At 67.7% G+C, this 53324-nt stretch carries 61 protein-coding genes, 1 tRNA gene and 1 pseudogene (3 of these 63 running past the window's edge); 33 read left to right on the forward strand and 30 right to left on the reverse strand.

Annotation, left to right across the window (positions count from 1 at the left end):
* Positions 1-12, forward strand: partial view of a glycosyltransferase family 2 protein gene (locus tag ACW175_RS06790; protein ID WP_492103836.1) — the final stretch only. 909 nt of this gene lie to the left of the window's left edge; the window shows 12 of its 921 coding nt (coding positions 910-921); its start codon lies off the left edge, out of view; it ends in the stop codon at positions 10-12.
* Positions 1-923, forward strand: partial view of a hypothetical protein gene (locus tag ACW175_RS06795; protein WP_492103837.1) — the 3' portion only. The gene continues 103 nt to the left of window position 1, outside the view; only the last 923 of its 1026 coding nucleotides appear in the window; its start codon lies off the left edge, out of view; the stop codon is at positions 921-923. Before ACW175_RS06790 ends, ACW175_RS06795 begins: the two co-directional genes overlap by 115 nt.
* A 67-nt stretch (positions 924-990) precedes the next feature.
* A complete protein-coding gene (locus tag ACW175_RS06800) occupies positions 991-1515 on the forward strand; it encodes a flavin reductase family protein (RefSeq protein ID WP_492103838.1) in 525 nt (174 codons plus the stop codon).
* Positions 1516-1582: 67 nt separating this feature from the next.
* Positions 1583-3079, forward strand: a complete 1497-nt coding sequence (locus ACW175_RS06805) for a CoA-acylating methylmalonate-semialdehyde dehydrogenase (protein ID WP_492103839.1) — start codon at positions 1583-1585, stop codon at positions 3077-3079.
* Between the two features lie 16 nt (positions 3080-3095).
* On the forward strand, positions 3096-4067 hold the full coding sequence (locus ACW175_RS06810) for a M15 family metallopeptidase (protein ID WP_492103840.1): 972 nt from the start codon (positions 3096-3098) through the stop codon (positions 4065-4067).
* 62 nt (positions 4068-4129) lie between these two features.
* Positions 4130-4606 carry a hypothetical protein gene (locus ACW175_RS06815; RefSeq protein ID WP_492103841.1) on the forward strand — a complete coding sequence of 159 codons (477 nt, stop codon included), beginning with the start codon at positions 4130-4132 and terminating at the stop codon, positions 4604-4606.
* Between the two features lie 86 nt (positions 4607-4692).
* Here the strand turns inward: ACW175_RS06815 and ACW175_RS06820 are convergent, their stop codons facing one another.
* Entirely contained in the window at positions 4693-5418 is a 726-nt protein-coding gene (locus ACW175_RS06820) for an endonuclease III domain-containing protein (RefSeq protein WP_492103842.1), read from the reverse strand.
* A gap of 70 nt (positions 5419-5488) precedes the next feature.
* Entirely contained in the window at positions 5489-6064 is a 576-nt protein-coding gene (locus ACW175_RS06825; RefSeq protein ID WP_492103843.1) for an NUDIX hydrolase, read from the reverse strand.
* Positions 6065-6361: 297 nt separating this feature from the next.
* Between ACW175_RS06825 and ACW175_RS06830 the strand changes: the two genes are divergently transcribed.
* From ACW175_RS06830 to upp, 3 genes are read left to right on the forward strand one after another with little or no spacing between them, the layout of a single operon-like run.
* Positions 6362-6826: a (2Fe-2S)-binding protein gene (locus tag ACW175_RS06830; RefSeq protein ID WP_492103844.1), complete on the forward strand. Its 465-nt coding sequence runs from the start codon at positions 6362-6364 to the stop codon at positions 6824-6826.
* 2 nt (positions 6827-6828) lie between these two features.
* A complete protein-coding gene (locus tag ACW175_RS06835; RefSeq protein ID WP_492103845.1) occupies positions 6829-8994 on the forward strand; it encodes a xanthine dehydrogenase family protein molybdopterin-binding subunit in 2166 nt (721 codons plus the stop codon).
* 32 nt (positions 8995-9026) lie between these two features.
* Positions 9027-9656 carry a uracil phosphoribosyltransferase gene (gene upp / locus ACW175_RS06840; protein ID WP_492103846.1) on the forward strand — a complete coding sequence of 210 codons (630 nt, stop codon included), beginning with the start codon at positions 9027-9029 and terminating at the stop codon, positions 9654-9656.
* Positions 9657-9763: 107 nt separating this feature from the next.
* Here upp and ACW175_RS06845 read toward each other — a convergent pair whose 3' ends face one another.
* Positions 9764-9997 carry a CsbD family protein gene (locus tag ACW175_RS06845; protein WP_492103847.1) on the reverse strand — a complete coding sequence of 78 codons (234 nt, stop codon included), beginning with the start codon at positions 9995-9997 and terminating at the stop codon, positions 9764-9766.
* Between the two features lie 57 nt (positions 9998-10054).
* Positions 10055-10972 carry a 5'-methylthioadenosine/S-adenosylhomocysteine nucleosidase gene (locus tag ACW175_RS06850; RefSeq protein WP_492103848.1) on the reverse strand — a complete coding sequence of 306 codons (918 nt, stop codon included), beginning with the start codon at positions 10970-10972 and terminating at the stop codon, positions 10055-10057.
* 121 nt (positions 10973-11093) lie between these two features.
* Here ACW175_RS06850 and ACW175_RS06855 point away from each other — a divergent pair, with 121 nt between their 5' ends.
* On the forward strand, positions 11094-11471 hold the full coding sequence (locus tag ACW175_RS06855; protein WP_492103849.1) for a response regulator: 378 nt from the start codon (positions 11094-11096) through the stop codon (positions 11469-11471).
* A 2-nt stretch (positions 11472-11473) separates the two neighbouring features.
* Here ACW175_RS06855 and ACW175_RS06860 read toward each other — a convergent pair whose 3' ends face one another.
* The 6 genes from ACW175_RS06860 to ACW175_RS06885 all read right to left on the reverse strand — a co-directional run bounded on the left by ACW175_RS06860 (position 11474) and on the right by ACW175_RS06885 (position 17219).
* Complete coding sequence (locus ACW175_RS06860) at positions 11474-12103, reverse strand: hypothetical protein (RefSeq protein ID WP_492103850.1); 630 nt, start codon at positions 12101-12103, stop codon at positions 11474-11476.
* On the reverse strand, positions 12103-13392 hold the full coding sequence (locus tag ACW175_RS06865; protein ID WP_492103851.1) for a metal-dependent hydrolase family protein: 1290 nt from the start codon (positions 13390-13392) through the stop codon (positions 12103-12105). Before ACW175_RS06865 ends, ACW175_RS06860 begins: the two co-directional genes overlap by 1 nt.
* A gap of 61 nt (positions 13393-13453) precedes the next feature.
* The gene (locus ACW175_RS06870; RefSeq protein WP_492103852.1) at positions 13454-13891 is read right to left on the reverse strand and encodes an acetyltransferase; all 438 of its coding nucleotides are present in this window, start codon (positions 13889-13891) and stop codon (positions 13454-13456) included.
* 522 nt (positions 13892-14413) lie between these two features.
* Entirely contained in the window at positions 14414-15910 is a 1497-nt protein-coding gene (locus ACW175_RS06875; RefSeq protein WP_492103853.1) for a phosphomannomutase/phosphoglucomutase, read from the reverse strand.
* Positions 15911-16008: 98 nt separating this feature from the next.
* Entirely contained in the window at positions 16009-16965 is a 957-nt protein-coding gene (locus ACW175_RS06880; RefSeq protein WP_492103854.1) for a KpsF/GutQ family sugar-phosphate isomerase, read from the reverse strand.
* Entirely contained in the window at positions 16962-17219 is a 258-nt protein-coding gene (locus tag ACW175_RS06885) for a hypothetical protein (protein WP_492104916.1), read from the reverse strand. The genes ACW175_RS06880 and ACW175_RS06885 overlap by 4 nt, the downstream gene beginning before the upstream one ends.
* A gap of 164 nt (positions 17220-17383) precedes the next feature.
* On the opposite strand from ACW175_RS06885, the gene gpmA reads away from it, so the two are divergent.
* From gpmA to ACW175_RS06900, 3 genes are all read left to right on the forward strand, one after another.
* Positions 17384-18097 (forward strand): 2,3-diphosphoglycerate-dependent phosphoglycerate mutase, encoded by a 714-nt coding sequence (gpmA, locus tag ACW175_RS06890; RefSeq protein ID WP_492103855.1) that lies wholly within the window; start codon positions 17384-17386, stop codon positions 18095-18097.
* A 92-nt stretch (positions 18098-18189) separates the two neighbouring features.
* Positions 18190-19446, forward strand: coding sequence for a pentapeptide repeat-containing protein (locus tag ACW175_RS06895; protein WP_492103856.1), 1257 nt, complete (start codon positions 18190-18192; stop codon positions 19444-19446).
* Positions 19447-19546: 100 nt separating this feature from the next.
* On the forward strand, positions 19547-20809 hold the full coding sequence (locus ACW175_RS06900; RefSeq protein ID WP_492103857.1) for a pentapeptide repeat-containing protein: 1263 nt from the start codon (positions 19547-19549) through the stop codon (positions 20807-20809).
* A gap of 86 nt (positions 20810-20895) precedes the next feature.
* Here ACW175_RS06900 and ACW175_RS06905 read toward each other — a convergent pair whose 3' ends face one another.
* On the reverse strand, positions 20896-21357 hold the full coding sequence (locus ACW175_RS06905) for an Hsp20 family protein (RefSeq protein WP_492103858.1): 462 nt from the start codon (positions 21355-21357) through the stop codon (positions 20896-20898).
* 240 nt (positions 21358-21597) lie between these two features.
* Between ACW175_RS06905 and ACW175_RS06910 the strand changes: the two genes are divergently transcribed.
* The 5 genes from ACW175_RS06910 (at position 21598) to ACW175_RS06930 (ending at position 25427) form a co-directional block, all read left to right on the forward strand.
* Positions 21598-22440 (forward strand): class I SAM-dependent methyltransferase, encoded by an 843-nt coding sequence (locus ACW175_RS06910; protein WP_492103859.1) that lies wholly within the window; start codon positions 21598-21600, stop codon positions 22438-22440.
* A gap of 57 nt (positions 22441-22497) precedes the next feature.
* The gene (locus ACW175_RS06915; RefSeq protein ID WP_492103860.1) at positions 22498-23394 is read left to right on the forward strand and encodes a class I SAM-dependent methyltransferase; all 897 of its coding nucleotides are present in this window, start codon (positions 22498-22500) and stop codon (positions 23392-23394) included.
* Positions 23391-24038 carry a hypothetical protein gene (locus ACW175_RS06920; protein WP_492103861.1) on the forward strand — a complete coding sequence of 216 codons (648 nt, stop codon included), beginning with the start codon at positions 23391-23393 and terminating at the stop codon, positions 24036-24038. Before ACW175_RS06915 ends, ACW175_RS06920 begins: the two co-directional genes overlap by 4 nt.
* Positions 24039-24128: 90 nt before the next feature.
* On the forward strand, positions 24129-24437 hold the full coding sequence (locus ACW175_RS06925) for an SCP2 sterol-binding domain-containing protein (RefSeq protein ID WP_492103862.1): 309 nt from the start codon (positions 24129-24131) through the stop codon (positions 24435-24437).
* Positions 24438-24443: 6 nt separating this feature from the next.
* Positions 24444-25427, forward strand: coding sequence for an alpha/beta fold hydrolase (locus tag ACW175_RS06930; RefSeq protein WP_492103863.1), 984 nt, complete (start codon positions 24444-24446; stop codon positions 25425-25427).
* Here the strand turns inward: ACW175_RS06930 and hisN are convergent.
* The gene (gene hisN / locus ACW175_RS06935) at positions 25402-26238 is read right to left on the reverse strand and encodes a histidinol-phosphatase (RefSeq protein ID WP_492103864.1); all 837 of its coding nucleotides are present in this window, start codon (positions 26236-26238) and stop codon (positions 25402-25404) included. The genes ACW175_RS06930 and hisN overlap by 26 nt on opposite strands.
* 43 nt (positions 26239-26281) lie before the next feature.
* Positions 26282-26671, reverse strand: coding sequence for a helix-turn-helix domain-containing protein (locus ACW175_RS06940; RefSeq protein ID WP_492103865.1), 390 nt, complete (start codon positions 26669-26671; stop codon positions 26282-26284).
* 222 nt (positions 26672-26893) lie between these two features.
* Here ACW175_RS06940 and ACW175_RS06945 point away from each other — a divergent pair, with 222 nt between their 5' ends.
* Positions 26894-27841: a lysophospholipid acyltransferase family protein gene (locus ACW175_RS06945; RefSeq protein ID WP_492103866.1), complete on the forward strand. Its 948-nt coding sequence runs from the start codon at positions 26894-26896 to the stop codon at positions 27839-27841.
* On the opposite strand, the gene ACW175_RS06950 is transcribed toward ACW175_RS06945, so the two are convergent.
* The 4 genes from ACW175_RS06950 to xseA all read right to left on the reverse strand — a co-directional run bounded on the left by ACW175_RS06950 (position 27838) and on the right by xseA (position 31098).
* A complete protein-coding gene (locus tag ACW175_RS06950; protein WP_492103867.1) occupies positions 27838-28356 on the reverse strand; it encodes a response regulator in 519 nt (172 codons plus the stop codon). The genes ACW175_RS06945 and ACW175_RS06950 overlap by 4 nt on opposite strands.
* Before the next feature lie 135 nt (positions 28357-28491).
* The gene (locus ACW175_RS06955; protein WP_492103868.1) at positions 28492-29343 is read right to left on the reverse strand and encodes a M23 family metallopeptidase; all 852 of its coding nucleotides are present in this window, start codon (positions 29341-29343) and stop codon (positions 28492-28494) included.
* Positions 29328-29543: a DUF2093 domain-containing protein gene (locus tag ACW175_RS06960; RefSeq protein ID WP_492103869.1), complete on the reverse strand. Its 216-nt coding sequence runs from the start codon at positions 29541-29543 to the stop codon at positions 29328-29330. The genes ACW175_RS06955 and ACW175_RS06960 overlap by 16 nt, the downstream gene beginning before the upstream one ends.
* A 28-nt stretch (positions 29544-29571) precedes the next feature.
* Positions 29572-31098, reverse strand: a complete 1527-nt coding sequence (gene xseA / locus ACW175_RS06965) for an exodeoxyribonuclease VII large subunit (RefSeq protein WP_492103870.1) — start codon at positions 31096-31098, stop codon at positions 29572-29574.
* A 36-nt stretch (positions 31099-31134) separates the two neighbouring features.
* Between xseA and ACW175_RS06970 the strand changes: the two genes are divergently transcribed.
* Complete coding sequence (locus ACW175_RS06970; RefSeq protein ID WP_492103871.1) at positions 31135-31614, forward strand: DUF7079 family protein; 480 nt, start codon at positions 31135-31137, stop codon at positions 31612-31614.
* Positions 31615-31690: 76 nt separating this feature from the next.
* On the opposite strand, the gene gcrA is transcribed toward ACW175_RS06970, so the two are convergent.
* On the reverse strand, positions 31691-32224 hold the full coding sequence (gcrA, locus tag ACW175_RS06975) for a cell cycle sigma 70 cofactor GcrA (RefSeq protein WP_492103872.1): 534 nt from the start codon (positions 32222-32224) through the stop codon (positions 31691-31693).
* A 239-nt stretch (positions 32225-32463) separates the two neighbouring features.
* On the opposite strand from gcrA, the gene ACW175_RS06980 reads away from it, so the two are divergent.
* From ACW175_RS06980 to ACW175_RS07000, 5 genes and pseudogenes are all read left to right on the forward strand, one after another.
* Positions 32464-33285, forward strand: a complete 822-nt coding sequence (locus ACW175_RS06980) for an ABC transporter permease (protein ID WP_492103873.1) — start codon at positions 32464-32466, stop codon at positions 33283-33285.
* A gap of 152 nt (positions 33286-33437) precedes the next feature.
* Complete coding sequence (locus tag ACW175_RS06985) at positions 33438-34655, forward strand: aspartate aminotransferase family protein (protein WP_492103874.1); 1218 nt, start codon at positions 33438-33440, stop codon at positions 34653-34655.
* A 68-nt stretch (positions 34656-34723) separates the two neighbouring features.
* Positions 34724-35659 (forward strand): ornithine carbamoyltransferase, encoded by a 936-nt coding sequence (argF, locus tag ACW175_RS06990; protein WP_492103875.1) that lies wholly within the window; start codon positions 34724-34726, stop codon positions 35657-35659.
* Positions 35660-35669: 10 nt separating this feature from the next.
* Positions 35670-35789: pseudogene (locus tag ACW175_RS06995) on the forward strand (hypothetical protein); the annotation flags it as partial.
* A 51-nt stretch (positions 35790-35840) separates the two neighbouring features.
* On the forward strand, positions 35841-36752 hold the full coding sequence (locus tag ACW175_RS07000) for an Hsp33 family molecular chaperone (RefSeq protein ID WP_492103876.1): 912 nt from the start codon (positions 35841-35843) through the stop codon (positions 36750-36752).
* Positions 36753-36824: 72 nt separating this feature from the next.
* Here the strand turns inward: ACW175_RS07000 and apaG are convergent, their stop codons facing one another.
* Together apaG and metZ are read right to left on the reverse strand one after the other, a co-directional pair.
* A complete protein-coding gene (apaG, locus tag ACW175_RS07005; protein WP_492103877.1) occupies positions 36825-37289 on the reverse strand; it encodes a Co2+/Mg2+ efflux protein ApaG in 465 nt (154 codons plus the stop codon).
* On the reverse strand, positions 37270-38454 hold the full coding sequence (gene metZ, locus ACW175_RS07010) for an O-succinylhomoserine sulfhydrylase (RefSeq protein WP_492103878.1): 1185 nt from the start codon (positions 38452-38454) through the stop codon (positions 37270-37272). The genes apaG and metZ overlap by 20 nt, the downstream gene beginning before the upstream one ends.
* Before the next feature lie 179 nt (positions 38455-38633).
* On the opposite strand from metZ, the gene ACW175_RS07015 reads away from it, so the two are divergent.
* The 6 genes from ACW175_RS07015 to ACW175_RS07040 all read left to right on the forward strand — a co-directional run bounded on the left by ACW175_RS07015 (position 38634) and on the right by ACW175_RS07040 (position 43184).
* Positions 38634-39662, forward strand: a complete 1029-nt coding sequence (locus tag ACW175_RS07015; protein ID WP_492103879.1) for a 2'-deoxycytidine 5'-triphosphate deaminase — start codon at positions 38634-38636, stop codon at positions 39660-39662.
* A 336-nt stretch (positions 39663-39998) separates the two neighbouring features.
* Positions 39999-40301, forward strand: a complete 303-nt coding sequence (locus ACW175_RS07020; protein ID WP_492103880.1) for a hypothetical protein — start codon at positions 39999-40001, stop codon at positions 40299-40301.
* Positions 40302-40429: 128 nt separating this feature from the next.
* Complete coding sequence (locus ACW175_RS07025) at positions 40430-41014, forward strand: hypothetical protein (RefSeq protein WP_492103881.1); 585 nt, start codon at positions 40430-40432, stop codon at positions 41012-41014.
* Positions 41011-41205 carry a helix-turn-helix transcriptional regulator gene (locus tag ACW175_RS07030; RefSeq protein WP_395444243.1) on the forward strand — a complete coding sequence of 65 codons (195 nt, stop codon included), beginning with the start codon at positions 41011-41013 and terminating at the stop codon, positions 41203-41205. The genes ACW175_RS07025 and ACW175_RS07030 overlap by 4 nt, the downstream gene beginning before the upstream one ends.
* Before the next feature lie 109 nt (positions 41206-41314).
* Entirely contained in the window at positions 41315-42217 is a 903-nt protein-coding gene (locus ACW175_RS07035; RefSeq protein WP_492103882.1) for an alpha/beta fold hydrolase, read from the forward strand.
* A gap of 76 nt (positions 42218-42293) precedes the next feature.
* On the forward strand, positions 42294-43184 hold the full coding sequence (locus ACW175_RS07040; RefSeq protein WP_492103883.1) for a TraB/GumN family protein: 891 nt from the start codon (positions 42294-42296) through the stop codon (positions 43182-43184).
* 12 nt (positions 43185-43196) lie between these two features.
* On the opposite strand, the gene ACW175_RS07045 is transcribed toward ACW175_RS07040, so the two are convergent.
* Positions 43197-43271 (reverse strand) — tRNA-Gly (locus ACW175_RS07045).
* Between the two features lie 149 nt (positions 43272-43420).
* Here ACW175_RS07045 and ACW175_RS07050 point away from each other — a divergent pair.
* Positions 43421-43921, forward strand: coding sequence for a winged helix-turn-helix domain-containing protein (locus ACW175_RS07050; protein ID WP_492103884.1), 501 nt, complete (start codon positions 43421-43423; stop codon positions 43919-43921).
* 12 nt (positions 43922-43933) lie between these two features.
* Here the strand turns inward: ACW175_RS07050 and ACW175_RS07055 are convergent, their stop codons facing one another.
* From ACW175_RS07055 to ACW175_RS07090, 8 genes are all read right to left on the reverse strand, one after another.
* Positions 43934-45784 carry an ATP-binding protein gene (locus tag ACW175_RS07055; protein WP_492103885.1) on the reverse strand — a complete coding sequence of 617 codons (1851 nt, stop codon included), beginning with the start codon at positions 45782-45784 and terminating at the stop codon, positions 43934-43936.
* A gap of 161 nt (positions 45785-45945) precedes the next feature.
* A complete protein-coding gene (locus ACW175_RS07060) occupies positions 45946-46782 on the reverse strand; it encodes an alpha/beta fold hydrolase (RefSeq protein WP_492104917.1) in 837 nt (278 codons plus the stop codon).
* A 344-nt stretch (positions 46783-47126) separates the two neighbouring features.
* Positions 47127-47462, reverse strand: a complete 336-nt coding sequence (locus ACW175_RS07065; protein WP_492103886.1) for an EF-hand domain-containing protein — start codon at positions 47460-47462, stop codon at positions 47127-47129.
* A 143-nt stretch (positions 47463-47605) separates the two neighbouring features.
* Positions 47606-48274 carry a hypothetical protein gene (locus ACW175_RS07070; RefSeq protein WP_492103887.1) on the reverse strand — a complete coding sequence of 223 codons (669 nt, stop codon included), beginning with the start codon at positions 48272-48274 and terminating at the stop codon, positions 47606-47608.
* Positions 48275-48326: 52 nt separating this feature from the next.
* Positions 48327-49265, reverse strand: a complete 939-nt coding sequence (locus tag ACW175_RS07075) for a prephenate/arogenate dehydrogenase family protein (protein WP_492103888.1) — start codon at positions 49263-49265, stop codon at positions 48327-48329.
* Positions 49266-50387 carry a histidinol-phosphate transaminase gene (hisC, locus tag ACW175_RS07080; RefSeq protein WP_492103889.1) on the reverse strand — a complete coding sequence of 374 codons (1122 nt, stop codon included), beginning with the start codon at positions 50385-50387 and terminating at the stop codon, positions 49266-49268. It lies immediately after the preceding gene.
* A 45-nt stretch (positions 50388-50432) separates the two neighbouring features.
* Positions 50433-51233 carry a chorismate mutase gene (locus ACW175_RS07085; protein WP_492103890.1) on the reverse strand — a complete coding sequence of 267 codons (801 nt, stop codon included), beginning with the start codon at positions 51231-51233 and terminating at the stop codon, positions 50433-50435.
* Between the two features lie 114 nt (positions 51234-51347).
* Positions 51348-52370, reverse strand: coding sequence for a DUF2125 domain-containing protein (locus ACW175_RS07090; protein WP_492103891.1), 1023 nt, complete (start codon positions 52368-52370; stop codon positions 51348-51350).
* A 29-nt stretch (positions 52371-52399) separates the two neighbouring features.
* On the opposite strand from ACW175_RS07090, the gene ACW175_RS07095 reads away from it, so the two are divergent.
* The gene (locus tag ACW175_RS07095) at positions 52400-52960 is read left to right on the forward strand and encodes a gamma-glutamylcyclotransferase (RefSeq protein WP_492103892.1); all 561 of its coding nucleotides are present in this window, start codon (positions 52400-52402) and stop codon (positions 52958-52960) included.
* Here ACW175_RS07095 and ACW175_RS07100 read toward each other — a convergent pair.
* Positions 52957-53324, reverse strand: partial view of a lysophospholipid acyltransferase family protein gene (locus ACW175_RS07100; RefSeq protein WP_492103893.1) — the 3' portion only. The gene runs 337 nt beyond the window's last position; the window shows 368 of its 705 coding nt (coding positions 338-705); the start codon falls outside the window, past its right edge — the gene reads right to left on this strand; it ends in the stop codon at positions 52957-52959. The two genes, ACW175_RS07095 and ACW175_RS07100, sit on opposite strands and share 4 nt — an antisense overlap.

The raw sequence follows: 53324 nt of genomic DNA on the forward strand, positions 1-53324 counted from the left end.
AGGACCGCATGAGCGTGATCACCGACTGGACGGCGGACAAGGCCAAGGCCTTCGGTCGCGAGAACCTGACGTTCAAGCACGCCCTGCACGAGCGTCCGATGTTCGACGACGAGGGCCTGGCGCGCCTGCTGGACCAGTATCCGCGCGACAAGCTGGGTGTCTTCACCATGGGCGAGGATCCCAAGGCCTGGACTACCTGGCGCAAGGGCTCGGCCGGCAATCTGACCGGCGACCAACTGCTGGAAGGGGCCAAGACCGGCCGCATCTGGCTGAACCTGCGCCAGACCAACGATCACGTGCCGGAATACGCCGCCCTGGCCGATGAGATTTTCGCCGACAAGGAAGCCCACGTCCCGGGTCTGAAGACCTTCAAGCGCGATGTCGGCATGCTGATCTCCAGCGCCAGCGCCCAGGTCTTCTACCATCTCGACGTGCCGCTGGTGTCGCTGTGGCAGATCCGCGGCGAGAAGAAGGTCTGGGTCTATCCGGTGGCCGACCCCTATGTCGGCGACCTGGCCCTGGAGAAGATCGTCCTGCGCGAGACCGCCGAGCAGTTCGCCTTCGAGCCGGAATGGGACAAGGGGGCGCACGAGGTGAGCCTGACGCCGGGCAACATGGTCACCTGGAAGCAGAACGCCCCGCATCGGATCGAGAACGGGCCGATGCTGAACGTCTCGATCTCGATCGAATTCATGACCCCGCCGGCCCTGATGCGCGCCAATGTCATCTACGCCAACGGCGTGCTGCGCCGGCGCATGGGCATGAGCCCGCGCGTGCAGAGCGGCTTTGGTCCAAAGGCTTTGGGCAAGCTGGCCGTGGCGCGCGGGGCTAAGGCGCTGGGCTTGCAGACGCCGCACGTGCGCCACCTGCCGGTCACCTTCGGCCTGGATGCGGCGCGGCCGGGCGTTTTGGTCGAGCGCTGAGGATCCTGCCCCAGCAGGGGGGATCTAAGTCTTGCCGACCGTCGATCTTTCCCGCACTGCTTAGCCAATGAGTAAAGCGGTTACGATCGAATTGGGGGAGGGCGCCGAGCACGACGCCCGGGCCCTGCGCGACGCCTTTGGATGCTTCACGACCGGGGTGACGGTGATCACCACTGTCCGCGACGACGGGCGCAGGGTCGGGCTGACGGCCAATTCCTTCACCTCGGTGTCGCTGGACCCGCCCCTGGCCCTGGTCTGCGTCGACCTGAAGTCGTCCAGCCTGTCGTCGCTGGACGCGGCCGGCCGCTGGGCGGTCAATGTGCTGCACGCCGAGCACCAGGCCCTGGCCCGCCAGTTCGTCCAGAAGGACACCGACCGCTTCGCCGGCATCGAGACCGAGACCTGGCGCACCGGCGTGCCGATCCTTCCGGGCTGCATGGCCAATTTCGAGTGCGAGACGCACCACGTCTTCGACGCCGGCGATCACCGGGTCTATGTCGGGCGGGTGGTCAAGTTGCGCTACGACCCCGACCACGAGCCGCTGGTCTATCTGCAAGGCCGGTTCCGTCGCGTCCACGTGGACGCCGAGTAGGATTTCGCGCGATACGGCGTGAACCTTGGATGCTATTGACGCGCAAAACAGCGTTAGGGAGCGCATCATGCGAGATATCGCCCATTTCGTGAACGGTCAGACCCTGGCCGGAGCCTCCGGCCGCTTCGGCGACGTCTTCAACCCCAACACCGGCGAGGTCCAGGCCCGCGTCCAGTTCGCGACCGACGCCGAACTCGACGCCGCCGTGCAGGTCGCCGCCAAGGCGCAGATCGGTTGGGCCGCCACCAACCCGCAGCGCCGCGCGCGGGTGATGTTCGAGTTCAAGCGCCTGATCGAGCGCGACATGAACACCCTGGCGGAGATCCTGTCGTCCGAGCACGGTAAGGTCATCGCCGACAGCAAGGGTGATATCCAGCGCGGCCTTGAGGTCATCGAGTTCGCCTGCGGCATCCCCCACATCCTCAAGGGTGAGTACACCGAAGGCGCCGGTCCCGGCATCGACGTCTATTCGATGCGTCAGCCGTTGGGCGTCTGCGCGGGCATCACCCCGTTCAACTTCCCGGCCATGATCCCGATGTGGATGTTCGGCATCAGCATCGCGGTGGGCAACACCTTCATCCTAAAGCCGTCGGAGAAGGATCCGACGGTGCCGGTCAAGCTGGCCGAGCTGATGATGGAAGCCGGCGCCCCGGCGGGTGTTCTGAACGTCGTCCATGGCGACAAGAGCGCCGTCGACGCCATCTTGACCCATCCGCTGATCCGCGCGGTCAGCTTCGTCGGCAGTTCCGACATCGCTCACTATGTCTACCAGACCGGAACGGCGCACGGGAAACGCGTCCAGGCCATGGGCGGGGCCAAGAACCACGGCATTGTCCTGCCCGACGCGGACATGGACCAGGTCGTCAAGGACCTGTCCGGCGCGGCCTTCGGTTCGGCCGGCGAGCGTTGCATGGCCCTGCCGGTGGTGGTGCCCGTGGGCAAGGCCACGGCCGACGAACTGCGCGAGCGCATGGTCGCCGAGATCGCCACCCTTAAGGTCGGCGTGTCCACCGACCTCGACGCCCACTACGGCCCGGTGGTCAGCGCCGCGCATCGCGACAAGATCGCCGACTACATCCGCATCGGCCAGGAAGAGGGCGCCGAGCTGGTCGTCGACGGTCGCGACTTCCAGCTGCAGGGCTTCGAGAAGGGCTTCTTCATCGGCCCGTCGTTGTTCGATGGCGTCAAGAAGGGCATGAAGACCTACCAGGAGGAGATCTTCGGTCCGGTGCTGCAGATCGTCCGCGCCGAGAGCTTCGAGGAGGCCGTGGCCCTGCCGTCGGAGCACCAGTACGGCAACGGCGTCGCGATCTTCACCCGCAACGGCCGCGCGGCCCGCGAGTTCGCCGCCAGCGTCAATGTCGGCATGGTCGGCATCAACGTGCCGATCCCGGTGCCGGTGGCCTATCACACCTTCGGCGGCTGGAAGCGCTCGGCCTTTGGCGACACCAACCAGCACGGCGTCGAGGGCGTGAAGTTCTACACCAAGGTCAAGACGGTGACCGCCCGCTGGCCCGAAGGCGAGGTGGGGGACTCCAGCTTCGTCATTCCAACGATGAAGTAGATATTGGGAGGCGGTGATGCGCGGTCTGGTTCGACGATCCTTCCTGTCCATCACCGCCGCCGGGCTGCTGGCCCCGGCCGCGTTCAGCCAGACGAAGGCTGAATGGTCGGCCATCGGCCAGTACGGCGACAAGGCCGCGCCCTTCACCGTCTTCGAGAAGGACGGCGCGCTGCACATCGACGGCGAGGGCTTCAACTCCGCCCGCCTGACGGCGTCAGGCGGTGGTGGCTACGCGGTCGCCGGCGGCGGAGAATTGTTGCTTGAGACGGGCGCGGTGCGCCTGAACGGCAAGACCCTAGCGTTCCACGACTTCGGGGCCGAGATGCGGGAGCGGATCCACAAGGCGGTGCGCGCCGATCCGGTCAGCCTTCGCCAACGGGCCCTGGCCGCCACGCCGCCGGTCGAGCAGGGCGAGCATCTCCCGTCCGACCTCGTCGACGTGACGACCATCGATCCGGAGATCAAGCTCGACATCCGGTACGCGGGTCCTGATAACTTCATGGGCATTCCGCTCTACGAGAAGCCGGCCGTGTACATGCAGCGACCGGCGGCGCAGGCGCTCGGGCGGGTCCATAAGGCGCTGGCGGCCAAGGGCTATGGCCTGCTGATCCACGACGCCTATCGGCCCTGGTACGTGACCTGGATGTTCTGGGAGGCCACCCCGTCCGAGGACCACGCGTTCGTCGCCGACCCGGCGCAGGGCTCGCGGCACAATCGCGGCTGCGCGGTCGACCTGACCCTGTACGACCTGAAGACCGGCCAGGCCGTCGAAATGCCCGGCGGTTACGACGAGTTCTCGACCCGCTCCTACGCCGACTTCGTGGGCGGCACGACGGCGCAGCGGGCTCGGCGCGCGATCCTGCGCCAGGCGATGGAGGCCGAGGGCTTCACCGTCTATCCCGAGGAGTGGTGGCACTTCGACTACCGCGACTGGAAGCGCTATCCGATCGGGACGAAGACCTTCACGGAGCTGGGGGCGGCCGCCTGAGGGGGCTGGCGGATCGCCCGAAGATTGTGGTGTGATCGCTCGGTTCCTTCAAGGAAAAGCCGATGCTCGCCGCGCTGCTTCTGTCAGTTGTCGCCTCTGCCTGTCCTGTAGAACAAGCCCGATACGCCCTACGCACAGAGCCCACAGTATCCGCACGTTTCATGCGAGTGGAGAGCGGCGCGGAGTGGCCGCAAGGCTTGGCTCTGCGACTGGATTTCCACGGTTGCCGCGAATGGTTCCTGCCTTGGAACGGCGGTACGGACGGCCGGCAGAACGTATCATCTACGTTGGATCCAACCCGTCCGGGTTGGACGCCGCCCAGCCCGGATGGTGGCCCAAGGCCTCTGGGAGATTTTGAATATATCGGGCTTGATGAGACCTATCGTCTTCTGACGTCCGCGCCGAAGCGCGGAGAAACGGCGCCCGCGCACTTCCTGATTCCGCATCTGGACGACGCCCTGCGGCATCCACCAAGCGATCGCCCACGCGACAGCATTCCGAGACAGTTCTTCGATTTCGTCGCGTGCGAGCCGCTATAATTGGTCCCGGCTCTCGCCCGCGCTACAGGCCGGTATGAGACGATGTGAAGCACAGAGAGCGCCCCACTTCGCTGCGCTGTCCAGCCTCACTCCCTTGGACGCCAAGCCAGCACGTCGGCGCTGTGGCCAACCCCGGCCTTGGCGCACATCGACTTGACCGGGCACGCGCCGCACTTGGGGCTCTCGTGCGGGCACAGCATCTGGCCCAGGCCGCGCTTGAGCAGCCAGTGCAGCTCGAACAGGTCGTCGGCGGTCCAGGTGTCCGGCGCCAGGGCCATCAGGGTGTGGTAGGCCTGGGTCGTGTCGCCGGCGCCGACCAGGCCGACGCGCTTGGCCACGCGGTGGACGTGGGTGTCGACCACCAGGCTGCGCATGCCTAAGTCGCTGAAGTTAAGCACGCAGGCGGCGACCTTGACGCCCACGCCGGGCAGGGCCTGCAACTCCCAGCGGGCCTGGTCGACCTCCAGGGTTTTCAGGTGGTTCAGCGACAGCCAGCCGACCTTGGCCTCGATCATCTTCAGGGCGGTGGTCAGGTGGCGGGCCTTGTCGGCGGGGAAGGCGACGTCGTCGATGATCCGCGCCACCGCCGCGACCGGCGCTTGGGCCAGGTCCTCCCAGCACTTGAACTCTGACCGCAGGCGCAGGAAGGCCGCCCACGAGACGGCGTCCTGGGTCCGGCCGCTGATCGACGACTTCACCAGCTGCGAGATCGGGTCCATGCGCGCCACCGGCCGCTGCGGGCCGAACTCGCAGAGCAGGGCGTCGCGCACGCTTTCCAGCGGCGACCGCGCCAGGCCTAGGGACAGCTGCATGGGACCTCGCCGCGCAAGAACATAATGGGAACATTATGCGCGGCGAACGGTGTTGTCCACAGGCGACGTGTTAGCGGCGGTAGCGACCCCACAGCGCCGTTACGCGGCGGCGCAGACGCTGGAAGGCCACGCGCGCGGGCGTGGGCGCCGGGTCGGTCGCCGGGCGCTCTTCCTCGGGCAGGGCGATGCCGACGAAGTTCGCGATCAGGTCGCGAAGTTCGGGTTCCTGGACGGCGAGGGCGGCCTCGACCGGGGTCATCCAATCCAGCGTGCGCTGGCCCTTCTCCGGCCACGCCTCGAGTTCGCCGGTGATCTCCATCGGATAGACGTCGACCTTGACCAGCCGCGCCGCGCCGCTCTTCAGCTTCTTGAGGTACTCGTACTCGCCGATCGGCTGATCGTCGATCACGCCCACGAGGCCGGCCTCTTCATAGGCTTCCTGGGCGGCGGCGGCGTGGTCGGCCTTGTCCTTCATCGGCCAGCCCTTGGGGATCACCCAGCGGCGGGTCTCGCGCGACGAGACCAGCAGGACGCGCAGGGCGTCGCCCTCGCCCCGCCAGGGCAAGGCCGCGACCTGCCGGCGCTTGCCGCCGCCGCCCGGCTTGCCTGATCCCGTATCGCCACTCGCCCTTGCCACGTCACCCAATCCCAAGTTCGCGAACCGCGTAGTCCGCCTGTTCCGCGAATTCCAGCCACGCAGGATAGTGGCCCCTGTCGCCCGAGTCGTCGCGTTGAACGTTGGTGCGACAACTCGCGCGCGCTCCGCGTGCGGAGTCGCGTCGATGAATATCGTCTGTGAACGGATCGACTCCCCGGGGGCGAGGTGAAGACCACGCGCGGGCGCGGGTGTCAAATTCGTTCGTCAGTTTCGCCGAACAGGGGTCGCGCGCCGAGCCTCGCTGAGGCAGGATCGCGCCCGTTCACTGGGGATCGGAGCCGCGTCATGGCCTTTACGCTGACCGTTAACGGACAGACCCGCACGGCCGATGTCGACGCCGACACGCCCCTGCTGTGGGTGCTGCGCGACACGCTGGGCCTGGTCGGGGCCAAGTTCGGCTGCGGGGCGGCCCTGTGCGGGGCCTGCACGGTGCATCTGAATGGCGCGCCGGTCCGAGCCTGCGTCACGCCGGTCAGCCGGGTCGGCGAACGGGCGGTGACGACCATCGAGGGCGTCGGCAAGACTCCCGTCGGGGCCAAGGTCCAGGAGGCGTGGAAGGCGATCGACGTGCCCCAGTGCGGCTACTGCCAGGCGGGTCAGATCATGTCGGCCACGGCCCTGCTGACGGCCAAGCCCAAGCCGACCGACGCCGAGATCGAGGCGGCCATGAACGGCAACCTCTGCCGCTGCGCGACCTATCCGCGGGTCAAGAAGGCGATCAAGGCCGCGTCCGGCCAGGTGGAGGTTTGATCATGGACGGCGAACTCCCGCGCGATCCCACCCGCCGCTTCGTCCTGAAAAGCGGCGCGGCCGTCGGCGGCGGCCTGCTGCTGAGCTTCACCATGGCCAGCGAGGGTCGCGCGGCCGGCGGTCAGGTCAACGCCTATGTCCGTATCGCGCCGGACGGCAAGGTCACCATCGCCTCCAAGGTTCCGGAGGTTGGGCAGGGCATCAAGACGGCCCTGCCGATGCTGATCGCCGAGGAGCTGGACGTGGAGTGGTCGTCGGTGACGGTTGAGCAGGCCCTCGCCGACGCCAAGGTCTATGGCCGCCAGGTCGCCGGCGGCAGCATGGCCACCACGCTGGAATATGACGGCCTGCGCCGCGTCGGCGCGACCGTCCGGGCGCTGTTGATCCAGGCCGCCGCCACGCGCTGGAACGTGCCGGTCGAGAGCTGCTCGACCGAGCCGGGCGTTGTCATTTCAGGCGAGCACCGCGCGGGCTATGGCGAGCTGGTCGAAGCCGCCGCCGCCCTGACGCCGCCCGACCCCAAGACCCTGACCCTGAAGGACCCCAAGGCTTTCCGGATCATCGGCCAGAGCCACAAGAGCCAGAACCTCGACGCCATCACCACGGGTCAGCCGCTGTACGGGATCGACATCGTCGTGCCGGGCATGCTGTTCGCCACCTTCGTCAAGGCGCCGGTCTATGGGGCCAAGGTGGACAGCGTCGACCTCGCGCCGGCCAAGGCGGTGAAGGGCGTTCGCGACGCCTTCGTCATCGAGGGCGGGACCAATCTCAACGGACTGCTGCCCGGCGTGGCGGTGGTGGCCGACAGCTGGTGGGCGGCGCGCAAGGGCCGCAACGCCCTGGAGATCCAGTGGGCCGAGCATCCGACCGCCGCCCAGTCCAGCGCTGGCTTCGCCGCCAAGGCCGCCGAGCTGGCCAAGGCCCCGCCGCAACGCACCGACCGTTCGGACGGCGATGTCGACGCGGCCCTGAAGGGCGCGGCCAAGGTCGTGGCCGCGACCTATAGCTATCCCTTCATCGCCCACGCGCCGCTGGAGCCGCAGAACTGCACGGCCAGCGTCAAGGACGGCAAGGTCGAGATCTGGGCCCCGACCCAGAACCCGGAGCCGGGCCGCAAGCTGGTCGCCGCGGCCCTCAACGTGCCGGAAGAGGCGATCACCATCCATCTGATCCGCGCCGGCGGCGGTTTCGGCCGGCGGCTGAACAACGACTACATGGTCGAGGCCGCGGCGATCGCCGCCAAGGCCGGCGCGCCGGTCAAGCTGATCTGGACGCGCGAGGACGACACGCGCCACGACTTCTACCGTCCCGGCGCCTGGCACAACCTGACCGCCGGCCTCGACGCCTCGGGCAAGGTCACGGCCTGGAAGGATCACTTCGTCAGCTTCGGCGAGGGCGACAAGTTCGCGCCCAGCTGCGGCTTCAACGCCACCCAGTTCCCGTGCCGGGCGGTGGACAACTACCGTGTCGACGTCTCGGTCATGCCGCTGGGCATGCCGACCGGGCCGCTGCGGGCGCCGGGCAACAACGCCTTCGGCTTCGTGCTGCAGAGCTTCACCGACGAACTGGCCGTCGCCGCTGGCAAGGATCCGATCGCCTTCCGCCGCGAGCTGCTGGGCGAGCCGCGCCTGCTGGGCGAGCCGGGCAAGGGCGACAGCTTCCACACGGGCCGCATGCGCGGGGTTTTGGACCTCGTGGCCGAGAAGTCCGGCTGGGGTCGCAAGCTGCCCAAGGGTTCCGGCCTGGGCGTCTCCTGCCATTACAGCCATCTGGGCTATGTGGCGGTGGTCATGCAGGTGACGGTCAAGGACGGGGCGCTGAAGATCGACAAGGTCTGGGCCGCCGCCGATGTGGGCCGCCAGATCGTCAATCCGAACGGCGCCGAGCAGCAGATGCAGGGCTCGATCCTCGACGCCATCGGCTCGACCCTGCGCCAGGAGATCACCTTCGAGAACGGCGCGGCCAAGCAGGGCAATTTCAATACCTTCCCGCTTTTGCGTATGGTCGACGCGCCCGAGGTCGAGGTTCATTTCAAGCTGTCGGACAACAATCCGACGGGCCTGGGCGAGCCGGCCTATCCCCCGACGCCGGCTGCGCTGTGCAACGCCATCTTCGCGGCCACTGGCAAGCGCATCCGCGGCTTGCCGATCGGCGACCAACTGGCCTAGGACCGGGAGATACTCTTCAAGCGAGCGCCTTCATGTCCCAGGTCACCGTCGTCAGCCACCCGCTCGTCCAGCACAAGCTGACCAAGATGCGGGACAAGCAGACCTCGACCAAGACCTTCCGGACCCTGATGCGCGAGGTCGCGACGCTGATCTGCTATGAGATCACCCGCGACCTGCCGATGGATGCGGTCCAGATCGAGACCCCGGTCGCCCCGACCACGGCCTATGAGATCGCCGGCAAGAAGCTGGTCTTCGCCCCGATCCTGCGCGCGGGCCTGGGCATGTGCGAGGGGATGCTGGACTTGGTCCCGTCGGCGCGCGTGGCCCACATCGGCCTCTATCGCGACCACGAGACTCTGGAGGCGGTCGAGTACTATTTCAAGGCGCCGGAGGACATCGCCGGCCGCCTGGTCATCGTGGTCGACCCGATGCTGGCCACCGGCCACTCCGCCATCGCGGCGATCTCGCGCCTGAAGCAGGCGGGCGTGACCAATCTGCGTTTCGTCTGTCTGTTGGCGGCGCGGCCGGGCGTCGAGGCGCTGCAGGCCGCGCACCCCGACGTGCCGATCTGGACGGCCGCGATCGACGCGACCCTAAACGAGCACGGCTACATCGTGCCGGGCCTGGGCGACGCCGGCGACCGGACGTTCGGGACGCGCTGAGGAGCCGAAACCTCGCCCTTCGACAGGCTCAGGGTGAGGTTTCTACTGAGGGCGCTGAGTAGCCCTCACCCTGAGCCTGTCGAAGGGCGTGGGCGGGCCACTCGTCTCTACTTCTTGGCGTCCTTGACGGCGTCCTTCAGCTCGCCCTGCTTCAGGTTGCCGGCGACCTTGTCCTTCTTGCCTTCGCTCTTCAGGTCCTTGTCGCCGACGACCGTGCCCACGCCGGACTCGACCTTGCCGATCGTCTCCTGCTTGCGGCCGGCTTCCTTGTCGCAGGCGCTCAAGGTCGTCAGCGCGATCATCGAGACCAGGGCGAAGGCGAGGGGGCGTTGCAGGGTCATGGGTAAAGCTCCGTGTTGTCCGCAAGGAACGCGAACGGAGCCTTAGCGATCCAAGGCCTAGTTCGGCAGCGCCTTGACGAACGCCTTCACCACGCTCGCGGAATTGTCCGAGGCCAGGGCCATGAAGGTGTGCATCTCATTGGCGCCCGCGCCGCCGCCGGCCAGGTCCGAGAGGCTGCGGAAGGCGATGAACGGGGTCGCGTTGACCAGGGCCACATGGGCGACGGCCGCGCTTTCCATGTCCACGACGCGGGCCTCGAACGTGGCGCGCAGGTATTTGCGATAGCCGGCGTTGTCGAGGAACACCGGGGCCGAGACGCCGTTGCCGCCGACCACGACCTTGGGCGGATGCACCAGGCACTTGTCGGCCGAGCAGCGTTGCAGGGCGACCTCGGCGGCGACCTTGCGGGCGGTGGCCAGCAGGGCCGGATCGGCCGGGAACCACACGCGGGCCGGCGACGACAGGTCGGTCCCCGGCAGGATGATCGCGCGCGGATAGATCATGCCGTAGTTGGCGAGCGGGCTGTTGCGGATGCTGGACGAGACCTCGAAGCCCTTGTCGGTCTCGCGGGCGAAGGCGCTTTCCAGGTTCTGGGCCCACTGGTCGGCGACCACGACATCGCCGATGTCCAGGCCCTCGTCGACGCCGCCGGCGATGCCGGAGAAGACGATGCGGGTGATGTTGAAGCGGTCCAGCGCCATCTGGGTGGTCATGGCCGCGTTGACCATCGACACGCCACTGAGGAACACCACGACCGGCTTGCCCTCCAGCCTGCCGGTCACGAACCGGACGCCGTGGACGTCGAAGGTCTTCTGCTCGCTGGTCGCGGCGTTCAGCGCCCCGATCTCGGGCGGGAAGGCCGAGATCACCGCCACGCGGGGGGTTTCGTCCAATCTCTGCGCGAGGGCGGGCGAGCCGACGAGGAACAGGCAGGCCAGAATAAGGGCAGCCAAGGAAGGAAAGGAAGGGCGCATGGCGACTCCGAGGCGAAACAGCCTCTGCTTAGCCGTCCGGCCGCTCGGCCCCAAGCGCGCAGGCGCATTCCAGCTGGAAAGTCTTTCGAACGCCTCCAAAACCGCGTAGGCGGTTGGCGCGATGTCCAGACGCGTCCCCCTGATCTATGTCGCCGATGACGACGAGGCGACACTCGAGCTGGTCGAGGCCTATCTTGCCCGCGACGGGCTGGAGGTGGTGGGCTTTCCCGCCGCCGACCGGCTGATCGCGGCGATCCCTATGCGCCGGCCCGACGCGATCCTGCTGGACGTGCGGATCCCCGGCCAGAGCGGTCTCGACGCCCTCAGGGCGCTCAAGGACTCCGAGGCCGCCGACATCCCGGTGCTGATGCTGACCGGCGAGGGGCGCCTGGACCGCATCGTCCAGGCCATGCAGCTGGGCGCCAAGGGCTATGTGATGAAGCCGTTCGAAGGTCCCAAACTGGTCGCCGAAGTCCTGGCGGTGCTGGAGTCCGCCTGAGGTCAGCCGATCAGGCTTTTTAGCCAGGCCACGACCTCGCCGCACCAGGCCAGGAAGTTCTCGAACAGGCTGACCGGCTTGGGCGGAGAGGGCGGTTTGATCTCGACCGGCGTGAACCAGCTGGGCGCGGCCGGCGGGGCGCAGTTCATCCGCATGCCGACGCCCTTCAGATAGCCGCGCCGCACGCCCCCGGACTGGATCGCCTTGGCGATGGCCTTGTCGTGCTTGGCCGCGCCGGTCAGGCGACGGATCCAGCCGCGGAAGGGCAGCAGGTCGTGGGTCGTGTCGCGCACCCCGGCCACGCCGGCGCCGTAGGCCGCGTCGGCCACCTTCTTGCCGCGCGAACGATTGTCGGGCGGCGGGGCCTCGTCGAGGTCGGGACCCAGGGCGGCGTCTAGACGGCCGACCTCGGCGGCGATCGGCTCGCAGCGGGTCAGGCCCGTCAGGTCGTAGGGATCGATCACCGCGCGGGCCAGGACCGGCGGAATCGACTTCTGCTTGAGGTTCAGGTCCTCCAGCGGCGCGGTCGCGGCGTCGCGGAAGGTGTCGTGCTGTTGCAGCGTGCCCGGGTCGGTCTCGGCGAACGCGGGGTTGGCCAGGGTCAGCAACAGGAGGGCGGGGACCAGACGCATCACGGCCGCCGCACGATCTGACCGCCCTTCATGACGAAGACGACGTCCCTGGTCGCCTCGATCGTCTGGGTCGGGTCGCCCTTCACGGCCACGATGTCGGCCAGGTAGCCGGGCTTCAACTGACCCATATCATTGGCCCGGCCCAGCACCTTGGCGTCGACGGCCGTGGCGGCCAGCAGGGCCTGGGCGGGGCTCATGCCTTCCTTGACCAGCCAGACGAGCTCGCGGGCGTTGTCCCCGTGCTTGAAGACGCCCACGTCGCTGCCCATGCCGATGGTGACGCCGTTCTTCACGGCCAGCTTGAAGGCGCGCTCGGCGTTGTTCATCGCGGCCGTTGCCGGTGTCTTGCCGGCGATATAGCCGCCGAAATAGGTCGAGGTGCTCTCGACCGCCGTGAGGGTCGGGAAGAACACCACGCCCTTCTCGGCCATAAGCTTGAAGGTGGCGTCGCTGCCGCCGTAGCCGTGCTCGATGGTGTCCACGCCCGCCACGATCGCCCGACGCATGCCCTCGTCGCTGGAGGCGTGGGCCGAGACCGGCCGGCCGCTGGAATGGGCCGCGTCGACCAAAGCCTTCAATTCCTCGATCGAGAAGGTCGGCTGGGTGGAGCCGTCAGGTCCCACGCGGTAGTCGGCGTAGACCTTGATCCAGTCGGCGCCGGCTCCGGCCTGCTCGCGCACGGCCTTGATCACCTCGGGCACCCCGCTGGCCTCCTGGGCGCCCTGGGGCAGCTCGGCCTCGGGATTGTAATTCTTGCGGGCAGGGCCATAGGAGCCTGTGGCCACGATCGCCTTGGTCGCCACGAACAGGCGCGGACCCGGGATCAGGCCGTCGTTGATCGCCTTCTTCAGCGGAACGTCCGCCGCGCCGACACCTTCGGTTCCCAGGTCGCGCAGGGTGGTGAAGCCGGCCTCCAGCGTCGCCTTGGCCTGCACCGCCGCCCGCAGCGTGCGGTAGGTCGGGGTCTCCTTCAGCACCTGATCGTCCCACAGGGTCTCGTTGTAGGGATGCAGGAAGAGATGGCTGTGCAGGTCCATCAAGCCCGGGATCACCGTGGCGCCGGGAAGGTCGACGATCTCGGCGCCGGTCGCGTCTATCTGGCTCGCGGGGCCCATGGCGGCGATCTTGCCGTCCTTGACCAGCACGGCCCAGCCTTCGCGCGGCGGGCCGGCGTTCTCGGCGGTCCACACCCGGGCGGGCTTCAGCAGGATCGGCTGAGCGGCCGCCGCGAGGCCGGGCGCCCAAGGTGAGACCAGGATCAGGGCGAGAGCGGTGAGCAGACGGCGCATGGGACGACTCGCGATGGGACGCCGTGCAGCTAAGCCGAAATCGGCCCGGACGCCAAAGCGATCAGACGCCAAAGCGCAGATGGATCAGCGGGTAGGGGCGGCCCTGGCCGTCGGTCGCCGACCAGCCGGTCCGCTCAAAGCCCATGTGCTCGTAGAAGCCGAGGGCCTGGCTGTTCTGCTCGTTGACGTCGGTGGTCAGGACCGGGTGAACCGCCAGCGCGTAGTCGATCAACATGGCGCCGACGCCCGCTCCGCGATGTTGGGGATCGATGAACAGGGCTTCCATGTGGCTGCCTGCGATGAGCATGAAGCCGAGAGGCCGATCGCGGTCGTCTACGGCCAGCATTAGCGGCGCGGCGGGGAGAAAGTCCTCGACCTCGCGACCGAGCGCGGCGCGGTCCTCGGGGTTCAGGAAATCATGCGTGGCGTCGACGGCTGCGGCCCAGATCGCGACGACGCGATCGCCGTCCTCGGGCCGGGAAGGACGGAGCTTGATCATGGGCGGTGACTAACCCGTCGCCGCGTCGCGCGCCAGCCGATCGGCCGGATCCGACATATTTCGCGGCGCCCCTGATAAACTTGGCTTTGGGTCCCTATATGAGGATCAGTCGCCGTCGGGAGCGAACCGCATCGCGGTCAACGTTCGGGCTTGGCGACACTTGAGATTTCCCAAATGGACTGGCTCTTCCAGCTGTCGGCGGCCTGTGTTGTCGCCGCGGCGCTCATGCTTCCTGTTTTCCGCTTCTTCATCGCGACCCCGAGCCGCGCCCGCGCGCCCTACCGCTCGTCCAAGTCGACGCCGCGATGAAAACCTATTCAGGCACGCTGCCCTCGCCGCTCCGCGGACTCAACGATCCCCGCTCGACGGGCGGCCCGCCGCCCCTGAAGCGCGTGGACACGGTCGCGCAACGGGGCACTAAGACGTCCTAATCAGGATGTGTGATCCCCGGCGGCTGAACGTCCAATGACAAAGGGCAGGCGCTGATGCGCCGGCCCTTTTTCGTTAAGCCGTTCGAACCGATCAGATTTCCTGATTGTACTTGCCGACCCGGTCGCCCAGGCGCGGCTTGACCTCTTCGCGGAACAGCGCGCGCATGTCGTCTTCCGACTGGGTGCTCTCGACGACCACCACGACTTCCGGCTTGTTCGACGAGGCGCGGACCAGGACCCACGAGCCGTCTTCCAGGTGGACGCGCACGCCGTTGACCGTGATCACTTCGGTTATCTTGCGGCCCAGGATCGAGCCGCCGGCGGCGAACAGGTCCTGGTATTCCTTCACCACGTCGTCGACGACGCCGTACTTCACCTCGTCGCCGCATTTGGGGCTCATGGTCAGCGAGGTGAAGGCCACCGGCAGGGCCTTGCGCATGTCCGACAGCTTCAGGCCAGGATTGCGGTCCAGCATGGCCAGGATGGCGGCGGCGGCGGTCAGGCCGCAGTCATAGCCGTAGCCCAGCTCGCCGTTCATGAAGAAGTGGCCGCTCTTCTCGAAGCCGGCCAGGGCGCCCAGCTCGGCGCTCTTGCGCTTGATGTAGCTGTGGCCGGTCTTCCAGTAGATCACCTTGCAGCCGTGGGCGGCCAGGATCGGGTCGGTGGCGTAGAGGCCCGTGGACTTCACATCGACCACGAAGGTCGCGCCCGGATGGAGCGGGGCGAGATCACGGGCCAGCATCAGGCCGATCTTGTCGGCGAAGATCTCCTCGCCCTCGTCGTCGACCACGCCGCAGCGGTCGCCGTCGCCGTCGAAGCCGAAGGCCAGATCCGCCTTGGTCTCACGGACGGTGTGCGCCATCGCGTGCAGCATCTCGGCGTCTTCGGGGTTGGGATTGTACTTCGGGAAGTTGAAGTCGAGGTCGGTGTCCATCGGCACGACCTCGGCCACGCCCATCTTCCGCAGGGCCTCGACGACGAAGGCGCCGGCCGTGCCGTTGCCGCAGGCGGCCACGACCTTGAGGGGGCGGGTGATGCTGGCGCGCTTGGCGACGTCGTCGATATAGCGCTGAGCCTCGCCCTCCACGCGGATCAGCTTGCCGCCGTCGCGCTCGACGAACTGAGCACCGAGAACGATCGCCTTCAGGCGGCTCATCTCGTCTGGACCGAAGGTCAGGGGCTTCTGGGCGCCCATCTTCACGCCGGTCCAGCCGTTTTCGTTATGGCTGGCCGTGACCATGGCCACGCACGGGATGTCGAGGTCGAACTGGGCGAAATAGGCGGTCGGCGACAAGGCCAGGCCGATGTCGTGAACCTCGCAGCCAGCGCTGATCAGGCCCAGCATCAGGGCGTTCTTGATCGAGGTCGAATAGGAGCGGAAGTCGTGGCCGACCACGATCTTCGACTGGCCCCGCTCGTGGATATAGGTCCCCAGGCCCAGGCCCAGCGCCTGGACGCCCAGCAGGTTGATCTCGGGCCCGAACAGCCAGCGCGCGTCGTACTCGCGAAAGCCGGTCGCCTTGACCAGCGGCTCGTTCTCGTAGGCGGCGGTATTCGGGACGAGGTCGGCGCGGGGCGCGGAGAACATCGAAAGCTCGCTTCAGTTTAGGTGAGGTGGCTGTAGCCGCCCGCGGGCCGGGCGACTAGCACGTTCACATGACAAAGTTCGATAAAGTCGAATGTGACCTAGATCACGCCGGCGCGGAGCAGGTCGTGAACATGCAGCACGCCGACCGGGCGTCCCGCATCGACGACGAACAGCACGGTAATGCGGCGCTCGTTCATGACCTTCAGCGCCTCGGCGGCCAAAGCGCCAGGTGAAATGGTCAGCGGATGCTGGGTCATGACCTGACCGGCCGTGTGCTGAAGGAGGCCGTCCATGTGGCGGCGCAGGTCGCCGTCGGTGATCAGGCCGGTCAGCAAGCCCCCGCCGTCGACGACGCCGACCGCGCCGAAACGCTTCTCGCTCATCACCAGCAGGGCGTCGGGCATGGCCGCGTCGACGCCGATCAGCGGCAGCTCGTCATGCCCGTGCATCAGGTCGGCGACGGTGCGCAGCATGGCGCCCAGCTTGCCGCCCGGGTGGAAGACGCGGAAGTCGCTGGCGGTGAAGCCGCGCCGTTCCAGCAGGGCCACGGCCAGGGCGTCGCCCAGGGCGATCTGCAGGGTTGTGGACGTGGTCGGCGCATTGACCTCGGCCGTGGCTTCCGGAGCGTCGGGCAACAGCAGGACGATGTCGCCCCCGCGCCCCAGCTGGCTGCCTTCGAAGGCGGTCATGGCGATCAGCGGGATCGAGAACCGCTTGGCGTAGGCGATGAGATCGGACAGCTCCCGCGCCTCGCCGGACTTGGACAGCGCCAGGACCACGTCGTCGGACCCGATCATGCCGAGGTCGCCGTGCGAGGCCTCGGCGGGATGGACGAACATGGCCGAGGTCCCGGTCGAGGCCAGGGTGGCGGCGATCTTGCGGGCCACGTGGCCTGACTTGCCCATGCCGGTGCAGACGACCCGCCCCTTGGCGTTGAACACGGTCTCGACCGCCTGGACGAAAGTCTCGCCCAGCGACTCGGCCAGGCTGTTGAGCGCCTCGGCCTCGGCGCTCAGCACGCGGCGGCCGACCACGATGGCGTCGAAAGCGCTCATCGCGGGGTCGGGGGCGGGGGCTCCGCGGGGGGAGGAGCCTGAGTCGGCATCTGACCCACGGCCTCGACGGCCTTCTTGGCGGCTTCGTCGCGACGGATCGCGGCGTCCTTCTCCTTTTGGATCCGCGCCTTCATTTCGGGCGTCTGCTGCACGGGCGTGTGGCCAAACGGGCCCCAGGAGCGGTCGCCCTGGCCTTGCGGCCAGACGAGGGACAGGGCGATCAGCGCGGCGGCGACCAATCCCATCAGCGGCATGAAAAGGCGATCAGGCATGGCCCGCCTATAGCATGCGGCGCGGCTTGGGGGAGGGGGAACAGGACCCGCGCGGACGGATCGCGCTATGCTCGGTGCTTGACCCCGCGAGCGCGGGGCCTTAGCCCCGCGCCCCATACCTCCCGATCCGCGAAGGAAGCCGCCCGATGCCGACCCTCGTCCTGCTCCGCCATGGCCAGAGCCAGTGGAACCTGGAAAACCGCTTCACGGGCTGGGTCGACGTCGACCTGACCGCCGAGGGCGAGGCCCAGGCCAGGAAGGGCGGCGAACTGATCAAGGCCGCCGGCATAGAGATCGATCACGCCTTCACCTCGGTCCAGACCCGCGCCATCCGCACCGGCAACCTCGCCTTGGACGCCGCCAAGCAGAGCTTCGTGCCGGTGACCAAGGACTGGCGCCTGAACGAGCGCCACTACGGCGGCCTGACGGGCCTGAACAAGGCCGAGACCGCCGAGAAGCACGGCGTGGAGCAGGTGACCATCTGGCGTCGTTCCTACGACATCCCGCCGCCGGAACTGGCCCCGGGCGGCGAGTACGACTTCAGCAAGGACCGCCGCTACAAGGGCGCGGACCTGCCGTCGACCGAAAGCCTGGCGACCACCCTGGTCCGCGTTCTGCCCTACTGGGAAAGCGACATCGCTCCGCATCTGAAGGCGGGCGAGACCGTCCTGATCGCCGCCCACGGCAATTCGCTGCGCGCCATCGTCAAGCACCTGTTCAACGTGCCGGACGACAAGATCGTCGGGGTCGAGATTCCGACCGGCAACCCGTTGGTCATCGAGCTTGACGCCCATTTGAAACCGACCAGCGCGCGCTACCTGGACGAAGGCCGCGCCGAGGCGTTGCCCAGCGTCGGCTAAGCGACTCCCGGCTTCACCGGAAGCTGTTGGAAACACGGCGTTAATTTTGCTCTGCGCATGGTTATCCCCGTACTCGGGATTCCATGCCAGACATGAGCGCCGCCGCAGCAGCACAGGAATACAAGCGCCTGACGCAGCATGACGTTGACGTCATCTGCGCCAAGCACGATCGCCTGTGGTCGGCCCGCCTGGGCGGGGCGCGCGCCGTCTTCGCGTTCTGCGACCTGTCGGGCCTGTCGATGACCGGCCGCAACCTGTGCGACGCCGACTTCACCGGCGCGATGATGGTCGGCTGCGACCTGCGCAAGACCAAGCTGGACAACGCCAATCTCTACGGCGCGGACATGCAGGGGGCGGACCTGACGGACGCCTCGATGCGTCGCGCCGACCTGCGTGGCTCCAGCCTGCGCGGCGCCAACCTGACCGGCGCCGACATGTTCGAGGCCGACCTGCGCGAAGGCACGATCGCCGCCGCCGACCGCAAGGAAGGCTACCGCGTCATCGAACTGACCCAGCGCGAGGCTTACGCCACCGGCGCGAATCTCTCAGGCGCCAACCTCGAGCGCTCGCGCCTTTCGGGCATCGTCGCCACCAAGGCCGACTTCAGCGACGCGATCCTCAAGGACGCCAAGCTGGTCCGCGCCAACCTCAAGCAGGCCAATTTCAACGGGGCCAATCTGGCCGGCGCCGACCTTTCGGGCGCCAACCTGACCGGGGCCGACCTGCGCAACACCGTCCTGGTCGGCGCCAAGACCATGTCGTGGAACATCAGCGACACCAACCTGGAAGGCGCGCTGACCGACAAACCGTCCGGCACCAGTGTCTCGGACCTGCCGTACGAGCAGATGATCGCCGACCACGCGCGCTGGATCGATACCGGCGGTGCCGAGGGCAAGCCGTCGGTTTTCGACAAGGCGGACCTTCGGAACCTGCGCTCGATCCGCGGCTACAACCTGACGGCCCTGTCAGCCAAGGGCGCGGTACTCTACGGCCTCGACATGGAGGGCGTGCAGATGCAGGGCGCGCAGCTGGAAGGCGCCGACCTGCGGGCCTGCAACCTGCGCCGCGCCGACCTGCGCGGCGCGCGGCTGAAGGGCGCAAAGTTGACCGGTTCGGACCTGCGCGACGCCCAGTTGGGCCCGCTGCTGATCGCCGCCGACCGCGTGCTGCCGGTGGACCTGACGGGCGCGATCCTGGCCAATGCCGACCTCGCGCGGGCCGACCTTCGCCAGGCTCGGATGACCGGCGCGGACGTGTCGCGCGCCAACTTCACCGGGGCCCAGCTCAAGGACGTGGACCTGACCGGCGCGATCCGTCTGGCGGCGCGGGGCCTGGACGATGTTATTTAAGAAAATATCGCGACAAACGGACGCACGCTTAACGCTTCGCTCGTCCCTCGTCGCTACAGTGCGCGTAACTCAGAAAAGAACCTAACGGGGAACCAACGTTATGAACGCCGCGCAAAGCGTGGCCGGGCGTCGTCGCCTGAGCCAAGCCGAGCTCGACATGATCGTAACGGCGCACGAGAAATTCGTTACCGGCAAGCAGGGCGGCAAACGCGCCTCCCTACGCTTCATGCAGCTGTCGGGCCTAGATCTGTCGTTCCGAAATCTGATTGACGCGGACCTGACCGCTTCTGTCCTCGAGAATTGCCGCATGGTCCGCACCAAACTGGACCGCGCGAGCCTGTTCGGCTGCGACCTGCGGAAAAGCGACATGCGACAGGCTTCGCTGGTCCGCGCGGATCTGCGGGGCGCCTGCTTGCGCGGCGCGAACCTCGCCCAGGCGGACCTGACCCAGGCCGACTTCCGCGAAGGCCAGATCGCCATCCCGCACCCCCGCAAGGGCCTCGAGACGATGCGCCACGAGACCCGCCAGGGCGAAGTGGACGAGGTCAACTTCTCGGGCGCCACCCTGGACGGCTCGCAGTTCGAGGGCGTCTCGGCGTTCAAGGCCGATTTCAGCGATTGCTCGCTGAGGGGCGCCAAGCTGGCGGGCGCGAACCTGAAGGAAGCCAATCTGGTCGGGGCCATGCTGGACGGGGCCGACGTCAAGGGCTGCAACCTGGAAGGCGCGAACCTGTCGGGCGCGGTGATGGCGGGGGTCGACACCTCCACGGCCCGCATCAGCGGCGCCAGCATGACCGGCGCGGTGGTCACGGTGACCCGCGAGGCGATCGACAAGGCCCAGGAACTCTACCGGCGTTGCCTGGACAACCAGCGCTGGTGCCAGACCGGCGGCAAGGAGGGCGCGGCCGCCCGCCTCGACGGCGAGGACCTGCGTCCGCTGGGGGACAGGCTGAAGGGCCTGCGCCTGACCGCCATGAGCGCCAAGGGCGCCTGCATGGTCGGCCTGGATCTCTCCGGCGCCCAGCTGCAGGGCGCGAATCTGCAGAACGCCGACCTGCGCGCGGCCAACCTGCGCGGCGCGGACCTGCGCGGCGCCAAGCTGACCGGCGCCAACCTGACCAAGGCCGACCTGCGGCAGGTCTTCCTGTCGCCGCTGCCGCTGGGACCCGACCGTCAGACCCCGTCCAATCTGCAGGGCGCGCGGATGCGCTACGCCATGGTCCAGACCGCCGATCTCAGTGAAGCCGTCTTCGACGGCGCCGACCTGCGCGGCTCGGATTTCACGGGCGCGCGGGTGGCCAAGGCCAGCTTCCGCGATGTGGACCTGAACCAGGTCCAGGGCTTGGATTTCTCGCTGCCCTGACCAGGGCCCGATCTGAAAAAGGCGGCGCATCGCTGCGCCGCCGAAGTTCAGAGGGGATCAGGGGAGACTAAGGAGCAGGGCCGCCGTCAGGCGGCCTTTTCGCCTTCGATCAGGGTCGAAGCGGGGCTCGACTTGATCTCCACCGTGCGGGGCTTCAGCGCTTCGGGCAGCTCACGCTTCAGCGCGATCGACAGCAGACCGTTCGACAGGTCGGCGTCGCCCACGATCAGGTAGTCCGTCAGCTGGAACTTGCGCTCGAAGTTACGCTCGGCCAGGCCGCGATGCAGGTACTGTTTGGCGTCCCCGTCATTGGCGGCCTTGCGCCCGGTGACGGTCAGGAGGTTTTCCTTCACCTCGACGGTCAGTTCATCGGGCTTGAAGCCGGCCACCGCGATCTCGATGCGGTAGTCGTTCTCGCCGGTGCGTTCGATGTTGTAGGGGGGGTAGCCCGAGGCCGCTTCGGTGCGGGCGGCGGCGTCCAGCTGGTCGGCGAGGCGGTCGAAGCCGACGAGCGAGCGGTACAGGGGCGAAAGGTCGATCGTACGCATAGGGTCAGATCCTTCTTATCAAGCAAGGTCTTTGATGTTCGTCCCGTCGGCGACCCGAAATCGGCGTCGCCAGGTGGTCCGGAAGGCCCGGGTGTCCAGCGCCTTCGTTGAAGTAGTTGGTGAGCCGATTTTCCGGTTCAAGGGGCGCCAAACTCATCGAACGTGAATCGTTTGACGCGCCGTCAGCCCCGGCTAAGGTCGCGCTCCAATTCCGCCAATCCGCCGAAGGACACGTCCCCCATGCCGCTTCGTCGCCACGCTCTCCTGCTCGCCGCCGCGTTCGCCCTGGTCGCGCCCGCCGCCTTGGCCGCGCCCGACGCGGCGCTGAAAGCCGCCGTCGCCTCGCCGAACCGCCCCGCTGGCGATGTCGCCCGCGACGGCGCGCGCCATCCCTATGACAGCCTGACCTTCTGGGGCGTGAAGCCCAAGCAGACGATCATCGAGATCTCGCCCGGCGGCGGCTACTGGACCGAGATCCTGGCCCCGTACGCCAAGGCCACCGGCGGGACCTATGTCGCCGGCGTCGCCGATCTGTCGAATCCCAAGATCTCGGAAGGGGCCAAGAAAGGCCGCGCCGACTTCGAGGCCCGGTTCGCCGACGCGGCCAAGTACGGCAAGCCCCAGTTCGTCAATTTCGGCGCTGCTTCGGGTCCGCTGGGCGCGCCGGGCTCGGCCGACGTGGTGCTGACCGCCCGCAACGTCCACAACTGGACCCAGGCGCCAGGCATGGCCGACAAGGTGTTCGCCGACTTCTTCGCCGTTCTGAAGCCCGGCGGCGTGCTGGCGGTCGAGGATCACCGCGCCGACCCGCGCTCGGAAAAGGACGCCGGCGCGGACGGTTACCTGAACACCGCCACGGTGGTCGCCCTGGCCGAGAAGGCCGGCTTCAAGCTGGACGCCAAGTCCGAGATCAACGCCAATCCCAAGGACACCAAGGATCACCCCTTCGGCGTCTGGACCCTGCCCCCCGTCAAGCGCACCGCCCCGGGCGGCCAGCCGGCCAATCCGAACTTCGACCGCACGAAATACGACGCGATCGGCGAGAGCGACCGCATGACCCTGCGCTTCCGCAAGCCAGCCTAGGTCGGCCTGCCTGACTTTGGTCAAGGTCGGCCGGCAGGTTGGCTGCATTACGGGGGAATGATGCGTCCAGCTCAGTATTGGTCGAGGCGGGGAGTCCTGGCGAGCGTCGGCGCGCTGGGGCTTTCGGCCTGCGGGCAGAAGAACAACCCGGCCAAGACCGACGCCAAGGCGGCCCGGAAGGCCGGGCCGGCGACCATCGAGACGGCCGTGGCCGGCGACTGGCGTCCGCCCGCCGACCGCGCCCGCGACATCTGGCGCCATCCGGTCGAGACCTTGAAGTTCTGGGACCTGAAGCCCGGTCAGACGGTGGTCGAGTTCTGGCCGGGCGCCGGCTGGTACACCGACATCCTGGGTCCGTTCCTGGCCGACACCCGCGGCCAGCTCTACGAGGCCGAGCTGCAGGCCGACGATCCGTCGGAGCCCGCCGCGGCGGAGATCGTCGAGGCCTACCGTCGCAAGCTCTCGGAAAAGAAAAAGATCTACGGCGAGGTGATCTTCACCGCCTTCGGCCCGACCAGCGGCCCGGTGGCGCCGGCGGGAACGGCGGACCTCGTGCTGTTCCTGCGCAACCTGCACAACTGGATGGCCGGCGGCATCGCCGAGAAGGCCTTCAAGGACGCCCTGGCGGCCCTGAAGCCGGGCGGGATCCTGGGCGTCGAGGAGCACCGGGGCCAGCCGGGCCGGGTGCAGGACGTGCTGGCCGCCGACGGCTATGTGCAGCAGGACTACGTGATCCAGATGGCCAAGGAGGCTGGCTTCGTCCTGGCCGGGACCAGCGAGATCAACGCCAATCCCAAGGACACCAAGGACCACCCGTTCGGCGTCTGGACCTTGCCGCCGACGCGGCTGTCCGCCCCGCGCGGCGAGCCGGCCGAGCCGGGTTTCGATCATTCCAGATATGACGCCATCGGCGAAAGCGACCGCATGACCCTGAAGTTCGTGAAGCCCAAATGAAACGCGCCCTGATCCTCGCCGCGGCCCTGGCCGCCGCCGCGACGCCCGCCCTGGCCGAAAAGACGGCGCCGGCCGACAAGGTCTTTCCGTTCCTGGGCCGCTTCCTGGCCGTGCCGGTCAGCGAGCGCGGCCGTATGAAGCTGTCCTACGCGGTCCGTCACGACGGCAAGATGATCCCGAACCTGAAGGCTACTTTGGTCGAGAAGAACGGGACGCGCACGCCACTACCGGTCAATGCCGAGGGCTATTTCGACCGTCTGCCCAACGCCGCGCAGTTGGACAACGGCCCGACCGTCGTGCTCGACGTGCCGGCCGACTGGAAGATGGGGGCGCTGATGGACCTGGCCCCGGCTCTGAAGCCGGCTCAGGACTATGACGCGCGTGAGCTGACGGCGACCGTCAACGAGACCAACGGCGTCATCGGCAAGGCCGCGGGCATCGCCAGCCTGATGGCCCCGAAAATGTCCGGGATCACCTTCCTGAAGGGCGAGGGTGGAACGATCGTCTTCGCTGACGGCCACACCGCGCCGCTTCCCGAGGGCAAGGAAGGGCCATACTTCCGTCCCGACGATCACAAGGGCGCCGCACGGGTAAAGTTGACAAAAACGCCGATTAAGGTCGGGTTCTACGTCGGGAAGAAATAAGGCCCTGGGTCGTCTGAACGGTGTTTACTTAACCGGACGGCCCGGTCTAGCTATCCGTCCAACTTTTTCGCGCAGAGGGAGATCGCGCTCATGGCCACGCTTCAGGAAATCACCGATCGCATCAAGGGCGCCGTCGGCGACGACAGCGGTCTCGGCAAGAGCCTCAAGTTCGACCTCAAGGACACCGGCGTCATCCATATCGATGGCGGTTCGGTGACGAACGAAGACAAGCCGGCCGACCTGACCATGACGCTCAGCCTGGACGATCTGCTGGCCATCGGCGCCGGCACGCTGGACCCGACCATGGCGGTCATGACCGGCAAGCTGAAGCTGTCGGACATGGGCACGGCCATGGCGCTGCAGCCCAAGATGGGCGCTCTGTTCGCCAAGATGCGCTAACCCGCGATGACGGAAGAACCGGCGCGTCTGGTCTCGATTCCCGAGGCGCCGGTTCCCGACACGGGTAAGGCCGAATGGTTTCGCGGCGCGGATGGGGCGACCCTCCGCGCCGCGACGTTTTTCCCGCGGGGACCCGCGCGGGGTTCGGTGGTGCTCAGCCCCGGACGCAGCGAGCCGATCGAGAAGTATTTCGAGGTCGTCGAAGATCTCCTGGGCCGCGGCTTCGCCGTGCTGCTGCACGACTGGCGAGGGCAGGGGCTGTCGGCTCGCGACCTGCCGGACCGCCTCAAGGGTCACGCCCGGGGCTTCAAGACCTTCGTTTCCGACTACAAGACGCTGCTCGACACGTTCGACGCGCGAATGCCCAGGCCGTGGGTCGCTGTGTCGCACTCGATGGGCGGCTGCCTGACCATGCTAGCCCTGGCCCACGGCGAGACGCGCTTCGCCGCCGCCGTGCTGTCCGCGCCGATGCTGGGCTTGAACACGGCAGGCGTGCCGCCTTGGCTGGCCAAGCCGCTGGCCTGGACGATGTCACGGGTCGGCCTGGCCGGCGACTACGTGTCGGCCGCCTACGATCCCCTGACCCAGACCTTCCAGGGCGACGGCCTGACCCACGATGAGACACGCTACGACCACTATCAGGCCCAGCTGAGGGCCGATCCGGAGATCGCCCTGGGTGGTATGACCTGGGGCTGGGCCGACTTCGCCATCTCGGCCTGCGCCTGGCTGCGGGGCAGCAAGGGGGTCGAGAAGATCCAGATCCCGGTGACCATCGTCGGGGCCGAACTGGACAACCGCGTGCTGAATTCGGACGCGGAAGCGATCGCCGCCCGCATCCCCAAGGGCCGCTATGTCGAGGTCCCGGGCGCTTTCCACGAGATCCTGGTCGAGACCGACGCGCGCCGGGCGATCTTCTGGCGGGCCTTCGACGAGACGGTCGATTCCGTCGCCGCGCGAGAGCCGCTTATTTCGCCGAACGCTTCAGACTGACCAGGGCCTCGTCCAGGGGACGGCGGTCGCCGGAGATGACCATCTGGCCGCCGTTCGGGCCGACGGGCTCGCCGCGCCAGTTGGTGACGATGCCGCCGGCGCCTTCGATCACGGGGATGGCGGCCTCGATGTCCCAGGACTTCAGGCCGGCCTCGATGACCATGTCCATCTTGCCCATGGCGACCATGGCGTAGGCATAGGCGTCGCAGCCCAGACGGGCCAGCTTTGAAGCCGCGCGAACTTGCAGCCAGGCGCCGCGCTCGGCCCCGTCGAAGCAGGCGTCGGGATCGGTGGTGGCGATGACGGCGTCGGTAAGGTCGGCGCATTCGCGGACCTTGATCGGCGTCTCCTGGCCGCGCGCCAGCAGGCGCGAGCCGCCGGCGTGGCCGATGAACAGCTCGCCGACATAGGGTTGGCCGATCGAGCCCAGCACGGGGCGGCCCTGATGGCGCAGGCCGATGAGGGTGGTCCACAGCGGCAGGCCGGAGATGAAGGCGCGGGTGCCGTCGATCGGGTCCAGCACCCAGACGAACTCGGCGTCGGGGCGGTCCTCGCCGTATTCCTCGCCGATCACGCCGTGCTCGGGGAACCGCTCGCCGATCAGCTGGCGGATCGCCGCTTCCGCGCCGCGGTCGGCCTCGGTCACGGGGTCGAACGCCGCGTGTGAGTCGCGCGGAAGGTTCTTGCCGGCGCCCTTGTCCTCCAGGCCATGATCGGCCCGGAACAACGGCAAGATCGCGTCCGCGGAGGCGCGGTTCAGATCGATGGTGAAGGCGTCGAGCGCCGCGAGCCGGTCAGCGGAAAGCGTCATGGGCGGGGTTTAACGCCCCCGCCGCGGGTACGCTACCAATGACTTACGCGTCGGCGTGTTCGTGAGCGCCGCCGTTCAGCGACTTGGCCAGGTCCAGCAGGCGACGTCGCGGACGCTCGCCCAGCAGGTAGTAGGCGCGGATCAGGTCCAGCGTCTCCTTGCGAGCGAACATCTCGCCGCCTTCCGCCGACTCGCCAGCGCTCTCGCGGCGAACGTCCGACAGGCCGTCATAGAAGTAGCCGACCGGCACTTCCAGCGCCTCGGACAGTTGCCACAGACGCGCGGCGGAGATGCGGTTGGCGCCGCACTCGTATTTCTGAATCTGCTGGAACCGCACGCCGACGGCGCCAGCCAGTTGTTGCTGGGTCAGGCCCAGCAGACGGCGGCGGCGACGCAGGCGCTTGCCCAGGTGCGTATCAATGTCGTTTCCCATGGAAGCAGTCCCCACTAGCTCTTCCCAACCCGTCCCGAAACGGAACGGTCTGGGTTGACGGTCGCAAGTCGCGTGCCGCGAGAACGCGTTGGGCGAAAGAACGCCCCGTTCAGCCGGCCAACGCGCTTCAAGTGTGGCCCTCGCGCCCGTCTGGTTCAGGTCGCGACCAGACGGGCTCGGGCGCCGTTGCGCGAGGCGTGCGAGGCAGCCTACTTAGGACGCATGTCGGATAAGCGTCAGCCCTGGGTGCGGGATCTTCTGTGGCGGTTGGAAGCCCTGGGCTTCGACCTCTTTATCGGCGCCGTGCGCCTGATGGGCGTGGATCGCGCTTCGGATTTCGGCGGCTGGCTGGGCCGTACGTTCGGGCCGCTCAGCGGCGCGCACAAGGTCGCGACCCGGAATCTGAAGCTGGCCTTCCCGGAAAAGGACGCTGCCTGGCACGCCCGGATCCTGGACGAGCAGTGGGAGGGCCTGGGCCGCTCGTTCGCCGAGTTCCCCTTGATGGACAAGATCCTGCCGTCGACCGGGCGGGTCGAGGTGGTCAATGCCGAACGCCTGGCGCGGATCGCCGAGCAGAAGGTCCCGGTGGTGTTCGTCTCGGGGCACCTGTCCAACTGGGAGGTGATGCCCGCGGCCATCGTCGACAGCGGCGTGATCTGCGAGATGACCTATCGCGCGGCCAACAACCCCTATGTCGACAAGCGCATCCGCGACAGCCGCTTTCGCTACGGGGTGCGCCTGTTCGCGCCCAAGGGCGGCGACGGCTCCCGCGAGCTGCTGAAGGGCATGATGGAGGGCCGATCGGTCGCCCTGATGAACGATCAGAAGTTCAACAGCGGCGTGGCGGCCCCGTTCTTCGGCCACGACGCCCGCACCGCGCCGGCGCCGACGCGGATGGCGATCCGTTTTGGCACGGTGCTGCAGCCGATGTCGGTTCAGCGCCTGAAGGGCGCGCGCTTCCGGGCGGTGGTGCACGACCCGATCGTCCCGCCCAGCACGGGCAACCGCACGGCCGACATCGAGGCGGGCGTGCGGATGATCAACGCCTTCATGGAAGACCGCATCCGCGAGCGGCCGGCCGAGTGGTTCTGGGTCCACCGTCGCTGGCCGAACGAGGTCTATGCGGAACTGGCCGAGCGCGAGCGCGCGGCCCAGACCGCCAACGCCTAGATCTCCAGCGTGTCCGCGGCCGCGTCCTTCTCGCCCGAGCGGCGGAAGGGGCCGTGGTAGTGCGGGTCGACGCGGCGGCGCCTGCAGGGACCGAAATAGTCCGATGATCGAATGAATGGCCGCGGGTGGAAGATCACCGTGTTGATCCGATCCAGCAACGATCGGGCCGTGACCGGTTTGACCACGACCTCGGTCACGCCGGCGTCGCGGGCCTCGAACACGCGGTGACGCTCGGCGAAACCCGTCAGCATGATGATCGGCAGGAACGGGTCGACGCTGTCGGGCGAGTTGCGGACGAGCTGGGTGAACTGCACGCCGTCCAGCGGGCTCATCTTGAAGTCGACGATCGCGATGTCCGTCTGCCAGTCGCGCAGGATCTGCAGGCCCTCGGCCCCGTCCATGGCTTCACGAATGTGGCGAACACCCACGCCTTTCAGGATCGCCGAGACGATCGACCGGATGTGCTGGTTGTCGTCCACCAGCAAAAAGCGCAGCTTTTCCAACGCCGCCGACATGCGGGAGCCGCCTCCTTAAAAATCTCGCGGAAACACCAGAACGCGGGCTGCTCCCACAAGCGACCGCCCGTCCCAATAGCGGCGGCATAGCTAGCGAATGAATGAAAATCGCGCCAGAGGCGAATTGTAAGATTTTCAGGCGCGGAAGGGACCCGCGCCGACCAGCAGTGACGGGTCCAGATTGCGCCCGCGCCATTTCATGCGCCAGCACAGATGCGGTCCGGTCGCGCGGCCCTCCTTGCCCGTCTCGGCGATAAGCTGGCCCTGATTGACGTAAGCGCCCGCCGGGACAAGGATTTTCGACAGATGAAGATAGGCGGTGATCAGACCCTGGCCGTGATCGACCAGGACGAGACCGCCCTCGTAGTGCAATCCGGTCTCGGCGAAGCACACCAGACCGCCGGCCGGCGCGCGCACCGGCGTGCCGACGGGTGTCGCCAGATCAACCCCATAATGGGGACGCTTGGGCTCGCCATTGAGGATCCGCTGGCCGCCGAAGCGGGCCGAGCGCCGCGCGCCCACGACCGGAAGGATGAAGCCGTCGCGGAATCCCTCCAGGTCGGCCTGGCTGGCGAAGCCGGCGACCTTGCGGAGGTTCTCGGCGGTGATCCGCTCCAGCAGCGCCGGATCCGTCGGCGTCACCTGCTCGGGCGGCAGGCCGTCGATGCGCTGGATATCGAAGTCGCCGACCGCGATGGCGCGCTCGTCCGAGGCCGAACCGTCCGGCGTGGTGACCGTCAGCCTGCTTTGCGGCGGCGCATCGCGGTCGAAGCCGATCACGAACCACCCGTTGGCCGAGGCGGTGGTCCGCGTCAGGCCGTCGACATCGATCAGCGCGCGCGGCGTGGTGCGGCCGACGGCATAGCCGCCTTGGACGAACTTGCCCGTCAGCGACAGGCCCGGCGCGGCGGCGCGGGTCGTCGTCGTCAGGGCGGCGGAAAGCGGCAGCGCGGCCAGGACCGCGCGGCGGCTCAGGCCGCTTGCCAACGCTTCAGCGCTTCGGCGGGACCGGCATAGGCTTCCTGGTGCTCGGGGCTCCAGTAGCGCAGCGCCTCCAGCGGGATCTGCTTGTTGGTGATGGCGCACAGCACGAAGCGGCCGGGGCTGAGCACGGCGAACTCGCCGTCGCCATAGTGCAGGACGGCGATGCCGTCGGACTTGCCGAGATCACGATCGAAAGCGTTCATGGCTTCTACTGTACGCCAAAGCGGGGCTTCAGAACAGATCGCCCTGATCGATCGGCGGAGCCGGCGGCCTGGGGCGAGGCTTCTGCGCGGGGGCGGCCGCGGGCGCGGGCGGCGGGACGAACCCGCCTTCGCCGTCGATCACCGCGTCTCGGTCGCCGCTCTTGAACTTCAGGTTCACGCGTTCGCCGGCGACGAGGTCGGCCGCCGAGCGGGCCAGAGTCCCGTCGCCCTTGCGAACCAGGGCGAAGCCAAGCTCGAGCGGCCGCTCGGGGTTCAGCGATTGGCGCAGCTTTTCCAGGCCGGATAAGCGGTCGACATCGCGCTGCAGGCGGCGATCTCCGGCGGCGTTCAGGCGCTGCCAGAGGGCGGGCAGGCGGGCGTGTTGGGCGACGCGGTCGGGCGCGCGGCGGGCGGCCAGGTCCAGGCGGCGGCCAAGGTCGGCCACCCGCTCGGCCTTGGTCGCATGCTGGCGGCGCAGGGCGTCCGGCGTCAGGCGCGCGGTGACCTTCAGCAGCGCCTGGGCGTGGACGGTGGTGTTTCGGTGCAGGGCCGCGTCCAGGCGTCCCGACGCGATGTCGAATCGCTGCTGGGCCAGGGCCAGGATGTCGTCCGGACGCGGCAGGCCGCGCGCGGCGCTGACCAGGCGCGTACGGCGATCCTCGATCAGTCGCGCGCCCGAGCGGTTCAGGCGGCGGTCGAGATCCGAGATCAGGGCGCGCAGCTCGGCCAGCACCGGAGTCGCCATCTCGGCGGCGGCGGTGGGCGTGGGCGCGCGGCGGTCGGAGACGAAGTCGATCAGGGTGGTGTCGGTCTCGTGGCCGACGGCCGAGATCAGCGGGATGGTTCCTTCGGCGACCGTGCGGGCCAGGCCTTCGTCGTTGAAGGCCCAGAGGTCCTCCACCGAGCCGCCGCCACGGGCGACGATCAGGATGTCTGGGCGCGGCACGGGACCGCCGGGCGCGATGGCGTTGAAGCCGCGGATGGCCGCGCTGACCTGAGCCGCGGCGGCGTCGCCCTGGACGACGCACGGCCAGACCAGCACCTGGCACGGCCAGCGGTCGCGGATGCGGTGCAGGATGTCGCGGATTACCGCCCCGGTCGGGCTGGTGATGACGCCGACCACGGCCGGCATCGAGGGGAGGGGCTTCTTGCGCTCGGGGGCGAACAGGCCCTCGGCGGCCAGCTTGGCCTTCAGCCGTTCGAGTTGCGCCAGAAGCGCGCCGACGCCAGCGGCCTCCATGCTGTCGATGACGATCTGATAGCGCGAGCCGGCCGGATAGGTGGTGATCTTGCCGGTGACGATGACCTCGAGGCCATGCTCGGGCCGCACGCCCAGGCCCCGGACATTGCCCTTCCAGACCACGCCGTCGATCGCGGACTTGTCGTCCTTGATGGTCAGGTAGACGTGACCGTTGCCGTGGTGCGTGACCTTGGACAGCTCGCCGCGCAGACGCACGAAGCCGTACCGGTCCTCCAGCGTCCGCTTCAGGGCGAAGGCCAGCTCGGAGACCGAATAGGGCGGTGCGTTGGAATCGGTTGGCGGCAAATCGCTCATGAGCTTCTAGATAGGACAAAGCCGGGGCGGGGTTAAATGGCCGAAAGCGTACTGAGCGTAGAAGAGGTCGCCGCCCGGGTCCCGCTGTGGTGCGCGCTATCCGAGTTGTTCCTCGATACCCAGATGCAGCGCCAGGATTACGAGGCGATCGCTCGGGTGGCGCGCGAGGGCGGCTTTTCGGTGGAGCAGGTCCGCGACATTTTCGAGCACGAGGTCTTCCCTGCCTTCGCCTTCAATCTCATGAGCGTCGCCGGCGAATGGGCCGGCTTCGATCCGGATTTCGTACGCGAGCGGATCCTGCTGACCCTGGGCCGTCCGCGGGCGACGCGGCTTCTGACCGGCGGTCTGAGAAAGCAGTTGCTGGCCGAGGAGTGGCCTCACGTGCGGGCGGTGATGGAGGGGCGCGAGCCCGATCTCTCCGAAGCGCCCGTCAAGCCCGATCCGCCGATCCTGCTCATCGGGATCGGAGTCCTGGTTGTTGTGGCGGGCCTAGCCCTGATCTTTGGCTGGCTCTGAGGTCGGCTCCATAAATGGAAAATCCCGGGGCGCGTGAGCGCCCCGGGATCCGCCGCCTGAGAGACTATTGTTCTTCTTAGATGTAGCGGCGAAGCGAACGGGCGAGCTCGGTGGCGCCGCCCTTCTTCTTGGTCTGCTGCGGCTGGTAGGCCACGCGGGCGTGCTCGACGCAGTAGGGGCCTTCCGACGAGCGGCGGCCGCAGAAGGTGAAGCCGTCGGTCGACGGATCGCCGATCGGCCACTTGCACATGTGCGCGCCCAGGGTCAGCACGGTGGCCGAGCCCGGCTCTTCATGCCTGAAAGCCGGCAGCGAGGGGGGCGTCGAGGCCGAGGCCGAGGCCACGGGAACCGACGACGGCGCTTCGACCGGCGTCACGCGACGCGGGGCCGACGGCATGGCCTGGGCGGCCGGACGCGCCGGACGCGGAGCCTTGAAGGCCGGACGCGCCGGTTGCGAAGGGGCCGCGCGGCCCGAAAGGCCCAGGCGGTGCACCTTGCCGATGACGGCGTTGCGCGTGACGCCGCCCAGCTGCTTGGCGATCTGACTGGCCGAAAGGCCGTCCAGCCAGAGCTTCTTCAAGGTCGAAACCCGTTCGTCGGTCCAGCTCATAACCCGTCTCCGCCGTTTCGATGGAGGTGAAGCGCGTCCCCACGCTCCTCACCCCATATCTGGTGATCAAACCGCCCCGCCGGCGGTCGTCCTACTAGATATCGTAAAGAATGTGTTAAGGCGCACAATAGGCGGTAACGACTCTGTCCACAGAAACAAGATGTTGATTCAGGCAAGCCCAAGCTTGCGGAAAGGCGCCCCAGGGCGCACATGGCCAAGCAACACAACGGGTTGAGCGTATGAGAGACATGGCCAACAGCGTCATTCCGCCGCAGCCGCGCGACTATCACGGCTGGAATTGGTCCGGGTTCGTCACGCTGTATCAGCGCGAAATTCGCCGGTTCTGGAAGGTCGGCACCCAGACGGTGGCCGCGCCGGTGGTGACGACCCTGCTTTACATGCTGGTCTTCGTGGTCGCCGTGGGCGCCAGCCGGCCGGCGGTGGGTGGTGTGACCTTCGGCCATTTCGTGGCCCCCGGCCTGATCATGATGGCGATCCTGAACAACGCCTTCGCCAATTCCTCGTCGTCGCTGATCCAGGCCAAGATGATGGGCCTGACGCCCGACTTCCTGACGCCGCCGCTGTCGGCGCTGGAACAGGTTCTGGGGTTCGCCCTGGGCGCGGCGACGCGCGGCGTCGTGGTCGGGGCGGTCACCGCCCTGGTCATCGGGGTCCTCCCAGGCGCGGGCCTGCAGCTGGCCCACCCGTGGGCCATCGCCTATTTCGCCGTGACGGCGTCGCTGATCCTGGGCCTGGCCGGCATATTGGCCGGACTGTGGGCCGAGAAGTTCGACCAGCTGGCGGCGGTGACCAACTTCCTGATCATGCCGATGACCTTCCTGTCAGGCACCTTCTACCTGGTCGACAAGCTGCCCGAGCCGTTCCGCTCGGCCAGCCATTTCAACCCGTTCTTCTATCTGATCGATGGCTTCCGCTACGGCTTCATCGGCCATGCCGACGGCTCGCTCCTGATCGGCGTGGTCAGCATGGGCGTGCTGACCACCGGCATGTTCCTGTGGTGCTGGCGCCTGTTCGTCACCGGCTATCGCCTGAAGAGCTGAGGCCCCGCCGCCGACGATCCGGAAATTCGTCGGTTTTTCAGCGGCCTTCACAGTCCCTTGATTGACAGGACGGCGTTCCACGGCGACAACCTGCGGCCTTCCGGTCCCCGTGCTCACGCGCGGGGGCTTCTTTCCTTTTTGGGAGGCCGGTCTTGAGCACCGCGACGTCGTCCAACCCCTCGCAGCACCACATCATGGGCGTCTACAACCGCGCCCCGCTGGCGTTCGAGCGAGGCCGAGGCGCGCGCCTGTTCTCGACCGACGGCGGCGAATATCTGGACTGCGTGGCGGGCATCGCCACCGACGGCCTGGGCCACGCCCACCCCGTCCTGGTCGAGGCGCTGAAGACCCAGGGCGAAAAGCTCTGGCACGTCTCCAACATCTATCGGATTCCCGAGCAGGAAGAGCTGGCGGACCGGCTGTGCGCCCACAGCTTCGCCGACGTGGTGTTCTTCACCAATTCGGGCACCGAGGCGATCGAGTGCGCCCTGAAGACGGCCCGCAAGTATCACACCGCCAACGGCCAGCCCGAGCGAACCGAGATCTACGGCTTCGACGGCTCGTTCCACGGCCGCTCGTACGCGGCGGTCAACGCCTCGGGCAATCCCAACTATGTGGAGGGCTTCGGCCCCCGCCTACCGGGCTACAGCCAGCTGGTGTTCGGCGACCATGACGCCCTGAAGGCGGCGATCGCCAACCCGACCACGGCGGCGATCATCGTCGAACCCGTGCAGGGCGAGGGCGGCGCGCGCTCGATCCCCGAGCACTGCCTGGTCAGCCTGCGCCAGCTCTGCGACGAGCACGGCGTGCTGTTGATCTATGACGAAGTGCAGTGCGGCATGGGTCGGACCGGCAAGCTGTTCGCCTACGAATGGGCCCCGGGCGGCGAGCCGCACATCATGGCCATCGCCAAGGCCCTGGGCGGCGGCTTCCCGATCGGCGCCTGTCTGGCCACGACCGACGCGGCCAAGGGCATGGTCGTGGGCGTCCACGGCTCGACCTTCGGCGGCAATCCGCTGGCCATGGCCGTCGGCAAGGCGGCCTTCGACACGATCAACACGCCCGAGATCCTCGACAACGTGAAGGCCGTTGCAGGCTACTTCACCCAGCAGCTGACCGGTCTGAAGGACCGCTTCCCGGACGTGATCGTCGACATCCGCGGCAAGGGCCTGCTGATCGGCATCAAGCTCGTGCTGAACAACCGCGAGTTCATGGTCCTGGCGCGCGACCAGAACCTGCTGATCGCGGGCGGCGGCGACAACTGCGTGCGCCTGCTACCGCCGCTGAACCTGACCATCGAGGAAGCCAGCGAGGCGATCTCCAAGCTGGAAAAGGCTTGTGAAGTCGCCCGCGCCAAGGCGTCCGCCTAAGCAACAACAAGCACTGGCCGCCCGCTCCGGAATAGGGGGCGGGCGGAACCGTTAGGGATATGGCCAAGATGACCACCCCCCGGCACTTCATCGACCTGTGGAAGCTGGATGGCGCGACCCTGCGCCTGATGCTGGACGACGCCCACGCTCGCAAGGCCGCCCGCAAGGGCTGGCCGCGGGGCAAGGTCGACGCCGACGCGCCGGCCAAGGACCGCGTGCTGTCGATGATCTTCCAGAAGAACTCGACCCGCACCCGCTTCTCGTTCGACGCGGCCATGCGCCAGCTGGGCGGCAGCGCGATCATCTCAACCTCGTCGGACATGCAGCTGGGCCGGGGCGAGACCATCGAGGACACCGCCAAGGTGCTGTCGCGCATGGTCGACGCGGTGATGATCCGCGCCAACAGCCACGCCGACGTCGAGCGTTTCGCCCAGGTGGCCACCGTGCCGGTGATCAACGGCCTGACGGACAAGAGCCACCCGTGCCAGATCATGGCCGATATCCTCACCATCGAGGAGCATCGCGGCCCGATCGCCGGCAAGACCATCGCCTGGGTCGGCGACGGCAACAATGTCTGCTCCAGCTTCATCCATGCCGCGCCGCTGCTGGGCTTTACGCTGAAGATCGCCTGTCCGGCGGTCTATCACGCCGACCTGCACGACTTGGCGCGCGCCGAGGGCCTGCTGGGCAAGGTCAGCATGACCACCGACGTCAAGGCGGCCGTCGCCGGGGCCGACGTGGTGGTGGCCGACACCTGGGTGTCGATGGGCGACACCGACCATGACGAACGCCTGGCCGCGCTGGAGCCGTATCAGGTCGACGACGCCCTGATGGACCTCGCCGCCGACAATGGCGTGTTCCTGCACTGCCTGCCGGCTCACCGGGGCGAGGAAGTCACCGACGCCGTGCTGGACGGTCCGCGCTCGTTGGTGTGGGACGAGGCCGAAAACCGCATCCACGCCCAGAAGTCCGTGCTGGCCTGGGTGTTCGGGGCGATCGGGTAGGGGCTTTTAAGATCCTCCCCCGCGAGCGGGGGAGGTGTCGGCGGAGCCGACGGAGGGGGCAAGCTGGAGGTCGGCCGTGCTGGCCCCCTCCGGCCCTCTGGGCCACCTCCCCCGCGAGCGGGGGAGGATCTAAAAGCACGGCCCTCGCAATTCTCCTGTCGCTCACCTATCTAGCCTCCCCATGACCGACATCGCCCCCAATCCCGGCGTCCTCGACGACGTCGTTTCCGCATTCCAGATCGAAGGCCTGCCCGTGCGCGGCCGCGTCGTCCGCCTGGGCGACGCCGTCGACCAGGTGCTGACGCGTCACGCCTATCCGGAACCCGTCGCCAACCTGCTCGGCGAGGCCTGCGCGCTGGCCGCCCTGGTCGGCTCCAGCCTGAAGTTCGAAGGCCGGCTGATCATCCAGGCCCAGGGCGACGGTCCCGTGCGCTATGTCGTGGTCGACTATGACACCAGCGGCGGCCTGCGCGGCTACTGCCGGTTCGATCCGGAGGAGGTCGCGGCCCTCTCGGAAGGCTTCACGCGTCCGGGCGCCAAGACCCTTCTGGGCGGCGGCGTGTTCATCATGACCCTGGACCAGGGCGCGGACATGGACCGCTATCAGGGCGTCACGCCGATCGAAGGCGAGACCCTGGCCCTGTGCGCCGAGCAGTACTTCGCCCAGTCGGAGCAGACGCCGACCCGCGTGCGCTTGGCCGTCGGCCAGGTCGACACCGGCGAAGGTCCGAAGTGGCGCGCCGGCGGCATCCTGATCCAGATGATCGCGGGCGACCAGTCACGCGGCGACACTCAGGACGCCTGGACCCACGTCCAGGCCCTGTTCGAGACCACGGGCGAGGACGAGCTGGTCGACCCGACCCTCACGACCCCGACCCTGCTGTGGCGGCTGTTCAACGAGGACGGCGTGCGTCTCCTCGAGGAGAAGCCGATGCGGGCCTTCTGCCGCTGCTCGGACGAGCGCATCGCCGTGGTGATGGACTCGTTCTCGGCCGAGGAAGTCGCCGACATGGTCGAGCCCGACGGCAAGATCCACGTGACCTGCGAGTACTGCTCGCGCGTCTACAAGCTGGACGCGCCGGCGACGGCCTGACCCCGGTCCCTGAATGAAGAAAGCCGGCGCCCGAAAGAGCGCCGGCTTTTTTTGTCTGTTTCCCTGGCCGACCTAGTTCAGCTTCGCCGCCGCGCCGGGCAGGTGCAGGGAGAACTCGGGGATCTCGACCTCGAACATTTCGCCCTGGTCCGTGACCATCTGGTAGCTGCCCTTCATCGCGCCGGACGGCGTGGGCAGGGGGCAGTTGGAGACGTAGCGGAAGGCCTCGCGCGGCTTCAGCTCCGGCTGCTCGCCGACCACGCCGGAGCCCTCGACATCGTTGACGCGGTTGAAGGCGTCGGTGATCGACCAGCGGCGGGCGACCAGGGTGACGATCTCGGCCCCATGGTTCTCGATCTCGACCGTGTAGGACCACAGATAAAGGCCCTGGTCGGGCGAAGATTCCTCGGCGGCATAGACCGGGAAGACGCGCACGACGATGTCGCGCGTGCGGGCCTCGTAGGCTCCGCCGTCCTGGCCGCGACGTCGGCGCATCCGCTGCATCGGCGGGGAGGTTTCACGCCTGATCGAGCGCACGGATCACATCTCGCTGAAGGTCGGCCAGGCTTTCCAGGCCCACGGACAGGCGCACGCCGCCCTCGGTCACGCCCAGGGACGGGCGCTGCTCCTCGGGCACCGAGCGGTGGGTGGTGGTCGGCGGGTGGGTGGCCATCGACTTGGCGTCGCCGAGGTTGTTGGAGATGTCGACGATCTCCAGCGCGTTCAGGAACTTGAAGGCCGCCTCGCGCGAGCCGAGATCCATGGCGATCACCGTGCCGCCGCCGCTCATCTGCGCCTTGGCGACGTTGTGGCCCGGGTGGTCGGTGCGGAACGGGTAGAGCACCCGCCGCACCTTCTTGTGCTCGGCGATGGTGTTGGACAGGGCCAGGGCGCTGTCGGCCTGGCGGCGGACCCGCAGGTCAAGTGTCTCCAGACCCTTCAGCATCACCCAGGCGTTGAACGGCGACAGCGACGGGCCGGTGTGGCGCAGGCTGTCGCGATAGAATTCCTCGTTGATCGCCTCGCTTGTCAGGATGGCCCCGCCCAGCACGCGGCCCTGGCCGTCGATGTGCTTGGTGGCCGAGTAGACGACGACGTCGGCGCCCAGCTCCAGCGGCTGCTGGAAGATCGGGGTCGCGAAGACGTTGTCGACGATCACCTTGGCGCCGACCGCGTGAGCCATCTCCGAGACGGCGCGGATGTCGGTGATTTCCAGGACCGGGTTCGAGGGCGTCTCGATCAGCACGGCCTTGGTGCCGGGGCGGATCGCCGCTTCCCATTCCCTGAGGTCGGTGGCGTCGACGAAGGTTGTCTCGACGCCGAAGCGCGGCAGCCACTCGCTGATGATCCAGCGGCACGAGCCGAACAGGGCGCGGCCGGCCACCACGTGGTCGCCGGCGCGGACCAGGCCCATCAGAGCGCTGTGGATCGAGGCCATGCCGGTGGCCTGGGCGCGGCATACTTCGGCGCCTTCCAGCAGGGCCAGGCGGTCCTCGAACATCTTCACGGTCGGATTGTTGAACCGCGAATAGACGAAGCCCGGGTCCTCGCCGGAGAAGCGGCGGTCGGCGGCCTCGGCGCTGTCGTAGGTGAAGCCTTGCGTCAGATAGAGCGCCTCGGCGGTCTCCATGAACTGCGACCGCGCGATGCCCCCACGAATGAGCTTCGTCGCGACGTCCCAGTCTTTTGGATCCTCGGCCACGGGCCCCGCCTCTCTACGCTTGAAACCGCCGGCATAAGGAGTGGCGAGGGGGCCTTGGTCAAGCCTGAACGCCCCGTCCGCGAGCGGAGAATTGTCACGGGCGAAAATCACATTGTCACGGGCGAACGGGCGCCTCTCCCGCCTTGCCTTTGTGGCGCGGTTTCGCGAGTGTCGCGCCGATGACCGACGCCCACGCCGCGGGGATTCTGCCCTGCCAGACCATCGAGGACCTGATCGCCGAAGAGGCGATCACCTCGGCCACGCCGTTCGATGCCGATCAGGTGCAGCCCGCCAGCCTGGACCTGCGGCTGGGCGCGCGCGCCTGGCGCGTGCGCGCCTCGTTCCTGCCGGGCCTGGGCCGCCGTGTGGTGGAGCGTCTCAAGGATGTGGCCATGCACGAGCTGGACCTGACCAAGGGCGCGGTGCTGGAGAAGGGCTGCGTCTACATCGCCGAGCTGCAGGAGAGCCTGGCCTTGCCAGGCAATGTCTCGGCGCGCGGCAATCCCAAGAGCTCGACCGGCCGGGTGGACGTGTTCGTACGCCTGCTCACCGACCACAGTCGCGCCTTCGACGACGTGGACGCCGGCTATGACGGTCCGCTCTACATGGAGATCGCGCCCCAGACCTTCTCGGTGCTCGTGCGCTCCGGCACGCGGCTGAACCAACTGCGTCTCAAGCGTGGCGAACCGGTCAAGCTGTCGATCAAGAGCGTGGGCGTGGACCTGACGCCGGGCCTGAACGGCCTGGTCGGCTTCCGCGGCCGCCGCCACGCCGGGGTCGTCGACCTGGATCACGAGGACGGCCACGACCCGCGCGACTACTGGGAGCCGCTGGAGGCTCGCCACGGTGAACTGCTGCTGGATCCGGGCGAATTCTACATCCTGGCCTCCAAGGAAGACATCGAGATCCCGGTGATGGAAGCGGCCGAGATGACGCCGATCGACCCGTCGGTCGGCGAGTTCCGCGTCCACTATGCCGGCTTCTTCGACCCGGGTTTTGGCACCGAGGAGGCCCTGGCGACAGGCTCCAAGGGCGTGCTGGAAGTGCGCAGCCACGAGACGCCCTTCCTGCTCGAGGACGGACAGACCGTGGCCAGGCTGGTCTACGAACCGCTGACCGCGCGCCCCGTCCGCCTTTACGGCGAGGGTGGCTCGCACTACCAGCGCCAGGGCCTGAAACTCTCCAAGCATTTCAAGGCGTGGAGCTGAGCTTCAGCGCCTTGAGGCGTTAGGTCGCGGACCCCGTTCACTCGCGCCTTACCAAACAGCCGCTTATCTGAGGGGCCGGTTTGATAGGGCCTCGAAGTATGCGCGTCATGTCCGAGAGCGCCCGTCGGGCGAGGGCTGCCTGCCTCCGTGAAAGCGCGTCGCTGGGTAGTCCGCGGGCTGCCGCGAAGGTGTCGCAGCCGCGCCGCGCGGCAACGCGCCGCACCACATCTAGTGGACAGTCGGTGCGGTTACACAAATTCTAGTCCTCGTCCTCGCGGGCGGCGACTCACCGAGTCGCCGGGTTGCGAGGCTGGTTAAATCTCCACGGAGGCCGTCTTGGCCCGCATCGCACATGATCGGTTCCTGATCCTGCAAGGCCGCGTCGAGGCCTGGGAGCGGTGCGCGCGCATTCCCGGCTGCGACAAGGCTGTTTGGCGCCAGGACGCCGAAGGCCGTGTGATCCGCTGGGCCGACTTCGGCGATCGCTTCTCGCGCTACGGCTGGGAAGCGGTCAGTCGTCCGCGCCCCGGCGTGCTGGGCCGCGCCCTGTCGGTCAAGCGCCTGGAGGCCATCCACTGGCGCGGCCTGACCCGCGACGGAGCGCCGACGGACCCATTCCTGGATCGCGAGGCGGCCTGATCTCTTAGCCTAAAACGTCAGCGCCTCCGCCGCTTAGTCTGGTGTGCCAGACAGAATGACAGCCACGCTTGACATAAATCCGCTCCGGTGTGACAAGTTCGCTTGTCAAATTGAGAGGGGTGCTTGTCATGGAAGATGCAAAGCCCAAGTGGACCAGGTGGGTCCTGTTCTTCGCCGGCGCGGCGGCGCTGTCGGCCATTCCGTTCTGGCTGGCCTTCGCCCGCCCGTTCTCGGGCACGGCGATGCTGGTGGCGATGCTGGTCTGGTTCCTGGTCTACATGGCCTATATCTATGTCGGCTCGTCGAGACTGAAGGCCGGCCGGATCGGTCCTGTCATGAAGCGCTATCGCCGCCGCCTCGCGGTGGCGATGATGGCCTACTTCCTGTTCCTGATCGGCTCGCTGACCCTGTTGCGCGGCGACCACCTCACCGGGCCGCTGCTATGGATCGTGGCCGCCGCGCCGGCGATCCCGATCCTGGGCGTGTTGGTCGTCATGGGCCTCTATCTCAAGGAAGAGCCCGACGAGTTCGAGCGCATGGTCCACGTCGAGGCCATGCTGTGGGGGCTGGGCGCGGTATTGGGCGTCAGCACCGTCTGGGGTTTCCTGAGCAATGCCGGCGTCATTCCCGCACCGCCCTTGTTCATGACCTTCCCGCTGTTCTGCCTGGCCTGGGGCTTTAGCCAGCCCATCATTCGGAGGCGGTACCAATGAAAAACCGGCTCAAGGTCCTCCGCGCCGAGCGCGACTGGAGCCAGGCCGATCTCGCCGAGAAGCTTCAGGTCTCCCGCCAGACCATCAACGCCCTTGAGACGGGCAAGTACGACCCCAGCCTGCCGCTGGCCTTCAAGATCGCCCGGCTGTTCGAGCAGCCAATCGAAGCGATCTTCCAGGACGAGGCCTAGGTTTCGTCCCGGCGGGTTCGCCCGCCCCGTTTCCGCGCTTTCCCATCCATCGCTTGGCGGCCCGACCGCCGAAGCCTTCCGCACGCCTCTTTCCCAAGGAGAAAGACCCATGAACAAGCTTATGCCGCGCATCCACCTCTTCGCCGTCTTGATGGCCATTCTGTCGGCTATCGGCGTCTTCGGCGGCAACCACGCCCATGCCGCCGCCCCATCCGACGGCCGCATGACGGTCACCGTCACGGGCAAGGGTCCCGACGTCATCCTGATCCCCGGCCTGGCCTCGTCGGGCGCGGTCTGGGACGAGACCGTCAAGCAACTGGCGCCGACCCATCGCGTCCACGTCGTCCAGGTCGCGGGCTTCGCCGGCGCGCCGGTGGCCGGCAACGCCGAGGGGCCGGTCGTCGAGCCGCTGGTCGAGGCGGTCGACGCCTACATCAAGACCAATCACCTGACGTCGCCGGCCGTGATCGGCCACTCGATGGGCGGCTTCACCGGCCTGATGCTGGTCAGCCGTCACCCCGAGGACGTCAGCCGCCTGCTGATCGTCGACAGCCTGCCCTTCTTCTCGTCGCTGTTCTCGCCGACCGCCACCGCCGAAAGCATGAAGCCCCAGGCGGCCGCCATGCGCGACGCCACGGTCGCCATGAGCGCCGACGCCTTCGCCAGCCAGCAGGCGATGACCCTGCCGCGCATGATCAAGTCGTCGGAAGGCCAGAAAGCGGCCCTGGCCTGGTCGGTCGCCTCGTCGCAGTCGGTCGTCGGTCGCGCCATGTACGACCTGCTGACCACCGACGCCCGTAGCGCGCTGCCGGCCATCAAGACGCCGACCACGCTGCTCTATCCCTACGATCCGGCCATGGGCGCGCCGACGGCGATGATCGACAAGACCTATGCCGACGCCTATGCCGGCCTGCCGGGCGTCACCCTTAAGCGCATCGACGACAGCCGCCACTTCATCATGATCGACCAGCCCAAGGCCTTCGCCGACGCGGTCCAGACCTTCTTGAAGTAGGCTGGCTTGAAGTAGGCTGGCTTGAAGTAGCGGGCGGCGCGGTCCAAGCATGGGGCCAACGGTCAACGGGGGTCCCATGCCGCGCAATCTTTACCGGTCGGCCCGTCGCGTCGCGGCGGGTCTGATCTCCGTCCTGGTGCTGGGTTTCGCCGGAACCGCCCTGGCCGAGCCGGCGCTGTGGAAGATCCATGACGCGGACTCGACCATCTATCTGTTCGGCACGATCCATGTGCTCAAGCCCAGCACGGTCTGGCGCTCGCCCAGGATTGACAAGGCCCTGAAGGACAGCGGCGACCTGACCCTGGAGATCGTCGGCGCCGACGATCCCGCCGTGATGCAGCCGCTGGTGCTGAAATACGGTCTGGACCCGAACAACCCTCTGTCGGGCAAGATCGACGCGGCCGCCTTCCAGAAGGCCTCGGGTCTGGCCCAGGCCGGTGGCGTGCCGCCGCAACTGTTGAACGCCATGCGGCCCTGGCTGGCGGCGGTGCAGCTGTCGCTGATCCCGGTGATCAAGGCCGGCTACGATCCCAAGAGCGGCGTCGAGCCGATCCTGGCCGCCGAGGTCAAGGCCGCCGGCAAGCGGGAGGGCGCCTTCGAGACGCCGGAGCAGCAGATCCGCTTCTTCGCCGACCTGCCGATCAAGACCGAGGTGGAGTTCCTCAGCTCGACCCTCGACGAGGCCGATGAGGGCGTGGACAAGATCGACAAGATGGTCGCCGCCTGGGCCGCCGGCGACACCGCCGCGCTGGAGACCGAGTTCGTCACCGAGATGAAGGGCCAGTACCCGGCGCTCTACGACCTGCTGATCACCAAGCGGAACCAGAACTGGGCCGGCCAACTGAAGACCAAGCTAGCGGGCAGGGGCGTCAGCTTCGTCGCCGTCGGCTCGGGCCACCTGGTGGGGCCGGACAGCGTCCAGGTCCAACTGGCCAAGCTGGGCATCAAGGCCGAGCGCGTGGAGTAGGGGGAGGGACCTTGGAGCGGGCGGGGGGAATCGAACCCCCGACATCAAGCTTGGGAAGCTTGCGTTCTACCTCTGAACTACGCCCGCCAAAGGGACGCTTCGTTTAGCCTGGGATGTCCGCCTACTCAAGGCGCCTTCACGCGGTCGGGTCTCGGATCTCCGGCCAAGCTGACCCAATTGCGCCGCACAGTTCGTCTTCCTGTCCGGCGCGAGACGGATAGGGATTCGATCGGCGCGTGGAAGTCATCACGGAAATCGCTCGGAACGCTGAACTGGGCCAAGACCCGCCGAGCCTGGCGTTCGGCGAGGTGACGGTCGATATCGAAAGCCGCCACGTGCGAACCGCCACCAACTCCAGCAGCCTGGAGCCGAGGGCCTGTGATCTGCTGCGAACCCTGGCCGCGCGGCCGGGCCTGACGGTCTCGCGCGGCCATCTGATCGAGACGGTGTGGGGCCAGGACGAAGGCTCCGACGGAACGCTCAGCCAGGCCGTGTCCACGCTGCGCCAGGCCCTGGGCGACGACGACCGCGCGCCGCGTTTCATCGAGACGGTGCCTGGGCTCGGCTATCGCTGGATCTTCGAGGAGGCCCCCGAGCGCCTGCGCCCGCCGTCCGCGCGCTGGCTGGGACGGGTCTGGGCGGCGGGCGGCGCGGCGATCGCCGCTGTCGTGGGCGGACGTGACGGGATCGGCGCTCGCGCCGTCACCGCCGGGTCGCGAACCGGCGACCACCTTTGATATCGTCGAGCCTCAATGCTTGGCCCCGCAACGGGTCAGCATGTCGGCCAGGGCAGAAGCCTCGATAGGCTTGGGCAGGACGTCGTCCATGCCCGCGTCGCGGTAGCTGTCGGTTTCCTCTTCCTGCAGGCTCGCGGTCACCGCCACGATCGGCACCCTTGAGCGGCCGGCGCGGGTTTCTTCCTCGCGGATCTTTCGGGTGGCTTCGATGCCGTCCATCACCGGCATGTGGACGTCCATGAAGATCGCCGTCCAAGGTTCGCGACGCCACGCCTCGACGGCCTCTTGGCCATCGGCGGCGAACGCGCAGGAAACGCCGAACGACCCGAGCAGGGCCTCCATGATCCGACGGTTCGTGGCGTTGTCGTCAACGACCAGAAGTCGCGGCGAGCCTCCCGAGGCGATCTCAAGACGTTCCGTCGTCGCCGCCGGGGCTGGCCGCTCCGCGGTGATCGGGCAGGGGACAACGATGCGGAAAACGGAGCCCCTTCCTGGGGTGGAGGAAACGGTCATTTCGCCGCCCATCCGGCTGACGAGACTCTGACAGAGCGCCAGGCCGACGCCCACGCCGCCGATCTCTCGCGTGGACGAATCGTCACCCTGGCTGAAGCGCTCGAAGATCGCCGCCAGTTTTTCGGGAGGGACCCCGTCGCCGGTGTCGCTGACCTCGATGCAAAGCGTGTCGTCCTGACCCGCGATGCGACAATCGACGCCGCCCTCGCGGGTGAACTTCAGGGCGTTGGTCAGCAAAAGGCTGATCGCCTGGCGCAGGCGGTCGATATCGCCGCTTCGCGTCTCGCGTTCCGCCGCCTCCAGCAGCATGGTCAGTCTCAGATGCTGCGCCTCCGCCGAGGGGCGGTGCAGGTCGTCGAGGGACTGAACCAGGGTCGCCAGGCGGAAAGGCGCGGTCTTCAGCGCCAGTTCGCCGTCGTCCAGGCGCGACAGGTCCAGCACGTCGTCGATCATCTGGCGCAGGCGACGCGCGGAGTTCTTCATCTCCAGCACCTGAGCCCGCTGGGTTTCGACCATCTTGGACTGAGTGAGCATCTGGCCGACGCCCAGGATGGCGTTCAGGGGGGTGCGCATCTCGTGGCTGACGGTCGCCAGGAAGCGCGACTTCGCCCGGTTGGCGGCCTGGGCCTGATGCGTCGCCAGCTCCAGTTGCCGCGTGCGGAGCGCCACGCGTTCTTCCAGGGCTCGGTTGAGGACGTTCAGGTCCGAGCCGCGGCGCGCCAGGGCCTCGATCAGCTCCTGGTTTTCGTCACGAAGCTGAATGGCGTCGACCAGCAGGCGGTGGTTGTTACGATGCCCCGCCAGCATCACCAGGCAGAACATCGCGCCCAGCACCCCCAGCGGCGTCTCCGAGCGTGAGGCGAAGATCATGGTCAGGGACGCGGGCAGCAGGATCAGCGCGATATAGATCCGTCCTGTGATCTTCATCGGCGACAAGACCCCCGTCGCGCCGCCGGCCAGGGCCGACAGCACCACGATCGTGACGTACCGGGTGCGCTCGCTGTCGATCGGGAAGCGCGCGCAAGCCAGGAGCGCCCACAGTCCGGCGCTGACCAGAAGGCCGGCCGAGAATATCGCCGAGATCACATCCAGCCGTTTGGCCAGGACGCCGCCCCGCAAGGCGGAGATCAGAAGCCGGTCGACGACGAGCCTCAACGCCAGGACAGCCAACGCCGCGGCCAGCCATATCCGGTAATAGCCCGCTTCCGTCGGCGCGGCCGCCAGGGTCACGCCGATCGCCGCCGCGGCCTGGACGGCCATGGTCGCCTTGCTGTTGCGGGAGGCATGACCAAGCAGCGCCAGGCCCAACGGGTTGTCACGGATAGGGACGGTAGGTTGCGCGAGGGGCATCGGCCGTCTCCATAGAACAACGTTTTCTCCGTCCTCCTATGGTCAAGTTCCCGGCATGAGTCACGGCGCGTGGCGAGCGACATAGCGACGCGCCGCACGGCAAACGGCCCGGAAACCATGTTCCGGGCCGTCGCTGGTGGGACAGGCGTTGGCGCTCAGGCTCAGGCCTTGATGAAGGCCAGCAGGTCCGGGTTGATGATTTCCGGATGGGTGGTGGCCATGCCGTGCGGCAGCCCGGGATAGGTCTTCAGCGTGCCCTTCTTCAGCAGCTTGATGCCCAGGCGGGCGCTGTCGTCGATCGGCACGATCTGGTCGTCCTCGCCGTGCATCAGGAACACCGGCACGTCGACCTTCTTCATGTCTTCGGTGAAGTCCGTTTCCGAGAAGGCCTTGATGCAGTCGTAGTGGGCCTTGGTTCCGCCCATCATGCCCTGACGCCACCAGTTCTCAACGGTGGCCTGCGACACCTTCGCGCCGGGGCGGTTGAAGCCATAGAACGGGCCCGCCGCCACGTCGTGGAAGAACTGGGAGCGGTTGGCGATCTGGGCGGCGCGGAAGCCGTCGAACACCTCGATCGGCAGGCCGCCCGGGTTCTTGTCGGACTTGACCATGATCGGCGGCACGGCGCCGATCAAAACGGCCTTGGCGACCCGGCCCGGCTTGGCGCGGGCGACGTAGTGGATCACCTCGCCGCCGCCGGTCGAGTGACCGACGTGGATTGCGTTCTTCAGGTCCAGGTGGTCGGTCAGGGCGGCGACGTCGGCGGCGTAGGTGTCCATCTCGTTGCCGGTGTCGGTCTGGGTCGAGCGACCATGGCCGCGACGATCATGGGCGATGACCCGGAAACCCTGGCCCAGGAAGAACATCATCTGGTTGTCCCAGTCGTCCGCGCTGAGCGGCCAGCCGTGGTGGAACACGATGGGCTGGGCGGTCTTGGGACCCCAGTCCTTGTAGAAGATCTGCGTGCCGTCCTTGGTGGTGATGAAGCCGCTGCTCATGTTCGGTGCTCCTTGAGCGGCCGTCGCGACGGCCGGGTTGGCGAGGGTGGGGATGGCCGCGAGCGCGCTGAGCGCCAGCCCGCCGGCGAGCACGCCGCGACGCGAGGTTTCGATCGGTTCTTTGGCGTCCATGGTCTTGCCCCTGGTGTGTGACCGCCGCGCGAAGCGGCGCGCCGTCGTTCTGCGAGACGGACATTGGCCCAGGAGGGCGAGCCGGGATTGGACGGCCTGGACGTGGTTTGAATGTTCATGAGGCTTGTCGCTCGATGCGCGCGCCGACCTGGAATGCAAAACGCCGCCCGGCGGACCGGGCGGCGTTCAAAAAGCGTCTCGGATCGGAGCGCTTAGTTGCCTTGCGGCGGCTGGCCTTCCGGCGGCGGGCCGGGAGGCGGGCCGCCGTCCTGCGAACGACGGGCGCGCATCTTTTCGAAGGCGGCCTTCAGCTCGTCCAGGGTGACCTTGCCGTCGTTGTTGGCGTCGATCATGGCGAAGCGGTCGGCCGGGCGGCCCGTGGCGTCCCACTCGGCCTTGTCGACCACGCCGTCGCCATTGGTGTCCCAGCGCTTGAAGATGTCTTCCGGCGCCGGCATGCGACCGGGCGGCGGGCCTTCCTGAGCCAGGGCGGCGCCGCCGGCCAGGGTGGTGAGCGAAGCGAGCGCGACGAGAAGCGTGCGGCGCATGGTGGGTTTCCTTCCCCGATAGATGTCCCTGCCAGCGTGGATGAGCCGCGATTGTTGCGGCCTTATTTCGGGATTGGGGCGGGAAAGGGGGACTGGCAGGGGGCTACTCGCGCGTTTCGGAGCCCTTCACTGCTAGCTTCCAGTTAGTCGGCATTCACAGCATTCCATTCCTCTCGCGTCATACCTGGAACGCTTGCTTCGACAGGTCGAAACGCAGATGGGACGAATTCCGCCATGTCGCCTACAATTTCGTACAGACGTTGTGTTCTGTAGTGAATAATTTCGAGTTGTTTAGATTCAAAGTGTCGGTTCTGAAAGCCTATGGCCAACATTCTTACAAGTGGTTCGATGTCAGTCAGTTGTAATCGTGCCATTCTTAGAGCAGAAAGGGCCCCGGGTTCAGGCACTTCAATCAGTGGTATTTCGTCTAGTATTTTCCTGGCGCTCGTTAACATCTCTCTTATGGCGGATTCGCCGAGATACGGCTCGCCAGCGTCCACGTGCTGACACGCGCAGTAGATGGTGTTCATAAAGCCCGCAGCTTCGACGATGGCGGTGTAGATAGCTCCCAGCACGATCGTTTCGCGGCGTCGTTGTTGCTCTAGCTGTATTTGCCGCGCCTTTGCGACTTGATGTGTCGTTGCCCAAATCGCGACGAAGATTGCTGCCACAGAGCCAGCCGCTTGAGCCCAGGCGGCGGCGTCCCTGCTGGTCGCGAGCTTCCACACGCCAATATAGAATCCCGTCGGAATCAGCATCACGCCGACAAAGAGCGTGCAGCAGCCCAAAATTGTTATGTTGGCCCAACGCATGAGGGCGACGCTCTCATGATTCTTGTTTGCCGGGTGGAGCCGGGCAGGCGCCTCAGTGCTTGCCGCGATCGCGGCCGAAGTTCGGTTCGGCGCTTTCCTGGCCGGCCGCGACGATGCCCCGGCGGATGGCCCGCGTTCGGGTGAAGTGAGCGTGGAGGGTGTCGGCGTCGCCCCAGCGGATGGCGCGGCTCATGGCCTGCAGGTCCTCGGTGAAGCGACCCAGCATCTCCAGCACCGCGTCCTTGTTGGCCACGAAGATGTCGCGCCACATGGTCGGGTCGCTGGCGGCGATGCGGGTGAAGTCGCGGAAGCCCGAGGCCGAGTACTTGATGACCTCGTTCTCGGTGACGTTCTCCAGGTCGGCGGCGCTGCCGACGATCGTGTAGGCGATCAGGTGGGGCAGGTGGGAGACGACGGCCAGGACGAGGTCGTGGTGCTTTTCCTCCATCAGCTCGACCTGGGCCCCGAAGGCGCGCCAGAAGGCCGACAGCTTGGCGACGGCGGCGGCATAGTGCTCGTCGTCGCTGTCGAAGGGGGTCAGGATCGTCCAGCGGTTCTCGAACAGCTCGGCGAAGCCTGAGTCGGGACCCGACTGCTCGGTGCCGGCGATCGGGTGGCCGGGGATGGCGTAGATCTTCGACAGGTCCTGGGCGCGGAAGGCCTCGCCGACATTGGCCTTGGTCGAGCCGACATCGGTCAGGGTGGCGCCGGCTTTCATGGCGGGGATGACGACGGCGGCCAGCTCGGGGATCGATAGCACCGGCGTGGCGATGACCACCAGGTCGGCGTCCTTCACCGCTTCGGCGATGTCGCCGGTGACGTGTTCGGCGATGCCCAGTTCGACCGCGCGGGCGCGGTTGGCCTCGCTGGCGTCGACCACCGTGACCTCGCCGACGACGCCATGCTCGCGCGCCGCGCGGATAACCGACCCGCCGATCAGGCCGCAGCCGATGACGGTGAGCTTGGGGTAGAGGATCCCTGGAGCCGACATCTATCGCCCCATGAACTCGCTCAGCAGATCCACGACCGCCCGGTTCTGGTCTTCCAGGCCGATGGTGATGCGGATCGCGTCGGGCAGATTGTAGTTGGCCACGGCGCGGACCAGATAGCCCTTCGACGCCAGGAAGGCCTCGGCCTCGCGGGCGGTCTTGCCCGGCGTTGTCGAGAAGTTGGCCAGGACGAAGTTGGCCGCCGACGGTGTGACCTCCAGCCCCAGGCCGCCCAGCTGTTGAGTCAGCCATGGACGCCACAGCTCGACCAGGGCCAGCGAGCGCGCCTGGAAGTCGTCGTCGAACAGAGCCGCGACGGCGGCTTCCTGACCGGGGATCGAGGTGTTGAACGGCGGGCGGATGCGCTCCAGGGGTTCGATGATGTGCTCGGGCGCATAGCCCCAGCCGACGCGCAGGGCGGCCAGGCCGTGCAGCTTCGAGAAGGTGCGCGTGACGATCACGTTCTCGGCGGCGCGGGCCAGGTCCAGGCCGTCCTCGAAGCGCGGATCGCTGCAGAATTCGGCATAGGCGCCGTCCAGCACCAGGATCACCGACGGCGGCAGGGCCGCGTGCAGGGCGCGGATCTCCTCGCCCGTCAGCCACGTGCCGGTCGGGTTGGCGGGGTTGGCGATGAACACGAGGCGCGTGCGCTCGTCGACGCACTTGACCGTCTCGTCGATGTCGATGCGGTGGTTGATCTCCTTGGCCATCCGCACCTGCGCCTGGCAGGCGCGGGCGCCGATGGCGTAGGCGGCGAAGCCGTGCTCGCCCTGGACGATGTTGTCGCCGGGCTCGAGATAGGCCTGGCACAGCAGGGCGAAGATCTCGTCGCTGCCGTCGCCGAAGGTCAGGCGCTCGGGCTCCAGCTTGAAGCGCTCGGCCACGGCGGCGCGCAGGATATTGGCCTTGCCGTCCGGATAGATGTGCATCCGGTCGACCGCGTCGCGATAGGCCTGCTTGGCCTTGTCGCTGCTGCCCAGGATGTTCTCGTTGCTCGACAGCTTGATGGGGTGCTCGATGCCCTCGATCTTCGACTTGCCGCCCACATAGGCGTGGATGTCCATGATCCCGGGCTTGGGGACGGGACGGGGCGCGGCGAAGCGATCGGTGGGAGCGGCGGTCATCGGACTACTCAGCTGACGGACGTCTGGTTTGCGGACGGCCGCTTCTTACACGTCGAACTGCTCCGGTGCAGCCCCGATGACGCCCGTCAGTTGGCCCGGCGCGCGGGCCAGGCGTTCGTCCTGGGGCTGGAAGAAGCCCGACAGCGAGAACAGCTTCAGCCCGCCGGCCTCGGCGACCTGCTCGGCGGCGACGCCGTCCTGGCTCATGGCGTCGACGATGGCGGCCGTGCTCTTGGCCGAGTCGGTCACCCAGAAGGTCTGGTCGTGGCCCGTAGGCTCGACCTCGACCTCGGCCACGGCCAGGGCGGCTTGCGGTCCCCAGGTGGCGAGGCAGGGGAGGGCGGCGAACACTTTCAGCTTCGGCTCGGCCAGCAGGCGGCCCCACCAGGGCGTCTCGGACGTCAGCGGCAGGACGGCGACGCCCCAGGGGGCGCGGGCCACGGCCAGGGCGTCCTGGGCCGTTGGAACGATCGACAGGCGCGGGGCGGTCCCGAAGCGCAGGCGGGTCAGCTCGACCGCGCGGGCCGGCTCGCGACCGCCGAACACGGCCAGCTGATAGGGACCCTGGCGCGCCAGGTTGTCGGCCATGATCTCGCGCCAGATGCGGATGACCAGGGCGTTGGAGGCGCCGGTGCGCGGCGCGTCCAGAAGTTTGCGGACGATCTGGGCCTCGCGGCCAGGGCGCAGGCCAAAGCCCGTATCGCCCGAAGCGCGCTTGGCGGCCGCAACGGCGCTCGCTAAGCCGGCGCGCTCGTCGAGCAGCTTCAAAAGTTCACCGTCGATGGCGTCCAGTCGCCATCGGACCTCTTCGAGAGACGGTGTGGCGTCCGTCGCGTCGCTGCCCATGTTTTTCCCCGAAATTGGAGGGCGGACCATAGTCCTTGCCGCCGAACACGCAATAGCCAGCCCTGTTGGGGAAGAAAATTGCGCGCTCGGCGATCAGCGATCGGTCATTCGGGCTCAATATACCTTCGGCGCGGGTCCCGTATCGATCACGCCCAGGAAGGTGCGGCCGGTCTGGAACTTCAGGTCGGCTTCGATCACCGGCTCCTGGCCGGCGGCCTGGGCGACGGCGGCCAGGGCCTGTTCCGGCGTTCTGATCGGTTGGCCCGGGGCGGCGCGTTCCTTCAGCGCCACGCTCAGCGATCCGGTCACCGCGCCATCGGCGTCGACCGACAGCACGCCGGACTTGGCCTTGCCCTCGGCGTCGCCGGCCAGCAATTGGCTCTGCTGCACGCTGATCTGGCCGCCCGCCTCGCTCCAGCGCTTGACGGCCGCCTCCCAGTTGCGGCCGCGCAGGTAGGAGACGTGCGACAGGCGGGTCTCCAGGATCATCGAGGCGGTCTTGTCCTGGGCCAGACGGCCGAGGAGACCGGTGAAGGCGGTCTTGGCGCCGTCGGCCTTGAAGAAGATCGCGCCCTGGTCGTCGGGACCGCCGCGCGTGTGCAACTGCATGTTGTCGGCCGAGACCAGCTGGAACGGCTTGGACCCAGGGGCGGGGGTGAAGATCAGCTTGGCCCCCTCGACCGAGATGCGCGGCGGGTATTCGGTCACGTGCGAGACGCTGGCGCGCAGAGCCTGGCCGGTGATCGTCACGTCGCCTGCCTCGGGACGGGTCAGCACCACGCCCCGCGGCGCGACCAGCACCCAGTGGGTCAGGTCATAAATCTCGGCCTCGCCCTTCAGCACCGGCGCGCGGACGGCCCAGCCGGTGGGTTCGGCCATGCGGGCGTTGGTCAGGTCGACGTTCATGCGGAACGGGAAGCCGTGGAAGGTGCGGGCGCTCCACGACAGGTCATAGCCGCGCGACTTCAGGTCGGCCGACTGGGCGTCCATCCGCTGCTCGGCCTGGCCGCGCAGCCAGAACCAACCATAGCTCCAACCGCCCGCGATGATGGCGGCGAGGATGAAAGGCGTGAACAGACGGCTCCGCCGAGCTTTCTGGGGGGCTTTGCGAGGACGGGCGGCGTCGTTATGGGTCATGAAATGGGCGCGTCCAGTCGGGATCGGTGATGGGTTTGTCAGGCGACAGCGAAGATCGCTGGGTGTTCGGATACGGATCGCTCATGTGGCGGCCCGGGTTCCCGTTCATAGACCGAAGAACGGCCGTGCTCCACGGTCGCCGGCGGGCCTTCTGCATCTATTCCGTCCACCATCGCGGCACCTACGAGCGGCCAGGCCTGGTGCTGGGGCTGGCTCCCGGTGGCGCGGTGCGCGGCATGGCCTATCGCGTGGCGGCTAGCGAGTGGGAAGAGGTCTACGCCTACCTGCGCGAACGCGAGCAGCCGACCGAGACCTATTTCGAGACCTGGCGCGAGGTGAAGATCGACAATGGGCCAGAGGGGGGAGGCAAGACGCCCGCCCTGGTCTTCCTGTCTGACATGAAGCACAGCCAGTGGGCCGGGGCCCTGACCCTGGAACAGCAGGCCCAGCTGATCGCCGGCGCCAGGGGCCTGTCGGGCCGCAACATCGACTACCTCTCCGACCTCGTCCTGCACCTGCGCGAGAACGGGGTGCGCGACGTGGCGATGGAGAAGCTGCTGAAGATGGTGGAGGCGATCGAACCGGCCTAGACGCCGGACTCCTCGAGCGCCTGGGTCGCAGTATCGATCCTCGTCTGCAGCTCGCGCATGAACTCGCCGCGCTTCAAGCCGGCGGGGATGGGGTCGAGATAGTCGAAGACGATCGCGCCCGGCTTGACCAGGAAGCCCTTGTTCCAGTGGCTGCCGCAGTTCAGGGCCAGCGGCGTGACCGGCATGTTCAGCTCGCGATAGAGCGCGGCGATGCCGGGCTTGTAGTCGCCGGGTTGGCCCGGAAGGCCGCGAGTGCCTTCTGGAAAGATGATGATCTGGCGGCTCCCGGTCATGCGCGCGGTGGAGTCGCGGACCAGCTTCTTCAGCGCCGTCGAATGGCCGGCGCGGTCGACGACGATCATGC

The sequence above is a fragment of the Caulobacter sp. FV1ye6ST genome, from assembly GCF_058681225.1.

What these genes read in the sequence shown, in the direction of transcription:
- ACW175_RS06800 (WP_492103838.1), top strand. Translation starts at nt 991, where the DNA reads ATGAGTAAAGCGGTTACGATCGAATTGGGGGAGGGCGCCGAGCACGAC.
- ACW175_RS06805 (WP_492103839.1), top strand. Translation starts at nt 1,583, where the DNA reads ATGCGAGATATCGCCCATTTCGTGAACGGTCAGACCCTGGCCGGAGCC.
- ACW175_RS06810 (WP_492103840.1), top strand. Translation starts at nt 3,096, where the DNA reads ATGCGCGGTCTGGTTCGACGATCCTTCCTGTCCATCACCGCCGCCGGG.
- ACW175_RS06815 (WP_492103841.1), top strand. Translation starts at nt 4,130, where the DNA reads ATGCTCGCCGCGCTGCTTCTGTCAGTTGTCGCCTCTGCCTGTCCTGTA.
- ACW175_RS06820 (WP_492103842.1), bottom strand. Translation starts at nt 5,418, where the DNA reads ATGCAGCTGTCCCTAGGCCTGGCGCGGTCGCCGCTGGAAAGCGTGCGC.
- ACW175_RS06830 (WP_492103844.1), top strand. Translation starts at nt 6,362, where the DNA reads ATGGCCTTTACGCTGACCGTTAACGGACAGACCCGCACGGCCGATGTC.
- ACW175_RS06835 (WP_492103845.1), top strand. Translation starts at nt 6,829, where the DNA reads ATGGACGGCGAACTCCCGCGCGATCCCACCCGCCGCTTCGTCCTGAAA.
- upp (WP_492103846.1), top strand. Translation starts at nt 9,027, where the DNA reads ATGTCCCAGGTCACCGTCGTCAGCCACCCGCTCGTCCAGCACAAGCTG.
- ACW175_RS06845 (WP_492103847.1), bottom strand. Translation starts at nt 9,997, where the DNA reads ATGACCCTGCAACGCCCCCTCGCCTTCGCCCTGGTCTCGATGATCGCG.
- ACW175_RS06850 (WP_492103848.1), bottom strand. Translation starts at nt 10,972, where the DNA reads ATGCGCCCTTCCTTTCCTTCCTTGGCTGCCCTTATTCTGGCCTGCCTG.
- ACW175_RS06855 (WP_492103849.1), top strand. Translation starts at nt 11,094, where the DNA reads ATGTCCAGACGCGTCCCCCTGATCTATGTCGCCGATGACGACGAGGCG.
- ACW175_RS06860 (WP_492103850.1), bottom strand. Translation starts at nt 12,103, where the DNA reads ATGCGTCTGGTCCCCGCCCTCCTGTTGCTGACCCTGGCCAACCCCGCG.
- ACW175_RS06865 (WP_492103851.1), bottom strand. Translation starts at nt 13,392, where the DNA reads ATGCGCCGTCTGCTCACCGCTCTCGCCCTGATCCTGGTCTCACCTTGG.
- ACW175_RS06870 (WP_492103852.1), bottom strand. Translation starts at nt 13,891, where the DNA reads ATGATCAAGCTCCGTCCTTCCCGGCCCGAGGACGGCGATCGCGTCGTC.
- ACW175_RS06875 (WP_492103853.1), bottom strand. Translation starts at nt 15,910, where the DNA reads ATGTTCTCCGCGCCCCGCGCCGACCTCGTCCCGAATACCGCCGCCTAC.
- ACW175_RS06880 (WP_492103854.1), bottom strand. Translation starts at nt 16,965, where the DNA reads ATGAGCGCTTTCGACGCCATCGTGGTCGGCCGCCGCGTGCTGAGCGCC.
- ACW175_RS06885 (WP_492104916.1), bottom strand. Translation starts at nt 17,219, where the DNA reads ATGCCGCTGATGGGATTGGTCGCCGCCGCGCTGATCGCCCTGTCCCTC.
- gpmA (WP_492103855.1), top strand. Translation starts at nt 17,384, where the DNA reads ATGCCGACCCTCGTCCTGCTCCGCCATGGCCAGAGCCAGTGGAACCTG.
- ACW175_RS06895 (WP_492103856.1), top strand. Translation starts at nt 18,190, where the DNA reads ATGAGCGCCGCCGCAGCAGCACAGGAATACAAGCGCCTGACGCAGCAT.
- ACW175_RS06900 (WP_492103857.1), top strand. Translation starts at nt 19,547, where the DNA reads ATGAACGCCGCGCAAAGCGTGGCCGGGCGTCGTCGCCTGAGCCAAGCC.
- ACW175_RS06905 (WP_492103858.1), bottom strand. Translation starts at nt 21,357, where the DNA reads ATGCGTACGATCGACCTTTCGCCCCTGTACCGCTCGCTCGTCGGCTTC.
- ACW175_RS06910 (WP_492103859.1), top strand. Translation starts at nt 21,598, where the DNA reads ATGCCGCTTCGTCGCCACGCTCTCCTGCTCGCCGCCGCGTTCGCCCTG.
- ACW175_RS06915 (WP_492103860.1), top strand. Translation starts at nt 22,498, where the DNA reads ATGATGCGTCCAGCTCAGTATTGGTCGAGGCGGGGAGTCCTGGCGAGC.
- ACW175_RS06920 (WP_492103861.1), top strand. Translation starts at nt 23,391, where the DNA reads ATGAAACGCGCCCTGATCCTCGCCGCGGCCCTGGCCGCCGCCGCGACG.
- ACW175_RS06925 (WP_492103862.1), top strand. Translation starts at nt 24,129, where the DNA reads ATGGCCACGCTTCAGGAAATCACCGATCGCATCAAGGGCGCCGTCGGC.
- ACW175_RS06930 (WP_492103863.1), top strand. Translation starts at nt 24,444, where the DNA reads ATGACGGAAGAACCGGCGCGTCTGGTCTCGATTCCCGAGGCGCCGGTT.
- hisN (WP_492103864.1), bottom strand. Translation starts at nt 26,238, where the DNA reads ATGACGCTTTCCGCTGACCGGCTCGCGGCGCTCGACGCCTTCACCATC.
- ACW175_RS06940 (WP_492103865.1), bottom strand. Translation starts at nt 26,671, where the DNA reads ATGGGAAACGACATTGATACGCACCTGGGCAAGCGCCTGCGTCGCCGC.
- ACW175_RS06945 (WP_492103866.1), top strand. Translation starts at nt 26,894, where the DNA reads ATGTCGGATAAGCGTCAGCCCTGGGTGCGGGATCTTCTGTGGCGGTTG.
- ACW175_RS06950 (WP_492103867.1), bottom strand. Translation starts at nt 28,356, where the DNA reads ATGTCGGCGGCGTTGGAAAAGCTGCGCTTTTTGCTGGTGGACGACAAC.
- ACW175_RS06960 (WP_492103869.1), bottom strand. Translation starts at nt 29,543, where the DNA reads ATGAACGCTTTCGATCGTGATCTCGGCAAGTCCGACGGCATCGCCGTC.
- xseA (WP_492103870.1), bottom strand. Translation starts at nt 31,098, where the DNA reads ATGAGCGATTTGCCGCCAACCGATTCCAACGCACCGCCCTATTCGGTC.
- ACW175_RS06970 (WP_492103871.1), top strand. Translation starts at nt 31,135, where the DNA reads ATGGCCGAAAGCGTACTGAGCGTAGAAGAGGTCGCCGCCCGGGTCCCG.
- gcrA (WP_492103872.1), bottom strand. Translation starts at nt 32,224, where the DNA reads ATGAGCTGGACCGACGAACGGGTTTCGACCTTGAAGAAGCTCTGGCTG.
- ACW175_RS06980 (WP_492103873.1), top strand. Translation starts at nt 32,464, where the DNA reads ATGAGAGACATGGCCAACAGCGTCATTCCGCCGCAGCCGCGCGACTAT.
- argF (WP_492103875.1), top strand. Translation starts at nt 34,724, where the DNA reads ATGACCACCCCCCGGCACTTCATCGACCTGTGGAAGCTGGATGGCGCG.
- ACW175_RS07000 (WP_492103876.1), top strand. Translation starts at nt 35,841, where the DNA reads ATGACCGACATCGCCCCCAATCCCGGCGTCCTCGACGACGTCGTTTCC.
- ACW175_RS07015 (WP_492103879.1), top strand. Translation starts at nt 38,634, where the DNA reads ATGACCGACGCCCACGCCGCGGGGATTCTGCCCTGCCAGACCATCGAG.
- ACW175_RS07025 (WP_492103881.1), top strand. Translation starts at nt 40,430, where the DNA reads ATGGAAGATGCAAAGCCCAAGTGGACCAGGTGGGTCCTGTTCTTCGCC.
- ACW175_RS07030 (WP_395444243.1), top strand. Translation starts at nt 41,011, where the DNA reads ATGAAAAACCGGCTCAAGGTCCTCCGCGCCGAGCGCGACTGGAGCCAG.
- ACW175_RS07035 (WP_492103882.1), top strand. Translation starts at nt 41,315, where the DNA reads ATGAACAAGCTTATGCCGCGCATCCACCTCTTCGCCGTCTTGATGGCC.
- ACW175_RS07040 (WP_492103883.1), top strand. Translation starts at nt 42,294, where the DNA reads ATGCCGCGCAATCTTTACCGGTCGGCCCGTCGCGTCGCGGCGGGTCTG.
- ACW175_RS07055 (WP_492103885.1), bottom strand. Translation starts at nt 45,784, where the DNA reads ATGCCCCTCGCGCAACCTACCGTCCCTATCCGTGACAACCCGTTGGGC.
- ACW175_RS07060 (WP_492104917.1), bottom strand. Translation starts at nt 46,782, where the DNA reads ATGAGCAGCGGCTTCATCACCACCAAGGACGGCACGCAGATCTTCTAC.
- ACW175_RS07065 (WP_492103886.1), bottom strand. Translation starts at nt 47,462, where the DNA reads ATGCGCCGCACGCTTCTCGTCGCGCTCGCTTCGCTCACCACCCTGGCC.
- ACW175_RS07070 (WP_492103887.1), bottom strand. Translation starts at nt 48,274, where the DNA reads ATGCGTTGGGCCAACATAACAATTTTGGGCTGCTGCACGCTCTTTGTC.
- ACW175_RS07075 (WP_492103888.1), bottom strand. Translation starts at nt 49,265, where the DNA reads ATGTCGGCTCCAGGGATCCTCTACCCCAAGCTCACCGTCATCGGCTGC.
- hisC (WP_492103889.1), bottom strand. Translation starts at nt 50,387, where the DNA reads ATGACCGCCGCTCCCACCGATCGCTTCGCCGCGCCCCGTCCCGTCCCC.
- ACW175_RS07085 (WP_492103890.1), bottom strand. Translation starts at nt 51,233, where the DNA reads ATGGGCAGCGACGCGACGGACGCCACACCGTCTCTCGAAGAGGTCCGA.
- ACW175_RS07090 (WP_492103891.1), bottom strand. Translation starts at nt 52,370, where the DNA reads ATGACCCATAACGACGCCGCCCGTCCTCGCAAAGCCCCCCAGAAAGCT.
- ACW175_RS07095 (WP_492103892.1), top strand. Translation starts at nt 52,400, where the DNA reads ATGGGTTTGTCAGGCGACAGCGAAGATCGCTGGGTGTTCGGATACGGA.